Here is a 56,666-nt window from a genome sequence, read left to right on the forward strand (position 1 = left end):
TCTCGCATGACCTGAGTGGACGGGCACTCATCCGCCTTGCCAACGGCCGGCAGCTGACCGCCCTGGAAATCCAGCGGGAGTATCTGAACAAAGTCACGGCTTTTGTCGCTGAGAACGGCGCCCACAACCGGCACGTGCCCGTGATCCTGGACCTTTGGGAACGGACGCTCACGGCCATCGAGAGCGGAGACACCAGCACGATCGACACCGAGATCGACTGGGCCATCAAGAAGAAACTCATGGACAGTTACCGGAACCGGCACGGGCTCGGGCTGGACGCGCCGAGGATCGCCCAGCTGGACCTCACGTACCATGACATTTCGCGGACACGCGGGCTGTACTACCTGCTGCAGGCCCGGGGAGCCGTCCGCCGCGTGGTGGACGACACCGCGGTCAAGGACGCTGTGGATGCCCCGCCGCAGACAACCCGGGCAAAGCTCCGCGGCGACTTTGTCCGCCGCGCCCAGGAGCTGGGCCGCGACTACACGGTTGACTGGGTGCACCTGAAGCTGAATGACCGCGCCCACCAGACGATCCTGTGCAAGGATCCGTTCCGCAGCGTGGACGAGCGCGTGGATGCCCTCCTGGACTCTATGGGCTGATACCCAGCTTCAGGGGCTATTCTGGATGGGGCCGTTTAACCGGTCACCGACTGCGTTGCCGTGCGCTCCATTCGCGGCACGCATCCATCTTGCCCCGACGAAAGTTCTTACGTGCGCCGACTACTAGCAATTCTCATTCCCGGACTGCTGCTGATCACCGCCTGCGGCGGATCGCCTGCAGCCCCGGAGCCCACCAGCCAGTCTGCTGGCGAGACCGCCAAGCTCGACTCCCTGAAGCTTACGGACAACGGGGACAAGAAGGCACCCGGAGTCGAATTCGACAAGCCCCTGGATGTCACGGAGCCCACCGTCAAGGTGGTCACCGAGGGCAACGGGGAGCGCCTTAAGGCCAACCAGATCGCTGACATCTCCATCCTCGCCCTCAGCGGCAAGGACGGCTCCACCCTCGAAGACACCTTCGCCAAGGACCCCGAGCCGCTGGAGCTGAACGATGACCTCAAGACCGGCAACGCCGTCATCTACAACGCGTTCGTAGGTGCAAAGATCGGCTCGCAGCTTGCCCTTGCCGTGCCCGGCCAGGCGGCCCAGGAGGGCGCCGAGGCCAGCCCCACGCAGCTGCTCGTCGTCAAGGTCCTGTCCGCCAAGGACGCCCCGAAGGTGCTGGACAAGCCGGAGGGTGAGACTGTGACGCCGCCCGCCGGCCTTCCCACCGTCAAGGAAAACGACAAGGGAATCCCGGAGATCTCCGTTGACGGCGTCAAGGCCCCCACTGAGCTTGTGTCGCAGGACCTCATCAAGGGCACCGGCCCCGCCGTCAAGGAATCCGACACCCTGACTGTCAACTACGTCGGAGTCACCCTCAACGGTGGCACAAAGTTCGACTCCAGCTTCGACCGCGGCGAAAAGGCCAGCTTCCCGCTGACCGGCGTCATCAAAGGCTGGACCCAGGGCCTTGCCGGCAAGACCGTCGGCTCCCGCGTACTCCTGGTCATCCCGAAGGACCTTGCCTACGGCGATGCCGGACAGGGCGAGGCCAAGGGCGATCTGGTGTTCGTCGTCGATATCCTCGGCGTCAAGTAAGCCATCCCGAGCTAGAAGCCAACCCACACTACAAAGGAGCAACCATGTCATTTGGACAACGCAACTTCGACCGCCAGAAGCCGGAAATTGACTTCCCCGAGGGCGACGTTCCCACTGAGCTCGTGATCACCGACCTCATCGAAGGTGACGGCGCCGAGGCCAAGCCGGGCGACACCGTCTCCACCCACTACGTCGGGGTCGCCTGGTCCACCGGCGAGGAATTCGATGCTTCCTGGGGCCGTGGCGCTCCGCTGGACTTCCGCGTCGGAGTGGGCCAGGTCATCCAGGGCTGGGACCAGGGACTGCTGGGCATGAAGGTCGGCGGCCGCCGCCGCCTGGAGATCCCCTCCGAACTCGCTTACGGCTCCCGCGGTGCCGGCGGAGCGATCGGCCCCAACGAAGCATTGATCTTCGTGGTGGACCTCGTCGGAGTCCGCTAAGCGGAAAACGGCCCGGCACCGGCCGGCCTGCCGTAGGGAGCGCGGTAACAATCGGAAGGAAATTTCCGGTTGTTGCCGCGCTTACGGCGTTAAGCCCCACCGGCTTTAGTAACGTAGCCAAGGTGTCCGCCTCACGTACAGAACGCCTCCTGAACCTGCTCATCGCGCTTCTCAACACCCGCTACGGCCTGCGGCGCGGTGAACTTCGCGAAAAGGTCTACCACGACACGAGCAGCAGCGAATCCACGTTCGGCCGTATGTTCGAGCGGGACAAGAGTGACCTCCGCCAGTTCGGCTTCGAGGTCGAGACGGTCATGGACCAGGGGTGGGGCTCCGATGATCCTGCCACAGCGCGCTACCGGATCGGCAAGGAGTCCAACCGGCTCCCCGACGTCGACCTGACCTCCGCCGAGTGCACTGTCCTCATCCTTGCTGCCCAGCTCTGGGAGCAGGCCGCGCTCGGCTCGGCAGCACAAGATGCCATGCGCAAGCTGCAGGCGGCCGGCGGGCTCGCTGAGGCCGAACTGCCGGCCGGCGTCCAGCCCCGGATCAAACCCGCCGGGCAGGCCTTTGAAGACCTGGTCACGGCAATGCACACCCAGCACCCGGTGAGCTTCACGTACCTTGCCGGGAGCACCGGCCGCGAAGAACTCCGGACCGTTGAGCCCTGGGGACTGGGAAGCCGCTTCGGGCAGTGGTACCTGGTGGGCTTCGACCGGGCCCGCGGCGCAAAGCGCTTCTTCCGGCTGTCCCGCTTCACGTCCGCCGTGGCCGTCGAAGAGAAGGATCGCTACTCCCCGCCGGAGGCATTCAATGTGCGGAAGGAACTGGACTCGCTTCCCGAGCTGCCTGTGCAGTCCGCGACCGTTGACGTGGCGGCGGGAAGGCTGCTCGGCCTGCGCAAGCGGGCACAGGAAGCCGGCGCGCCTGACGCCGCCACCGGCACGCCCGACGCCGGTTGGGAGCGGCTCCATGTTCCCTTCAGGGATGTTGAGGTGCTGGGCGAAGAACTCGCGTCCTACGGCCCGAACGTGGTGGTGGCTGCGCCGGCGGAACTGGCATCCGCTGTCCGGAGGAGGCTGCAGGCCGCCGCGGACTTTGCGGCGTTGCCCGTTCCCGCCGTAGATTTTCCGGACACCGTTCCGGCCAAGCGCCCGCGCAAGCGGACGTCCGAGGACCAGCTCAGGCGGATGCTTCAGCTGGTGCCGTTCCTGGTCCACAACCAGGGCCTGCATATCAGCGAGGTTGCTTCCAGTTTCGGCGTGACCCGGAAGGAACTGGAAGACGATCTGCGGATCCTGATCTGCTCCGGCCTGCCCGAGGGATACCCGGATGACCTCCTGGACATCCAGTGGGAAGATGACCACGTTTACATCACCCAGGACCTTGACCTCAATCGTCCGGTCCGCTTCACCGTGGACGAGGCCTGCGCCCTCCTGACGGGCCTGGAGACCCTCAACGGCCTGCCGGAGCTCGCCGAGGGGAGTGCGCTGGAGTCCGTCACCGTGAAACTGATGGCGGCAGCGGGGGAGGAGGGCCTGAAGGCGGCATCCATTGCGGGGCCCCAGGTGGGCCCGGCGAATTCCGCCCATCTGGCCACCATCCGGGACGCCATCACGGGCGGCCGGCAGCTGCACCTCACGTACTTTTCCGCGCAGCGCGACTCCATGTCCGAACGGGAGGTCGATCCACTGCGGCTCTACTCGCTGGACAACACCTGGTACTTCGAGGCCTACTGCCACAGCGCACACGGCCTAAGGAACTTCCGGCTGGACCGGATTGAGGCACTGGAACCGAACGGACGGCGCGTCACCGAAGCGGCCAGACCCGCCGAAGGATTCCCGGTCAAGCTGTTCACCCCGAACGACGACGACACCGTGGTCACCGTGGAACTGGCGCCCCAGGGCATCGGCCTCGCCGATGACTACTACGCCGAACGGACCGCGCCGCTTCCGAACGGCGGGCTGATTGCCGACATCAGGTTCGGGAGCACGGGATGGCTGCCCATGTTTGTTGCCCAGCACGGCGGCGCCGTCCGGATTCTCGCGCCCGCCAACCTGGCTGACGCCGCGGGGGATTGGATCCGCGCGGCCCTGGCCCGTTACGGCGGCTAGACTACTCAGCATGCCTTGGTGGTCTTGGATCCTGATCTGGATAGCGCTCGTAGCCGTCTCCCTGCTCTTCTATGTGTTGTTGGGAATCAGGCTGTTCAGGCAGTTCATGGCCACGGTCAGGGACCTGGGCGCTGCCGGCGAACGCTTCGGGGCGCCCCTGGCCAATATCACCGACCCCGCCCCCGGACTGGGGCCGGCCCCGGACGGTGAACCTGACAACGGGCACCGGGCAACGCCCGGCTCTGCAGTTTTTGCCTCGCCGATGCAGATGAGACATGATTACGTGGCGTCCAAATCCTCCCGCAGGGAAGAGCGCCGCCAGCGGCGCGTTCAGCGTAAAGCGGACCGTGGCCAGCCACAGGCGCTGCGCGACATCGAATTCAGTTAGACGTAGGATGTATTTCGAGGAAAGGACTTCCAGTGGGACGACTCTTTGATGGCCCTTGGCCCATCGTCATTATTATCATCGTGGCTCTGCTGCTGTTTGCCGCGCCCAAGCTTCCGGCCATGGCCCGCAGTCTCGGCCAGTCAATGCGGATCATCAAGTCCGAGGTCAAGGAAATGAAGAACGACGGCAAGCCCGAGGCCAAGGACGGCGACCCGGTCGAGGGAAAGATCGTCAACCACCCGCAGTCCCGGCCGCAGAACGGTGACGCCACGGGCAGCACCGGCAGTGCAGACGGCACGGACGTTCCGCCGTCGAACCGCGTTTGACCTGAAGTGGCACTGACGAAGGGCCGTAAATCCAACCCTGAGGGTCGGATGGCCCTGATGGATCATCTTAAGGAGCTCAAGAACCGGCTCGTTAAGTCCGCCATTGGCCTTGTCATCGGCGGCATCGGCGGGTGGATCCTTTACGATCCCGTATTGAGCGCCCTCAAGGAGCCGGTTGACCGGATTGCCGAGACCACGGGCGGCACGTCCTCCGTGAATTTCTCCAGCATTGCGTCTCCGTTCGACTTCAAACTCCAGCTCTCCCTGCTGATCGGCGCTGTCATCTCGAGTCCCATCTGGATCTACCAGCTGTGGGCCTTCATCACCCCCGGTCTTACCAAGAAAGAGCGGCACTACACCCTCGGCTACATGGCCGCGGCGGTGCCGCTGTTCCTTGCCGGCGTGTGGGTCGGATGGATGGTGACGCCGCAGGTGGTGCGCGCGCTGACCCAGTTCACGCCTGCGGGATTCTCCAACCTCATCGATGCGCGCGACTATGTGGATTTCGTCACGCGCATGGTGTTGTTCCTCGGCCTCGCGTTCCTGGTTCCCGTGGTCCTGGTGGGCGTCAACATGGCCGGAATCATCCGGGGCGAGACCATCCTGAAGGCTTGGCGCATCACGGTCTTCCTGGTGTTTGTGCTTGCTGCCGTTGCCGCTCCGGGCGCGGATGCCCTCTCCATGTTCCTGCTCGCGGGTCCGCTCCTTGCGCTGTTTTTCGCCGCAATCGGGCTCTGTATCTTCAATGACCGGCGCCGGGACCGGAAGGCCGCGAAGATCGCCGCAGAAACTGAGGCGACGGCCGACGTCGCAACGCCCGGCACGGAACTGGGGAAACTCTAGTCCCGCGCCCACTAGGCTGGAAGTATGTCCTCCACAACCGGGCCACAGTCGCCGTCGGAACTCTATCGGGCCAGTGCCGAGCGGACCGCCGAAGCCAATACATATTTGGGTAAATTCGTGCGGACGCTGGATTTCGAACTCGACGATTTCCAGCGCCAAGCGTGCAAGTCCCTTCAGCAGGGCAGGGGCGTCCTGGTGGCGGCACCTACCGGCGCAGGCAAAACAATCGTGGGCGAGTTCGCCATCTATCTGGCACTCCAGCGCGGCCTCAAAGCCTTTTACACCACCCCGATCAAGGCGCTGAGCAACCAGAAGTATGCTGAGCTGGCCGACAAATACGGCCCGGAAAACGTCGGCCTCCTCACAGGGGACACGAGCATTAACGGCGACGCCCCGGTTGTCGTCATGACCACCGAAGTCCTCCGCAATATGCTCTATGCGGATTCGGACACGCTGGATGACCTCGGCTTCGTGGTCATGGACGAGGTGCATTACCTCGCCGACCGGTTCCGCGGCGCCGTCTGGGAAGAGGTCATCATCCACCTGCCGAGCGAAGTCCAGGTGGCATCGCTGAGCGCAACGGTCTCTAACGCCGAGGAATTCGGGGCGTGGCTGGATACCGTCCGCGGGCACACTGACGTCATCGTCTCCGAGCACCGTCCGGTGCCGCTCTGGCAGCACGTCATGGTGGGACGTGAAATCGTGGACCTCTTCGCCGGCGAAACAACGTTCGACGAGATCGCCCCTGAAGGGGAGTCGGATCCAGCCGCCACGGCAATGACGGCCAACGTCTCCCTCGAACGGGGGTTTGAAGTGAACCCGGACCTGCTGGCGATGGCCCGCACCGAGAGCCAGATGAATTCACGGGCCCGCTTCGGCCATGGCGGACGCAGCCAGCGCCGCCAGCAGAACCAGCGCGGCGACAACCGCTCCCAGGCGCAGCAGAGTGCCGTCCGCAAGGCCAGTCGTCCCCAGGTCATCGCCAGCCTGGACCGGCAGGATCTGCTTCCCTCCATCACGTTCATCTTCTCCCGTGCCGGCTGCGACGCCGCCGTGGCGCAGTGCGTCTCAGCCGGGTTGTGGCTGACCACCGAGCGTGAACAGCGCGTTATTGCCAGCCGTGTTGATGAAGCGGCGCAGGACATTCCGTCGGATGATCTCGACGTGCTCGGGTTCTGGAGTTGGCGTGACGGCCTCCTGCGGGGCCTCGCGGCGCATCACGCCGGCATGCTGCCCACCTTCAAGGAGGTCGTGGAGAAGCTGTTCGTCGAGGGCCTGGTCAAGGCGGTGTTCGCCACCGAAACCCTCGCGCTGGGCGTCAACATGCCAGCACGTTCGGTGGTACTGGAAAAGCTGGACAAGTTCAACGGTGAAGCCCACGTTGGCATCACCGCCGGGGAATACACGCAGCTCACCGGCCGCGCAGGGCGCCGCGGCATCGACGTCGAAGGCCACGCGGTGGTGCTGTGGCAGCCCGGAACCGACCCGACGGCGGTCGCCGGCCTGGCATCGCGCCGGACCTACCCGCTGAACTCGAGCTTCCGCCCCACCTACAACATGAGCATTAACCTCCTGGCGCAGTTCGGCAGGCCCCGCGCCCGTGAAATCCTGGAATCCTCTTTTGCCCAGTTCCAGGCGGACCGTTCGGTGGTCGGCCTGGCAAAGCAGGTCCGGAGCAGGGAAGAGTCCCTGGCCGGCTTCCAGAAATCCATGACGTGCCATCTGGGTGACTTCACCGAGTACTCACGGCTGCGGCGAGAACTGTCCGACGCCGAGAACGCCGCTTCCCGCAGCACCTCGAAGGCCCGCAAATCCATCACGGAGGATTCGTTGAGCAGGTTGCTGCCCGGCGATGTGGTGGACGTGCCGACGGGCAGGGCGCCCGGCTTCGCTGTGGTGCTGGGCTCCGACCACACCTCCCGCGAGCCGCGGCCGGCTGTCCTGACCCTGGACAACCAGTTGCGAAGGCTCGGCATTCAGGACCTCGAGGGGCCCATCACGCCCGTGACCCGGGTCCGCATACCGAAGTCGTTCAACGCGAAGGTCCCCAAATCGCGCAAGGACCTGGCATCGTCGGTCCGCAACGCACTCCGGGAAAACCGGCCGCCCGCGCCCGGGAATACCCGGAACACTGATTTCGGCCGCGCCGCCGCCTTGCCGGACCAGGAGAAGAGGATTGCCGACCTGCGGCTGGCGCTGCGGTCCCATCCCTGCCACGGCTGCAGCGAACGGGAGGACCACGCGCGCTGGTCCGAGCGCTGGTGGAAGCTCCGCCGCGAAACTGACGGGCTGGTTCGCGAAATCCAAAGCCGCACCAATACCATCGCCAAAACGTTCGACCGGGTCTGCGATCTGCTCTCCAGCTACGGGTACCTGGAAACCTCCGATTCCGGGAGGGTCACGATCAACGCCGACGGACAGAAGCTGCGCCGTATCTACGGTGAGAAGGACCTCCTCATATCCCAGTCGCTGCGGCAAGGAGCGTTCAGCGACCTCGATGCCACTGAAGTGGCAGCCCTCGCTAGTGTGTTGGTTTTCCAGGCAAAACGGGAGGAGCGGGGCCTGCGGCCCAGGATGCCCAGCGTGTCGCTGGAGACCGCCGTGGACATCGTGGTCCGGGAGTGGTCCGTGCTGGAGGATGCCGAGGAAGCGAACCGGCTTCCCCTCACCGGCGAGCCCGAACTGGGGCTCGTCTGGCCGATCTTCAAATGGGCCAAGGGCAGGCACCTTCAGGAAGTGCTCAGCGGCACAGACCTGGCAGCAGGCGACTTTGTCCGGTGGGTCAAACAGGTCATTGACTTGCTGGACCAGCTGGCCAAGATCCCGGGCCTGGACCCGAGGCTTTCACGCCTCTGCTCGGAGGCCATCATCCTGGTCAGACGCGGCGTGGTGGCATACTCCACGGTGGTCTGACCCGCCGGTCCCGCCTGCACATACCTACTCACTTCAAGGCTGCTGAGGAGCAACACACACTATGACTGACGCACGGGCGGACCTGCCGGCCAAAGACCATAAAGTAACGCTGTACCGCAACGGTTCCGTCTACACCGCAGCCGACCCCTTTGCCACCGCCATGCTCGTGGACGGGGACACTGTGGCCTGGGTCGGTTCGGAGCAGGCCGCCACGTCAATAGCCGATTCGTCCATGGACATCATCGACCTCCAGGGCGCCCTGCTGGCTCCCGGTTTCGTGGATTCACATGTTCACCTGACTGAAACAGGCATTGCCCTCGATTCCCTGCAGCTCGGCGGCATGCGCTCAGCCGCCGACATCCTGGACGCCGTGGCTGCATCAGTTGCAGGCCTTCCAAGCGGTGGGAATGGCACTGTCCTGGGCCACGGCTGGGACGAAAGCGGCTGGGCCGACCAAGCCCTGCCAAGCCGTGAGGAGCTGGAGCGGGCGGCGGGCGGCCGGCACGTGTATCTCTCGCGGGTGGACGCCCATTCCGCACTGGTGTCATCCTCCTTTGCCGAGGCAGCGGGCCTGGCCGGCCTGGACGGCTTTTCGTCCGGCAGCCAGGTAAAGCGCCATGCCCACACGTCAGCCAGGCTCGCCGCGCGGCAATTGCCCGACGAAATACTGCGGGGGTATCAATCACGCGCCCTCGCGGAAGCCGCCGCCAACGGGTACGTGGCCGTGGCGGAAATGGCTGCGCCGCACATCGGCAGCACAGCCGACCTGCGGATCGCAGCGGGGTGGAACAGCCAAGGTGCCTTCCGGGACGCCGTGCCTGAAGTCCTTCCGTACTGGGGACAGCTCGCGGCGTCCGAGGCCGATGCCCGCACCATTCTCGACGGACTTGGGGCCAGCGTCCGCGGCCTCGCCGGGGACCTGAACATCGACGGATCCATCGGCTCCCGGACTGCTGCACTGAGAGACGACTACAGCGATGCTCCGGGGGAGCGCGGCAGCCTGTACCTTACCGTTGACGAAGCTGCCGCCCATGTGGCTGCGTGTTCGCTGCTCGGCATACAGGCCGGGTTCCACGTGATCGGCGACGCCGGACTCGACGCGGCGCTGGACGCCCTGGACCGTGCAGCGGCGGAAGTGGGGGAGCAGCGGGTCAGGGCTGCCGGCCACCGGTTTGAGCATGTGGAATTGGCCGATGCCGCGGCCATCGACCGGCTGGCAAAATATTCGGTCACCGTCAGTGTGCAGCCGGGCTTCGACGCTGAGTGGGGCGGGGCGGGGCGCCTCTACCAGGAACGGCTGGGTATCCGGGAGCGCGGAATGAACGCCTTCGCCTCCTTCTACGCTGCAGGAGTTCCCATCTGCTTCGGCAGCGACAGCCCTGTGACTCCGCTCAACCCCTGGGCCAGCGTCCGGGCCTGCCTTGAGCACAGCAACCCGGACCAGCGAATTTCGGCGCGGGCAGCTTTCCTCGGCCACACCAGGGCCGGCTGGCGCGCCGCCAGGTACCGCAATCCAATGGCCGGCCAACTGGTTCCGGGCGCCCCGGCAAGCTTCGCGGTCTGGGAAGTGGAGGAACTCATGGTGCAGGTGGCGGACGGCCGCGTGCAGTCCTGGAGTACGGACCCCCGGGCGCGTACACCTTTGCTCCCGGCGCTGGACACCGGAAGCGACCCCGTGTGTCTGCAGACAGTACGCGACGGGAAAGAGTTGTTCACAAACGGTTCCCTGCGGTCATAGACCGGAAAGCTCCCGGCGCGCCGTATGGTCCTGACCTGCGGCTATGACTAAACCCGCACGTCAAAGCCGGGTTGACACGGTGCGGGCCGTCCGTAGCATTGAGTCGCAACGGACGGTTCCACCATCGCGCGGTTCCGTCTGGCCACGCGACCCGCCGGCAGGATGCCCCGTTCGGACCTGACGACGGGCCACGCCGTGGCAGTCCAGGGGCAGGTCCACTGTGCAGCAGAAAACAGTTCCGCCGAGGCAGGCCGCATCCGGCTGGAACTGGCCCGAGGCATGTGGACCTGCCCGCGGCCTGCCCCCTAACGCGCCTGGGCAGCGCAAACTCCCTATAATGGTGACTTGCGCCTTAAGCCCGGCACTTCTGTTGTGCTTCCTGGCGCGTGACCGCTCCCATCAAGGAAAGGGCCTCGCTGTGCGTGTCCTCACCATCATCCCCACCTACAACGAGCTGGAATCGTTGCCCAAGACACTCGCGCGCTTGCGTGCGGCCGTTCCGGCTTCCGATGTGCTGGTGGTGGACGACAACAGCCCGGACGGCACCGGACAGCTGGCGGACCGCATCGCTGCCGAAGACAGCCAGGTTCACGTACTGCACCGCCAAGGCAAGGCCGGACTGGGCGCCGCCTACATAGCCGGCTTCAAATGGGGCCTCGAAGCCGGGTACGACATCCTTGTGGAAATGGACGCGGACGGTTCACACCAGCCTGAGCAGCTGCAGCAGCTTCTGGACGCCGTGGAAGAGGGCGCCGACCTGGCCATGGGTTCACGCTGGGTGCCGGGAGGCAGCGTGGTCAACTGGCCGCTGTACCGGCAGGCAATCTCCCGGATCGGCAGCACATATGCCCGGCTGATGCTGGGACTCAAGATCAAGGATGTCACCGGCGGTTACCGGGCCTTCCGGCGGACGACGCTTGAGAAGCTCAACCTGGACCAGGTGGACTCCGTGGGCTACGGGTTCCAGGTGGACCTCGCCTGGCGGGTGGCCAAGATGGGCCTGAAGATTGTGGAACGCCCCATCACCTTTGTGGAGCGCGAGCTCGGAGCCTCCAAGATGAGCGGCAACATTGTGGTGGAAGCCATGATCAACGTCACCAGGTGGGGGCTCGCCGCCCGCTGGAATAAGCTCACCCGCCGGGGCTCAGCCTCTTAGCCCGGCCCCTCAGGACCGGGCTGCACCCATCATGTCCGGGACAACAAAAGGGCCGGGCCCGTAGCCTCTCGCGGAGGGTACGGGCCCGGCCCTTTCTTTAGGCTACGACGCCACGTTGCTGAGCCGTATTAAGCTGAACGCCGTTCGCCGCGGCGTTCCCGCAGAATGGTCAGGCGGTCTTCGAGGATCTGCTCGAGCTCGGGCAGGGAACGGCGTTCCAGAAGCATGTCCCAGTGCGTACGCACTGCCTTCTCGTTGCTGTTGATGGGGCGTTCGCCGTCCACGAGCAAGGCTTCCTTGCCGGTCTTCGAAACCCACACCGGAGGAATCTCGGCTTCGGAGGAGAAGGTAACGAAGACCTGCTCGCCGTCCTCGCAACGGTACTCAACCCGCTGGCGCGGAGCCGGCTCAACACCGGATTCGGTCTCCATGCTCTGTGCGCCAAGACGCATGCCCCGGAGGCTGCGATCGCTCATGATTTCTCCCTTTGGTCGGTTCGCGGAGTCAGGCCCCGCGCTAGCCGGGGCAGCACACGCCACGGACTACTGTTTGCACTGCACTGCATCTTTAGACACAACGCTCTGCCAAGCTTGATTGTTCCAGCAGGTCTGAACCAGCCGGACAAATATACTATTATACGGGGTCCGGCCCGGGCCCGTAAAGCCGGGCGCCTGTCGCGGGCCGGAACACGGGAGGCACCCGCACCTGCGGATGCCTCCCGAGACCGGTCCTGCGAGGTTATTACAGCGGCAGCCGCGGCTCGTCGGCCCGGGTGCCGCCCGATGCGGCGTCAGGGCCGGCGTTGTTACCGGCCTCAGTTCCGCCGTCGAAAAGGCCGCCTGTCCGGGGGTCCGGATTGGTGCCGCCGAGCGCGTTGCCGATGCCTTTCAGGGCTTCGCCGACTTCGCTGGGGATGATCCAAAGCTTATTGGAGGAACCTTCGGCCAGCTTGGGCAGGGTCTGCAGGTACTGGTACGCCAGGAGCTTCTGGTCCGGGTTGCCCTTGTGGATCGCGTCGAAGACCTTCTGGATGGCCTGGGCTTCGCCGTCAGCCCGGAGGATGGCGGCCTTGGCGTCGCCCTCCGCCTTGAGGATGGAGGACTGTCGCTGGCCTTCAGCGGTCAGGATGGCCGACTGCTTAGTTCCCTCGGCGGTCAGGATGGCGGCGCGGCGGTCGCGTTCTGCCCGCATCTGCTTCTCCATCGAATCCTGGATGGAGTGGGGCGGGTCGATGGCCTTGAGCTCCACACGGGAAACGCGGATGCCCCAGCGCCCCGTCGCTTCATCCAGGACGCCGCGCAGCTGGCCGTTGATCTGGTCTCGGGAAGTCAGGGCCTCTTCAAGGTTGAGGCCGCCAACCACGTTTCGAAGTGTTGTGGTGGTGAGCTGTTCCACCGCCTGGATGTAATTCGCAATCTCGTACGTGGCCGCCCGCGCGTCGGTGACCTGGAAATAGACCACTGTGTCAATGGAGACGACGAGGTTGTCCTCGGTGATGACCGGCTGCGGGGGGAACGAGACGACCTGCTCGCGGAGATCCAGGAGCGGCAGGAGCCTGTCCACGAAGGGAATGAGGATGGTGAGGCCGGGGAGCAGGGTCCGCTGGTATTTGCCGAGCCGCTCGACGACGCCGGCGCGGGCCTGCGGGACGATCCGCACCGACCGGACCAGCACTATTATTACGAACGCAACAAGAACCAGCAGCACGATTGCGACTGCGATATCCATACATCACCTATTCCCCAGTTATGTGCCTTGCCATGGTGCGGCTGCTCTGCCGCGTGACCGGTGCCAGTGGCGGCTGCCGGAAAATTGTTCCTGCCTACGTTTGCGTGTACTGCTTGCCTGCCGGCACTACTGGACGGCCGTTTCCGGCTGCGGCGCCACAACCGCCGTCGCACCTTCAATGGCGGATACAACGACCTTCTGCCCGGCGTTCAGGACTCCGTTTTCGGAGCGTGCGCTCCAGACGTCGCCGCCGATCTTGACCAAGCCGGAGGAGCTGCTGACGGTTTCCATGACGAGGGCGGATTCGCCGATCAGGCGGTCGATGTTGGTGCGTTGTTCAGCGGGGCCCTTCTTCAGGTGCTTCAGCGCAACGGGTCGAACAAAGACCACCATGAGCAGGGAAACAACGCAGAAGACTACGATCTGCAGCCAGAAATCGGCGCCGGCGAAATCAGCCAGCAGTCCGGCCAGCGCTCCGCCGCCGAGCATGATGAAGAACAGGTCCAGCGTCAGCATCTCCACGACGGCGAACGCCAGGAATACGGTGAGCCACAGCGCCCACCAGTTCTCGCCAAGCCACTCAAACATGCCTACCCCCTTCGTCCCGGGAGCTGCGGAAGCAGGCCCTCAGTAACTGTTCTTCCATCCTAGACCGAAGCCATGGGGCGCAGGAGGGGACTGTTGGGCACGTTTGGAAAGTAGTCAAGTCGTTATGCGGACGGCTGCCGCAGGGGCACGAAAACGCTCATTCGGAACCTGGCCGAGACCTTGGTGACGGGCGGCAGTGTGCCAACGAGGGCTTCCAGTGCTGCCGGTTCCAGATGATGGCCGGCGGGCCCCATGAGCGCGAGGTGGCCGACGTCGTCGGGTCCGAGTCCCAGTTCGAGGTCCAGTTCCCGGCTGGAGTGCGCCGCGAAGTGACCCTCCAGGCTGCTCGCTAGCCGTTCCTCCTTGGCCGGCTCAATGCCGAGCATGCCGGCCTGGTCCGCGATTTCCGCGAGGTGGCCGGGCCGCGGGGTCACCACAATCAGCCGCCCGCCGGGACGAAGCACCCGGGCGAATTCCGCGGCGTTCCTCGGGGCGAAAACCACCGTGACAACGTCGACGGCGGCGTCCGCGACCGGAAGCGGCTGCCAGACATCGCCGACCAGGTTAACGGCGTCGGGATTCATCCGGGCCGCGCGCCGCAGCGCGAACTTGGAAATATCCAGACCGATGGCACGGGCAGGGACAGCGGCCAGCAATGCGTGCAGGTAGTGCCCGGTTCCCGTTCCGGCATCCAGCACCGTGGGCTGCGGCCCGCGCAGCGCGGGACGGGCCAGTTCCGCGACGGCCTCGGCCAGGGGCCGGTAGTGCCCCTTGGACAGAAAGTCGAAGCGCGCTGCCACCATGGCGGCGGTATCGGCCTCGAAGACAGTTCCCTTGCCCACCAGCATGTTGAAGTAGCCCTGCCTGGCTGCGTCGAAGCTGTGGCCCTCAGGGCAGGTCAGCCGGCTGCCGCCAGGAGCCGCGAACAGAGTCAGGCTGTTCCGGCAGACGGGGCACAGGAGGGAGCGGACGGCGTCGGAAAGCATGCTCCCCATCCTAGGGGCCGCCGGCGCGGCAGCCTCCCGGGATCCCGGCGGCACCCGGCGGGCCGCAGCTGGACACGTGAGTTGTTTCACAGGCCGTTCGCGAGCGGTTAGGCTCACAAGCGTGAAACCTGAAGATCTGCCGCTGCTGAAGTCCGTTTCCGCCCCGGCCGCCCACCCGGACGGCACCAGGGCCGTGGTTTCGGTCATCCGCCCTGATTTCGATGCCGACAGCTACGTTGGCCAGCTATGGACTGTGCCGCTGGACCCGGAGAAGCTGCCACGCCGGCTGACCCGCGGCTTCCGGGACACAGCGCCGGCATTCTCGCCGGACGGGCTGGTGCTGGCATTCCTCCGCGTCACCGCCGACGGCAAACCGCAGCTTCACGTTGTGGAGGCAGCCGGCGGCGAACCGCAGGTCCTGACCAACGCCAGGCTCGGCGTCTCCTCCTTTGCCTGGTCGCCCGATTCGCACAGCATTGTCTTCGGTGCCAGAACGCCCGACGACGGCCGGTACGGCACGCTGGACGGCGTGTCCGCCGGCGCCGAGGAAGCAAGGCTCATTACGGACTATAAATACCGGATGAACGGCGTCGGCTACACGGCGGACAAGCCCGTCCAGCTGTACATCGTGGACGTCCCCGAGCTGGACGAGGAACCACGTGTGGCGCCCGCGGGCCGCGCCTTGAAGGCCCGCAAGGCAGCGCAAGGCGCGTTATCGAAAAACGGCCCCGAGCCCGATTCAGCCAAGAACGCAGAAGACGCAGCCGCCGACAGCCTGCTCCCGCAGGCCCGCCAACTGACATTCGCGGCGACAGACCACAGCGGTGAATCGTTCAGCACGGACGGACGCTTTGTGTACTTCGTCGCCGCCCTCCATGAGGGCAGCGACCACGATCTTGAGGCCGGCATATACCGTGTCAGCGTCTCGGGAGGAGAGCCCGAAGCCGTCAAGGCAACCAACAGCGGCCGGCAGACGGTCGCCGCGGCACGCCAGTCCAGGGACGGGAAGTGGCTGTTCTTCCTTGCCCAGGAACTTGGCCCGTCCGGCCAGGACTTCGTGGCACGGAACACTGCCCTCTACGTGATGCCGGCGGACGGCGGGGAGGCGGGCATCCTTAGCGACGTGGAAACGATGGACCTCGCCGGAGGCGCCGGGGGACTGGAGCTCCGCGGCCCGGATTCGGTGTTGCTGCTCAACAACGCGCAGGGCACGGTGGAGTTGCTGGAGTTCGGGGCGACGGGCAACCACTCGCTTCTGGTCCATGGCGACCGGGTGGTCACCGGCGCCGCCTCCGCGGGCGGCGGCCCGGTGGTGGTCAGTTTCTCGGATGCATCCACAGCGGGGGACGTCGCTGCCCTGGAGGACGGCCAGCTGAGGCTGCTGACGGATTTCTCGGCGGAGCTTCGCCTGCGGGCCGAGATCATCGAACCGCGCGAGCTAACGTTCAACTCGGCCGACGGCTATCCGGTCCACGGCTGGCTGGTACTGCCGCCCGGGAAAGGACCGCACCCCGTCCTGCTGAACATCCACGGCGGGCCCTTCGCGCAGTACACCGTGGCGCTGTTCGATGAGGCCCAGGTGTACGCCGCCGCCGGCTACGCCGTGCTCATGTGCAACCCCAGGGGTTCTGCCGGTTACGGCCAGGCCCACGGCCGGGCCATCAAGGAAAAAATGGGGACCGTGGACATGCAGGATGTGCTGTCCTTCCTCGACGGTGCCCTGGCCAAGTTCCAGGAGCTCGACGGCGGTGCGCTCGGAATCATGGGAGGTTCGTACGGCGGATACCTCACGGCGTGGACCATCAGCCAGGACCACCGTTTCAAGGCAGCCATTGTGGAGCGCGGTTTCCTTGATCCGGTGAGCTTCATCGGATCCTCGGATATCGGCTGGTTCTTCGGCGGCGAATACACCGGCAGCACGGAAGAGCAGATGGCGGCACAGAGCCCCATGGCAACAGTCCGCAGCGTGCGCACGCCCTCACTGGTCATCCACAGCGAAGAAGACCTCCGCTGCCCGGTGGAACAGGGCCAGCGGTACTTCACGGCACTGAAGCAGCAGGGTGTGGACGCCGCCTTCCTCGTGTTTCCGGGGGAGAACCATGAGCTTTCCCGGTCCGGCACCCCGCACCACCGCAAACAGCGCTTCGAAGAGCTCCTGCGGTGGTGGGCCCGCTACCTGCCCACCCGGGCCAACCCTTAGTCCGCGGGTACGTCCGGCAGGAACCCCAATTCCTGCCGGGCGAGCCGGATGTCCGGATGGGCCCAGCGGAGGCCGTATTCTGCGTTGTTGCTCAGGGAGCGCAGCTCAGCCTTGTCGATATAGAGAATGCCTTGCAGGTGGTCGGTTTCATGCTGCACGATCCGCGCCTGCCAGCCGGAGAATTCCTGCTGCCGCACAGCCCCGTCTACGTCGGTGAAATCGAGGCGGACGGACTCGTGCCGCGCCACCACTGCCTGCAGGCCCTGGAGTGACAGGCAGCCTTCGTAAAACTCCGCCGCGCCGCTCCCCACGGGCGTGTACGACGGGTTGATGACCGCGAAGAACTCCAGCGGTGACCGGCGGCGGACGGCGGATGTTTCGGCGTCGACGTCGTACTGGTCCTCGAGCACCGCGAGCTGCAGCGGGATGCCCAGCTGCGGGGCCGCCAGGCCGACGCCCGGAGCGGCATGCATCACCTCGCGCATCAGTGCAATGAGTGCCGAGAGGTCTGCGCTGTCCAGCTGGCCGTCGTACGCGGCTGCCTGCTGCCGGAGTACCGGATGGCCGGCCTGGACGATGGGGGGAAGCACTTCCGCGGCAAGGATCTCCTGGACTGTTTCCCGGATCCGGGCGGCGCTGAACGGCGTGGGGTTCGCGACATGAAGCATGGGAAAAGCCTAGTGTGCTCCGCAGGCAGCCGAGACGAACTCGTAAATCTGCCCCTTCAGGGCAGTGTCGGCGGCCACCTTGAGCGCCCCGCGGCGTCCGCCGACAATGAGGTGCACAGGCAGCAGGGTGCCTACTTTGTCCTCCGCGACGGCATGCGGATCACATCGGGCCGGCCGTATGCGGAGACGGAATTCTTCGGGATCCCCGCCGGCAACCACCCTGACACCCCGCGGCCACGGACTGTCCGGGACTTCAGCCAGGAGTGTGGTGCCCTCGATGCTTTCGATGGTCAAGGCGTCCGGTGTTCCTTCCCGTACTCCGCGCGGCGTCACCTGAAGGCGTACGACGGCGGTCCGGCCGTCCGCCGCCACCTCCAGTTCCGGGTCGAGGTCTATCCGGGCGATCTGGCCGGCATCCTGCGCGAGGCACAGTTCAGAATGATTCCGCGCCAGGACGCCGAAGGGGTCTGCGGCGGGGAGTTTCACCTCACTGGTTGTGGAACCAGCGCGCACGGACACCGTGATGTCGGCCGGTCCCGCGTCTGCGGAGGTGCCCGCCTCGCCGTCCGTCCCGGAGATGCTGCAGGAGGGCGCCGGGAGCGTGGCCGGAAGGCTCTTGGTCTGGCCCGGCGGCACCTCTGTGCCCTGTGGCTCATTGGCCCACCTGGTACCTGCCGGGAACAGGGCACTCGACACCTCGGCGTTGAAGACCGTGACGGGCGCCGAGGACGTGTTGCTGAGCTGGATCTGGATGATCTTTGTCCCGTAGTTGTCCCTGAACTGGTTGAGTTCGGCACTGAGCGCGGGCGCCTGCGGTTCCGGATTGCAGCCCTGTGCCGTTGCCCCTGCCACCAGGGCAGCAAGTACGACGGCGGCTGCCGCTGTCCGCCGTCGCCTCCCTTGGGCTGCCCCGTCCATGCCAGCAGTCTAAGGGCCCGCTGAATCGGGGGCCGGCCGATGAGCTACCCTCGTTCCATGACTGAACAGACGCCGCTCGACTGTGTCCTGGGATTCGTGCGTGCCATTGAAGCCGGCGGCGGCGCAGCAGACGTGGAGAGCTTCCTTGCCGAGGGCTTCACCCTGGTCGAAGCGCCGCATGTGCTTGCCCCGGAAGGATCCACGCGCACCCGTGAGCAGGTGCTGGCCGGGGCGGAGCAGAGCCGCCATGTGGTGTCCCGGCAGCGGTTCGAGGTCCGGCGGACCACCTGCGAAGGCAGCCGCGTGGTGCTGGAAGTTGACTGGTCGGCCACGCTCCTGATGGACCTGCGCTACTGGGACGCCGGCGAAACCATCCGGGCCCGCACCACGTCGGTGTTTGAGGTCCGGGAAGGCCGGATCGCCAGCCAGGACAGTTACGACTGCTACTTCACCGGTGACCCAGACATGGAATGAACAGGGTGCCGGGGATGCGGGCCGGGCATTAGGTGAAGGAGAAACCGCTAGTGCATGGTGAACCGGGCGGCCACGTGTGAATTGATGGCCGGCATGCCGGCGGCACCCGTGATCAGCCGGTTCCGGATGTTCCACAGCGGCCGCGGCAGGGGCCGCCCCAGCGCCATGTTGATTTCGGACTGCCGGGCCGCCTTCGCGGCCGCCTTCAACCGGTGACTCTCGAAGTCCCCGAAATCGATTTCCCGCACAGTGCCCGCCAGGCGGCCGAGGATGAGCGGCGCCAGCTCGGCAGCATCCAGCCAGCCCAGGTTCATGCCTTGTCCGCCGATAGGACTGATCTGGTGGGCAGCGTCACCGATCAGCGAAATCCGGCCGTGGATCATTCGCTTTACCAGGCCTGACCGGACACCAAAGCTGCTCAGCATCGAATTGGTGCCGGCGTCGACGGGTATGCCGGTCCGTTCCCGCACGATCCGGGCCAGGGAACCGGCAGTGGGCGCGTCAGGGCTGGCTCCGGGCAGCCTGGCAACCCACCGGCGCACCGCTCCCGGCAGCGGAAAGGACTCCACGATCCCTGCTGCTTCCAGGAACAGTGCCGCGTCCGGGCCGAACGCCGTGCTGTCGGCGAAATCTCCCATGAGGTACTTGTCGGGGTACACCTTGAGCGGGGCCGGAGCGCCCAGCCATTGCCTCACCGTGGAGCGGCCCCCGTCCGCGGCCACGGCCAGGGAGGCATGCATCCGGGATTCCCCGGCTGCGGTGAGGAGGTCAACCGCAACGGCTGAGCCGTCGTCGTGAATTCCCGTCACGGTGGCTCCGCGCACCAACGCCGCGCCGTCCAGTTCGTGCACCCGCCGTTCCAGGGCGGCTTCGGTGCGCGTCTGCGGTACCGACAAAACGAACGGGTAGTTCGCGGACACGGCGTCAAAGGACATCTTGGCCAGCTCCACGCCGCCGCCGATGGCGACGCCGCGGCGGATCCGGACACCGTCCGATACCAGGCCGGCCGCCACTCCGACGCTGTCGAGTGCCTCCAGCGCCGGGGGATGGATGCCGATGGCACGGGAGTGGGTGCCGGGTTCCGTGCGCCGTTCGAGGACGCGGACAGTCACACCGGACTGCATCAGCAGGGCCGCCAGGTACAGCCCTACCGGGCCGCCGCCCACGACGACGACGTCAATCACCGCGGGCGGTCCGGTTCAGGTCGGTCCCGGTTCAGCATGAGGAGGTTGCGGAAGGGCGGGCGTGGCGTCACGGACCAGCCCGGGGGAGCCGCAGCCCGGAGTTCCGCGGTGGTGTAGCTGCGCCGGATGGACGTCAGTCCGTCTTCCCTGATGTAGGACCGGGGAAAAGGCCAGGATGCCGCGTAGAACAACGCATAAGCGGCTGGGCTGCGGCGGATGTCGTTGTGAAGGACGGTGCGGAGCGACAACAGCGCCGACTCTGCCAGGAACTGCGGCAGTTCGACCCTGCCCAGGTGGTGGAGGACGTGATTGGACACGACAAAGTCGTAGCGCTGCCCTTCGGCGGCCAGATCCGCTGTGGACGCCTGCCGGAACGTCACACCGTCCACGTGCCCGCGGCGGAGGGCGAACTCAAAGGCCCTGGGGTCCGGATCAATGGCGGTGAGCTCCAACCTCAGTCCGTCCCGGGCCGCCCACGCCGCCAGCAGGACGGGCACATCCCCGCCGCCGCAGCCGATGTCCAGCAGGGTTGTCACCCTTGTGGCGGAAAGGACGGGCCGGAGGTGCGCCCGGTAGATCCCGCGCCAGCCGGACACTGCCCTGTTAACCACCGCGAATTGTGCGTAGGTCCGGTCCAGCCTGGCAGGGTCACACCCGGGACGATCCATCTCCTCCACCGCATTGACGTCGCGATCGCGCAGCCATCCAAATGCGGCCGTCAAGTGGGCGGCCATCAGAGAAATGACGGCTCAGTCCGTGCTGTTTCCTGGCGCGCTGAGGAGGCTTCATGGGACGCCGGTGCAGCATCCCCCTGAGGTGCACGCACCTTGGTGAACATCGCCGTTTCCACCGTGAGTCCTGGGCCGAACGCCATGGAACAGATGCGCTCATCGCCGTCCTGCGGCGGGAGCCCGGCGATGTGCTTGAGGACAAAGAGCACCGTGGCGCTGCTCATGTTGCCGAAGTTGCGGAGGGTTTCCCGGGCGGGAACCAGCTGCTCGTCAGTGAGCTCGAGCCGGGACTGCACTTTATCCAGGATGCTCCGCCCGCCGGGGTGGATGGCCCAGTGGGTGATGTCCCGGTAGGGGAGTCCGCGCAGGGTTTCATCGCGGGAAAGCAGCGGCTCCAGGGCGCCGATGATGTGGTCGTCGATGATGTGGGGAACGTAGTTGCCCAGCACCATCTCGAAGCCTTCGTCGCCGATGTTCCAGGCCATGGACTCCTCGCCCACCGGTGTGAGCACGGTTTCGAAGTGGTCCAGCCGCAACAGGGCGGTGCCGTCCGGGATGTCGCGGGCAGAGATGACCGCCGCCGCGGCGCCGTCCGCAAACAGGGCCGAGCCCATGATGGTGTCCGGATCGTTGGACGTGCGGACGTGGAGGGAGCAGAGCTCGGCGCAGACCACCAGGACAACGGCGTCCGGGTCTGCTTCGCAGAAGGATTTGGCGGCACGCAACGCCGGAAACGCCGCGTAGCAGCCCATGAAGCCGAGGTGGTAGCGCTGCACGGCAGGATTCAGCCCCAGCGCGCGGACGATTTTGTAGTCCGGCCCCGGGTTGAAGAAGCCCGTGCAGGAGACGGTCACCAAGTGGGTGACGTCAGCCGGGCCGATGCCGGGGCAGGCATCCAGTGCGGCCCGGGCGGATTCCACAAACAACTTGGTAGCCTCGCGGCCGAAAATGTCGTTCCGGACCTTTGTGCTGGGACTGAGCACAAGGCCGGTGTCCGGGTCGAAGAACTGCGGATTGTCCGCCCGGCTGTCTTTGGTGAGCTCGGTGACCGCCGTGTACCGGGTGTCGATGGCTGCGGAGTCAAAACACGTGTTCACCAGCCGGGAACCCAGCCTGGTCAGCCCCGGCTGGGCAGCAAATACATCACGGGCTTCAGACTGGATGAGTACGGTGGGCGGGACAGCAGTTTCCAGGGACCTCATGTAGACCGTCATGGTTCATTCTCAGTGAGCTTCGGCCTTAAGACAATGGTGGCCTACCAACGCGTAGGTAAGCCGCCGGGATGCCCGAAGCTGGTTAGATAGAGCCAGGTGGTGCCGGCAAAAGCCACGAAGGCTGCCCCTGACTGACAGATGGAGACACGATGAGCTTGGCCACCCAGCAGACGGACCCGCAGTCGCCAGCGCAGCAGCACGTGGCCGACACCCACGACCTGATCCGGGTGCAGGGCGCACGGGAGAACAACCTCAAGGACATCAGCCTGGAGATCCCGAAGCGGCGGCTGACGGTCTTCACGGGCGTCTCCGGCTCGGGCAAAAGTTCGCTGGTGTTCGCGACGATCGCAGCCGAATCTCAGCGGATGATCAACGAGACTTACAGCGCGTTCGTGCAGGGATTCATGCCCAACCTGGCCCGGCCCGACGTCGACTTCCTCGAAGGCCTGACCACGGCCATCATCGTTGACCAGGAGCGGATGGGAGCCAACCCGCGGTCCACGGTGGGCACGGCCACCGATGCCAACGCGATGCTCCGGATTCTGTACAGCCGTCTTGGCACCCCGTACGTCGGCCCGCCGACTGCCTATTCTTTCAACGTGCCCACCCGCAAGGCGAGTGGCGTCATGTCCACCGACAGGGGCGGCCGCGTCGAGAAGAGCGTCGTCAGCCAGGCCGTCTACCTGGGCGGGATGTGCCCGCGGTGCGAGGGCATGGGCAACGTCAGCGACATCGACCTCACCGCTTTGTACGACGACAGCAAGACCCTCAGCGACGGCGCCCTCATGGTTCCCGGCTACTCGATGGACGGCTGGTACGGCCGGCTGTTCGAGGGGGTCGGCCTGCCGATGGACAAGCCGATCGCCACGTTCACCAAGAAGCAGCTCGACACGATGCTGTACGGCGAACCGACGAAGATCAAAGTCGAGGGCATCAACCTCACCTACGAGGGAATCATCCCCAAGATGCAGAAATCGATGCTGTCCAAGGACCCGGAGGCCATGCAGCCGCACGTGCGCCGGTTCGTTGAACGGGCGGTGACGTTCCAGACCTGCCCCGACTGCAACGGCACGCGGCTGACAAAGGACGTCCTGACCTCGAAGATCCAGGGCAAGAACATCGCCGAGCTCTGCGAGATGCAGATCACCGACCTGGCCGACTGGATCCGCGACCTCAACGAGCCGTCGGTCGCGCCCTTGCTCAAGGGCCTGCAGCACCTGCTCGACTCGTTCGCCGAAATCGGCCTTGGCTACCTCTCGCTCAACCGGCCGGCGGGAACGCTGTCCGGGGGAGAGGCGCAGCGGACCAAGATGATCCGGCACCTGGGGTCGTCGCTTACGGACGTCACGTACGTCTTCGACGAGCCGAGTATCGGCCTGCACCCGCACGACATCGAGCGGATGAACCGGCTCCTGCTGCAGCTGCGCGACAAGGGCAACACGGTGCTGGTGGTCGAACACAAGCCGGAGACCATCACCATCGCAGACCACGTCGTCGATCTGGGCCCCGGAGCGGGTACCGCCGGCGGCACGCTGTGTTTCGAAGGATCAGTCGAGGGACTGCGGGGGAGCGACACAATCACCGGGCGCCACCTCGACGACCGCGCGGCGCTGAAGGAGTCCGTGCGCTCCGCGGCCGGCAAACTCGACATCCGCGGCGCCTCGACGCACAACCTCCAGGACGTGGATGTGGACATCCCGCTTGGCGTGCTCTGCGTTGTGACGGGTGTGGCAGGTTCCGGCAAGAGCTCACTGATCCACGGCTCTGTTGCCGGCCGCGACGCGGTGGTGGTAATCGACCAGGCCGCCATCAAAGGCTCGCGCCGCAGCAACCCGGCCACGTACACAGGCCTGCTCGAACCGATCCGCAAGGCGTTCGCGAAGGCCAACGGGGTCAAGCCGGCGCTTTTCAGCTCCAACTCCGAGGGGGCCTGTCCCACCTGCAACGGCGCCGGCGTCATTTTCACTGAACTCGGTGTGATGGCCACTGTCGAGTCTCCCTGCGAGGACTGCGAGGGCCGGCGGTTCCAGGCCTCTGTGCTGGAATACACGCTGGGCGGCAGGAATATCGCCGAGGTGCTGGAGATGCCCGTCACCGAGGCCACGGGGTTCTTCGATTCCGAGGAGGCGAAGGTGCCGGCAGCGCACAAAATCCTTGCCCGGCTGTCCGACGTCGGACTGGGCTACCTCAGCCTGGGCCAGCCGCTCACTACGCTGTCCGGCGGTGAGCGGCAGCGGCTGAAGCTGGCTGCCCAGATGGCCGAACAGGGAGACGTCTACGTCCTCGACGAGCCGACCACGGGCCTGCACCTTGCCGACGTCCAGCAGCTGCTGGGTTTGCTCGACCGGCTCGTCGACTCGGGCAAATCGGTCATCGTGATCGAGCACCATCAGGCGGTCATGGCGCACGCAGACTGGATCATCGACCTCGGCCCGGGCGCAGGCCACGACGGCGGCCTGATCGTCTTCGAAGGCACCCCGGCCGAACTGGTGGCAAGCCGGTCGACGCTTACTGGCGAACACCTCGCGGCGTACGTCGGCGGCTGAAGCGTCAACGACTGAACGGGACGGCGAAAATCTCGGCCTGATCACGGCTCAGAAATGAGCCCCTCTTCACGTGGCCGGACTTCCACCCAATAACGCCGATAATCTACATTATGTAAAGTAGAGGAAAATTGCCGGTCCCCTCAGGATGTGCGTTCGTCGATGATCCGGTCTATTTCGTCGTCGTCAGGGCACGGCTGATCGTCGACGGGACATGGCCCCGGTCCGAGCTCCCGGCCAAAGACTTCCATGCACATCGAACACAGGATCCTGGGGTCACGGGCGATCGTCATTTCCGGTTCCTCATAGCCGCACAAGGCGCGCCGCCAGTCCAGATCCCGGCAACAGACAAGATGGACCACTTCGTCGGGGTCCTCGCTCCAGTCGTACTTGACCTTCCATGCCGGAGCGCGGCGCAACTCCATCGCCCCGCCATCGCCTAATACCGAAGGCTCCGCAGCGCCGCCCTTCGTTTCCGTCATCGCGGCCCCCTTCCGTTGACGTCAAGCAGGATTCCCTCCTGCGCTCACCCGATGCTTGCTGCCTCATCCAGCGTGTGCGGTTCAAAGTGCTCCAACAACCCGCGCATGGCTTCATATCCCTGGGTGAAGGTGTCCGAGGCGCGCCACACTTCAACCTGCTCGAGCGATTCCCACGGGCCTGTGCTGATGAACCTGTTGGGAACGTCACGGTCGTGCATCAGTATTGCTTTCGCGCCGGGAAAATCCTCTTGTGTCTTCCTGGCGAGGTCACGCCACGCCTGCACAAAATCATTCTCCCTACCGGGCTTCACCAACCAGATTCCGAGCGTGTAAACAGACATCGCGAATGCCTCCATTCAGGTGCGGGGTAGGTATTCCCGATTATCGTCCGGCAGTCCCGTGCCGGGTAGGGCCGGATGGCATGTGGGCCACTCCCCTGCGCCCAAGCCAAGAGCCGGTTCGCTCAGGCTCCGTCGTAAGCGGCCTGGAGCTCAGCGATCTCGAGTTTCCGCATGCCCAGCATCGCCTGCATGGCCCGCTGCGCACCGTCCGGGTCCGGACCGCCGAGCAGCTGCCCCAGGGCGGACGGCACGACCTGCCACGACACTCCGAATTTGTCCTTGAGCCAGCCGCATTGGCTCTCGGTGCCGCCTGCCGTCAGTGCCGACCAGTAGCGGTCCACTTCTTCCTGCGATGTGCAGTCGATCACGAAGGAAACGGCCTCGTTGAATGTGAATGCCGGTCCCCCGTTAAGTGCCAGGAACTTCCGGCCCTCGATTTCGAACTCGACAGTCATGGCCTGTCCGGCCGGCCCGGGTCCCCCCTCTGCATAGCGGGCCACGTTGAGGATTTTGGATCCATCGAAGACCGAGACGTAAAAGTCGGCGGCTTCCTCAGCCTGGGTATCGAACCACAGGCAGGTGGTGATCTTTTGGGTCACGTTGTTTCCTCATCTCGCTAGCAGCGCCGGAAAGACTCCCGACGGCGGTTCTTCAGTCGCGTTGCGAGCCTAGCCGGGCGTGATTCCCAGCACAATGGCGCGGTTATCATCGGATATGTCCATCCCTGAAGCCCTTCTCCAGTTCGCCGTGGTCGCCGCCTTGCTGACAGTGATTCCCGGGCTCGACACTGTGCTTGTGCTCCGCACCGCGGTCAGCCGCGGGCGCGGTCCGGCCTTCGCAACGGCAGCGGGCATCTGCACCGGCACGGTGGGCTGGGGCGTCGCGGCGGCACTAGGAGCGTCCGCGCTGCTTGCCGCCTCTGAGGCCGCCTTCACGGTGCTGAAGATCGCGGGCGCCTGCTATATGGGGTGGCTCGGCATCTCGATGTTCATCAGGACTTTCAGAAGGGGCCAGACAGCACCGACGGAGCTATCGCAGACTGCCGATAACGCCGCAGCGCCCTTCCTGACCGGCGTGACCACAAGTCTGCTGAATCCCAAGGTGGGCGTCTTCTACATGGCCATGATTCCGCAGTTCCTGCCGCAGGATGTCCCGCCCCTTCTGATGGGCGTCCTGCTACCGCTGGTACACAACGCGGAAGGCATGCTGTGGTTCGCCGGCATTATTGCTGCCACCCACTACGCCCGGCGGTGGCTGCAGTCCCCCGCGGTGGGCAAAACCACGGACCGCATTGCCGGCGTCGTACTTGTGGCCTTTGCCGCGAAGATAGCGGCCAGCAAAGCCTGACAGCTACCGCTGCAGCTGGCTGACCAGGCCAACGGTGTTGCCTTCGCTGTCGCGGATGAAAGCCATCCACTCGTCAGTTCCGGCCGGTCCCAGACGGTTGTCCTCATGGCTGAAAATCACCGCGGGTTCCTCAAGGATCTCCACTCCCCTGTCCCGGAGCCCGGCCACGGACGCCCTGACGTCCGGGACTGCCAGGTAAATCAACGCAGACGGTGCGCCGGACTCGAGCAGCAGCCGCACGCCGTCAAGGTCAAAGAACAGGAGCCCTGGCGGATCGAACACCGCCCGGGCTTCGGCACCGAGCAGGGCGGCGTAGAACCCTGCCGCCCGCTGCAGGTCGCTGGCGTGTTGCGCGATCTGGACAAGTCTCATGCTGTCTCCGGTGTGTAGCCCTGGACGTACTGGCGGTCGAACCGGCGCTCCACCGGAACTACTGTAAAGGTATGCCTTCCCGCACCCATTCCGTACCTGCCCGCACCACCGCGAGAAACGCCGTGGTCCTCGCCGCCCTCGCCGATGCCGTCCTCATCCTGACATTTGCCGCCATCGGCCGGGACGCCCACCAGCGCGGGGATGTAATCACCGGGGTCTTCCTGACCGCCTGGCCGTTCCTGGCCGGAGCGGCAATAGCGTGGCTTGTGATGCGCGTGTGGCGTGCTCCGCTGCAGCCCTGGCCGGCGGGCGTCGCTGTCTGGGCGGGCGCCCTCGCCCTGGGCATGCTGCTGCGCGCGCTGACCGGACAAACGGTGGTCCTGCCGTTCGTCATTGTTGCCCTGCTGAGCCTGGGGACATTCCTCGTGGGCTACCGCCTCATCGTGGCCGGATTCCGTCGGCTGGCGGGGCGCCGGCAGCACCGCTGAAGCACCCCCGATGTACTAGGCTGGCAGCACACAGTATCGCCTGCCACGCCTGCAACGGCCCACCCGATCCGAAAGGTCAAGAGTGATCACCGCATTCGTCCTGATCAAGACAGACGCCTCCCGAATTCCGGAGACGGCGGAGGAAATTTCGGCGATTCCCGGCATCAGCGAGGTCTACTCCGTGACCGGCGAATGGGACCTGATTGCCGTGGCCCGGGTGGCGAAGCACGATGAATTGGCGGACGTTATCGCGGACAAACTGTCCAAGGTTCCCGCGGTTGTGCACACCACCACGCACATTGCGTTCCGGGCCTACTCGCAGCACGACCTCGACGCAGCCTTCGCCCTGGGCTTCGAACAGTAACCCGGGCGGTACTCCTGGCCCTGGCCCATTAGCCCTGAACGACTAGCCCTGGGTGAGGGCGACCCACTTTTCCAGCACTGCAGCCGCGGCACCGGAATCGATCGATTCGGCGGCGCGCTTCAGCGCTGCCGCCATCCGGTCGGTCAACGGGCCCTCGGCGTCGGCGTCGAACGCCACCAGCCCGGCCGCGGCATTCAGCAGGACAGCATCACGCGCGGGTCCGGGCACGCCGCTCAAAACATCACGGACGACGGCGGCATTGGCTGCGGCGTCACCGCCGCGCAGGTCCTCAACAGTTGCGGGACGGATGCCCAGCACCTGCGGATCAAACGTCTGCTCGGTCACTTCCCCGTCGCGGATCTCCCAGACGGTGGACGGTCCGGTAGTGGTGAGTTCATCCAGTCCGTCACTCCCCCGGAAGACCAGGCCGCGGCTGCCGCGCTTGGCCAGCACGCCGGCAACCAGCGGTGCCATCCGCGCGTTGGCAACACCCACCGCGGAAGCCTGCACGCGGGCCGGGTTGGTCAACGGTCCCAGGAAGTTGAACGCCGTCGGAATGGCAAGTTCCCGGCGGGGCACGGCCGTGTGCCGGAAGGACGGGTGAAACACCTGGGCGAAGCAGAACGTGATTCCCGCCTCGTCGGCGTTGCGCGCCACGCGATCGATGGGGAGGTCCAGCCGGACCCCCAGCGCCTCCAAAACGTCCGCTGAACCCGATGACGACGACGACGCACGGTTGCCGTGCTTGACCACCTTTGCGCCGGCCCCGGCGCAAACAAGCGCAGCCATGGTGGAAATGTTGACTGTGTTCAACTGGTCGCCGCCGGTGCCGACGATGTCGAGCTTTTCGCCGCCGATGGTGACAGGGTTTGCGTGCGCCAGCATCGCCTCAACGAGGCCGGCAATCTCGTCCACCGTTTCGCCCTTTGCCCGCAGGGCAACCAGGAATCCTGCGATCTGCGCCGGGGTGGCCTCGCCGGACATGATGGTGTCCATGGCCCACTCCGTGTTGCCGGCTGTAAGGTCCGTGCCGTTGATCAGCGCCGAAATGAGACGCGGCCAGGTGTTGCCCGCCGCCTGTGCAGATGCCTGTGAAGTCACCTCCTGATGCTATCGATGCACCCGCCCGTCTGACCAATGTGAACGGGTCCGGGAACTTTTCCGCGCGAATTCGCGTCTTTGTAGAAAAAGTCCCCGCAAAAGGCGGTTTGCATTGGGCAGGAGGAACTTTTACAGACATAATGTCTATGTGACATCTGCGACCCATGCCCCCAGTACCCCGGCGCACCCGACGCTGAACCGCCCGAATATGGTTTCCGTAGGAACCGTTGTCTGGCTGTCCAGTGAGTTGATGTTCTTCGCCGGTCTCTTTGCCATGTACTTCACACTCCGTTCGACGTCCGGACAGATGTGGGCCGAAGAGACAGCCAAGCTCAACTTCCCCTTTGCGCTCGTAAACACGATCGTCCTCGTGGCAAGTTCCTTCACTTGCCAGATGGGCGTCTTCGCCGCTGAGCGGCTCCAGCCGCGCCGCGCCGGCGGCCCCCTTGCCTTCACTCGTTGGGGGATGAACGAGTGGTTCACCCTCACGTTCGTCATGGGTGCCTTCTTCGTTGCCGGCCAGGCAACTGAATACGCCATGCTCGTCTCGGAGCATGTCTCACTTTCGTCGAATGCCTACGGCTCAGCCTTCTACATGACCACGGGCTTCCACGGCCTGCACGTCATCGGCGGCCTGGTCGCGTTCCTCTTCATCATCGGCCGTTCGTTCGCCGCCAAGAAGTTTGGTCACTTCGAAGCAACGTCCGCGATTGTCACCTCCTACTACTGGCACTTCGTCGACGTCGTGTGGATCGGCCTCTTCCTGGTCATCTACGTCCTCAGGTAGCCCCGACTTGACTCTTTTTCTACAAGAGGCAGAATTTCAAGAAGCGGCTCCCGGAGCCGACGCACGATCGAAAAAAGGAACCACCACGTGAAGGCACTCTCGCAGAAGCGACGTCACCCACTGGCAGCCATTGCGCTGCTGCTGATGGGCCTCCTCCTCACTGGTGGGCTGTACGCCGTTGCCACCACCGTCAACGAGGCCAAGGCTTCCACCACCAGCTTCAGTGCGAACGACACTGAAGAAGGCGAAAAGCTCTTTGCCGCCAACTGCGCCACCTGCCACGGCATGGGCGCAAGCGGAACCCAGGACGGACCCTCACTTGTAGGCGTCGGTGCTGCCGCCGTTGACTTCCAGGTAGGCACCGGGCGCATGCCCATGCAGATGAACGGCCCCCAGGCTTACAAGAAGCCTGCACAGTTCAACGATGAACAGACCCATCAGCTGTCCGCTTACGTCGCTTCGCTTGGGCCGGGCCCGTCCATTCCTGAAGAGGAACTCCTGGACGCGCAGGGCAACGCCGCTGAAGGTGGCGAGCTCTTCCGGGTCAACTGCGCCATGTGCCACAACGCAGCGGCCGCCGGCGGTGCCCTGACCCGCGGCAAGTTCGCTCCGGCCCTGGCCGATGTCTCCGAAAAGCACATTTACGAGGCCATGGTTACCGGACCGCAGAACATGCCGGTCTTCAGCGACGCCAACGTCACCCCCGAAGGCAAGCGCGACATCATCACCTTCCTGAAGCAGATCGAAGCCAACGGATCACCCGGCGGTGCCGATCTGGGCGCCCTGGGTCCGGTCTCTGAGGGCCTGTTTGTCTGGATCGCCGGCCTGGGCGTCATCATCGCGTTCACCATCTGGCTGACGTCACGTACGTCCTAGCAGCGTCCGTAACTTGTAAGAACTCCTGCTGACGAGTCAGCAGTATGGAATTGAAAACTAACCCGGCATTGGCCGGGACGAGAGAAGGATGAGGCGAATTATGGGCAACCATAGTGACGGCAGTCCGAACCACTCGGGCACCGTAGCTACGGCTGGTCAGAATGAGGTGGAGAAGTTCCAGGATCCTGGAATTCCCCCGCATCGTTTGCGCCTGGCTGACACGGACCCGAAGGCCGCAAAACGTGCAGAACGGCAGGTTGCCATTCTCTTCGGCAGCTCCGTCGTGGGCACCGTGATCTTCCTGGTGGCGTACTTCGCCATCGATCTTGGACCCGACTCCACGATCGCCACCATCCGGCTGCAGAATGCGCTGCTGGGCATCGGAACCGCCTTCGCCATGCTTGGCATCGGCACCGGCATCGTCCACTGGGCCAAGGCCCTGATGCCGGACCATGAAGTCTCAGAAGAGCGCCACGCCATCCGCACCGAGGACGACCGCCAAGCGGCAGTCCGCATCGTGGATGACATTGTGGACGAAACCGGAATCAAGCGCCGCCCGCTGATCCGCAACACTCTTCTCGGTGCCGTCGCATTGGCTCCGCTGCCTGCACTGGCCATCTTCGGCGACCTCGGTCCCCGTCCGGACGACAAGCTTGCACACACCATGTGGGCTCCGCAGGAGGGCAAGCTCAAGCGCCTCACCCGCGACCCGGACGGCACGCCCATCAAGGCCTCGGATGTCACCATCGGTTCCGCTTTCCACGTGATTCCGGAAGGCCTCAACGAGCTGCATGAGGGCAAGCTGAACGAAAAGGCCAAGGCCGTCGTCCTGCTCATGCGCCTGAACCCCGAGTCCCTGAAGCCCTCCGCGGGCCGCGAGGACTGGAGCTACAACGGCATCGTTGCCTACTCGAAGATCTGCACCCACGTTGGTTGCCCTGTTGCCCTTTACGAGCAGCAGACCCACCACCTGCTGTGCCCGTGCCACCAGTCGACCTTTGACCTGACTCAGGAATGCAAGGTTATCTTTGGCCCCGCCAGCCGGCCTCTCCCCCAGCTGCCCATCGCAGTTGACGCCGAGGGCTACCTGGTCGCTACGAGCGACTTCAAAGAACCCGTAGGACCGAGTTACTGGGAGCGTGATGAGCATGAGCGCAACATCAACAGCTAATGCCCCCGCCTTCGTCGCCAAAACCAAGGGCGGCCGCATTACCGACTTCGTTGACCAGCGTGTTGGCGGATCCGGCATCCTCCGTGAGTTCGGCCGGAAGGTCTTCCCGGACCACTGGTCCTTCATGTTTGGCGAAGTTGCCCTGTACTCCTTCGTCATCCTGCTGCTCTCCGGCACGTTCCTGACGTTCTTCTTCGATCCGTCCATGGCCGAGACGCACTACGACGGCTCGTACACGCCGCTGAAGAACGTCGAGATGTCCGTGGCCTACAGCTCCTCGCTGGACATCTCCTTTGATGTCCGCGGAGGCCTGTTCATGCGCCAGGTGCACCACTGGGCCGCACTGCTGTTCGTGGCGTCGGTCTCCGTGCACATGCTGCGCGTCTTCTTCACCGGCGCGTTCCGCAAGCCCCGCGAACTCAACTGGGTGGTGGGCGGTGTCCTGCTCATCCTCTCGATGGCTGCCGGCTTCACCGGTTACTCCCTCCCCGATGACCTGCTCTCCGGTAACGGCCTGCGCATCATCGACGGTGTCATCAAGTCGATTCCTGTGATCGGTACCTACATTTCGTTCTTCCTCTTCGGCGGCGAATTCCCGGGAACGGTCATCATCAGCCGGCTCTACATGCTGCACATCCTGCTGGTGCCGGCCCTGATCCTGCTGATGATCGTGATCCACCTCTTCATGGTGGTCGTTCACAAGCACACCCAGTACCCCGGCCCGGGCCGCAACGACGGCAACGTCGTCGGTTACCCCCTCGGCCCGGTCTACGCAGCCAAAGCCGGCGGCTTCTTCTTCATCGTGTTCGGTGTCGTTGCGCTCATGGCGGCGTTCTTCACCATCAACCCGATCTGGAACTACGGCCCCTACGACCCCTCGCCGGTATCCGCAGGCACCCAGCCTGACTGGTACATCGGCTGGGTTGACGGTGCCCTGCGCCTGATGCCCGGTGTCATCGGAGACTTCCACTTCGAGTACGTCATCTTCGGCCAGGTTCTGACCTTGAACGTGCTTCTCCCGGCTCTTGTACCCGCCGGCCTCGTGTTCACGGTGCTGTTCATGTACCCGTGGATCGAGCGCTGGATCACCAAGGACGACCGCGAACACCACGTCCTGGACCGTCCGCGCAACGCTCCTACCCGGACGGCCATTGGCATGGCGGGCTTCACGTTCTACTGCGTGATGTGGGCTGCAGCCAGTTCCGACCTCATCGCGACGCACTTCCACGTTGCCCTGAACGACGTGACGTACTGGTTGCGTGCACTGTTCTTCATCGGCCCGGTCATCGCCTTCATCGTGACCAAGCGCGTGGCCCTGGCCCTGCAGCGCAAGGACCGCGAGATCGCCCTGCATGGCCGCGAAACCGGCCGCATCGTGCGCCTGCCGCACGGCGAGTTCATCGAGGTTCACGCCCCGCTGGATGACTACAAGCGCTACAAGCTGGTGGGCTTCGAATCGCCGGTCCCGCTGCCTGCCGTTCCGAACGAACACGGCGTGGTCACACGCAAGGAAAAGCGCCGCGCAGCACTCTCGCGCTGGTTCTTCGAAGACAGGGTTGCACCCGCTTCGCCGGCTGAACTCGAGGCGGCCCATGGCCACCACGAAGCCGTCGAATCGGCCGAGGGACAGAAGACCCTCAGCCACTAGGTCTTCACCGCACCAAGAAAGAGGCCCGGTCCGAAAGGACCGGGCCTCTTTCGTATTCCCTACTGGTTCCGGTATCCGGAAGCGTAGTTACGCGTGGGACGCACGCCCGGACGCTGCAGCGGGACCCACAGCTTGTAGCGGTCCGCGCGGTAGTAGGACACGGAGTAGTCCACCATCGAGCGGGCAACAAAGGCGTGCCGCTGGATTTTAAGCAACGGAGACCCCACCTCGACATTCAGCAGCCGGGCGGTGGAAGGGGAAGCGGCCGTGGCCTCGATCATGTCCTCCCCCCATTCCATGACCAGCCCGAACCGTTCGCTCAGAACGTTGTACAGCGACGTCGGGGGTTCGCCGTCGAGCAGCCCCGGAACCCGGTGTGCGGGAATGAAGTTCTCATCAACGCTCATGGGTTCATTGTCGGCCAAGAGGAGCCGCCTGAAGCGCACCAGGGGCGTCCCCTCGTCCAGCTGGAGTTCGCGGGCCAGGAACGCACTTGCGCCGATCTGTTCGAAGCTCAGGACCTTGGCCGCCGGCACCATGCCGCGGCGCTGCATTTCCTCGCTGTATGAAGTCAGCTTTACCTGCAAGTCGAGTTTGGGTTTGCGGACGAAGGTCCCAAGGCCCACGACCCTTTCAATGACTTCTTCGCCCACCAGCGCGTCGATGGCCTGGCGCACGGTCATGCGGGCCAGGCCGAATCTCTCCGCAAGGTCCCGTTCAGAAGGCAAAGAGGACCCTGGAGGGCAGGAAGAGGTGATGTGCGCGCGCAGGAGCTCCCGCAGCTGGACGTAGATGGGCGTCCCGCTCTCACGGTCGATCTCCCCCACCATCCTGCTCGCGTCAGAGGCCGCCATGGCAACGTTCCGGATCTACATTCATGCCTTTAAGGGTAGGGCAATAATGGGGCAGGTCTAGACCACCCTGATTAGCGGTTTCGGCCAGCGGGCCTGCCGCCGCTAACCTTGTTCAGGAATGCAGTAGTGACGGCCGAGCCCCGTCGGATCAAAGGAGTCCTGTTGCCAGTGCGCAAGGCCATCGTTCAATCACCCATCGGCCTGCACGCGCGGCCCGCCGCAATCTTTGTCCGTGCCGTCACGGAATCGGGCCTGCCGGTCCGGATCGGAAAAGAGGGCATTGCGCCTGTCGACGCGAGGTCCCTGCTCGAGGTGATGACCGCCGATTTCCACTGCGGCTGCGAAGTGGAACTCTCGGTTGACCCTGAAGCGCTCCCTGCCCGCTACAGCGTCGAATCTGCAGAAGCCGCACTGGAAGGGCTGACTCTGCTGCTGGAGGCTGGAGCAGCCGCCTGACGGCTCTGAGCCGCCTTAGGAACCGCAGACAAAACGACGGCGGGCCCCACCATTTGGTGGGGCCCGCCGTCGTTTTCAGTAAGCCGATATGGGCTTAGTGGGCGTGGTCGCCGCGGCTGTACTCGTAGACCCAGCCGACGAGGGCGATAACCGCGAGGCCCGCTGCGATGTAGACGATCCAGAAACCGACCGCCAGGCCGAGGAACCCGCCTGCACAGGACAGGCCCAGGACCAGCGGCCACCAGCTCCAGGGGCTGAAGTGCCCCTGCTCGCCGGCACCTTCGTGAATCTCTGCGTCGCTGCGGTCTTCGGGGCGCATTCCCACGCGCTTGCCGGTGAAGCCGAGGTAGGCGCCGATCATGCCCGCCAGGCCGCCCACCAGCAGGACGCCGAGGATGCCGACCCACTCAGTCCAGTTGGTCAGGAATCCGTAAACCACGGAGACCGGTACGAAGAAGAAGACTCCGGCTCCAAAAATCCATGATTCGATCTTCACTTGGCGGTGTCCTTCTGATCTGCGTTGCCGAGCACGGCTGCTGCCGGTGCCGGTGACTCAACGGTGTGCGACTGTGCGAGCTCCGGGTGGTGCAGGTCCAGGGCAGGACGCTCCGAACGGATGCGGGGCAGCGACGTGAAGTTGTGGCGCGGCGGCGGGCAGGACGTGGCCCACTCCAGCGATGCACCGAAGCCCCAGGGGTCATCCACCTCGACCTTTTCGTTGCTGCGCCAGGTGATGTACACGTTCCAGAAGAACGGGATCAGCGAGGCGCCCAGCACGAACGAGGAGATCGTGGAGAACTGGTTCATCCAAGTGAAGTTGTCCTGCGGCATGTAGTCCGCGTACCGGCGGGGCATGCCCTCAACGCCCAGCCAGTGCTGGATCAGGAAGGTTCCGTGGAAACCGAGGAACAGGAGCCAGAAGTGGATCTTGCCAAGGCGCTCGTTGAGCATCTTGCCGGTCCACTTCGGCCACCAGAAGTAGAAGCCCGCGAACATCGCGAACACCACGGTGCCAAATACCACGTAGTGGAAGTGCGCCACCACGAAGTAGGAGTCGGAGACGTGGAAGTCAAGCGGCGGTGAAGCCAGGATGATGCCCGTCAGGCCGCCGAACAGGAAGGTGGCGAGGAAGCCGATGCTCCAAAGCATGGGCGTCTCGAAGGTGATGGAACCGCGCCACATGGTGCCGATCCAGTTGAAGAATTTCACGCCGGTAGGTACGGCGATCAGCATCGTCATGAAGGAGAAGAACGGCAGCAGGACCGATCCGGTGACGTACATGTGGTGCGCCCACACCGTTACGGACAGCGCCGCAATGGCGATGGTTGCGTACACAAGGCCCTTGTAGCCGAAGATCGGCTTGCGGCTGAAGACCGGGAAGATCTCCGAAACAATGCCGAAGAACGGCAGCGCGATGATGTACACCTCGGGGTGGCCGAAGAACCAGAACAGGTGCTGCCACAGGACGGCACCGCCGTTCTCGGGGTCGAAGATGTGCGCACCGAAGCGGCGGTCGGCACCCAGGGCGAACAGGGCTGCTGCCAGCGGCGGGAAGGCCATCAGAACCAGGATGGCCGTAACCAGCGTGTTCCAGGTGAAGATCGGCATGCGCCACATGGTCATGCCCGGAGCGCGCATGCAGATGATGGTGGTGATGAAGTTGACCGCACCGAGGATGGTGCCGAAGCCTGAAAGCGCCAGGCCGAAGACCCACAGGTCACCGCCGACACCGGGGCTGAAGGTCGTGTTGGACAGCGGCGCGTACGCGAACCAGCCAAACGATGCAGCACCCTGCGGCGTGATGAAACCTGAGACGGCGATCGTGGAACCGAAGAGGAAGAACCAGAAAGCCAGGGCGTTCAGTCGCGGGAAGGCGACGTCCGGGGCACCGATCTGCAGCGGCATGATCACGTTGGCGAAGCCCGCGAACAGCGGGGTCGCGAACATCAGCAGCATCACCGTGCCGTGCATGGTGAACAGCTGGTTGTACTGCTCTTTGGTCTGCAGGATCTGCATGCCGGGCTCGAAAAGCTCGGCGCGGATCAGCAGGGCCATGACGCCGCCGAAGCAGAAGAACACGAAGGACGCGATCAGGTACATGTACCCGATGGTCTTGTGGTCGGTCGAAGTGATCCAGTTGACGACAATGCGTCCCTTGGACTTCGGTACGACGGGAGCCCCAAGGGTCCCGACAGGTGCGGATGGAGTGTAAGTAGCCACGTCGCTCCCCTTACTTAATTTCGTTCAGGTTCGGGTTGCGGTCATACTCTTCGCCGATCAGGCCGGTGTTGCCGTCCTGGCGCAGCTGATCCATGTGCGCCTGGAACTCCGACTCGGAGACAACCTTCACGCGGAACAGCATTTCGGAGTGGTATTCGCCGCAAAGTTCGGCACACTTGCCGTCATAGGTGCCCTCTTTAGTGGGGGTAAACCTGATGTAGTTGGTCTTGCCGGGGATCATGTCGCGCTTCTGCAGGAAGGCGGGAACCCAGAAAGAGTGGATAACGTCGCGGGAGTTCAGCTCCAGGTCAACGGACTTGTTGACGGGGAGGTACAGGGTGGGCAGCTTTTCCTTGTCCACTTCAGCACCCGTGAGGTGTGCCTGCACGCCGGCTTCGTGGACATCTTCGGTGATGACTTCGCCCTGCTTGTAGTTGAAGTCCCAGGCCCACTGCTTGCCGCGGACGTCAACAACGACGTCGGCCGGCTCGGAGCGGTTGTCAATTGCCTGCTGGTCCCGGTCGGTGAAGTAGAAGAACACCAGCACCATGAAGAGCGGAATGGTCAGGTAGAAGACCTCGAGGGGAAGGTTGAAGCTGGTCTGCCGCGGGAACCCCACGGTGCCCTTGCGGCGGCGGTAGGCCACAATGCACCAGACCATGAGTCCCCAGGTAATGATGCCGACGACCAAGGCGGCAATCCATGAGTTGACCCAGAGGTCCATGATGCGGTCAGTGTGATTGGTGGTGCCACGCTCGGTGGGCAACCAGCCTCTCTGTACCTCTGGTGAACATCCAGTCAAAGCCAACGCGCCGGCTAGTGCCAAGCCAGTGATCGTAGTGATCTGTTTGCGTCGGCTGCCGGTTCGGTTCTGCGAACTCACAGACGGCCCTTCCTACTTGTTGCTGTTGCCCGGGCCGTAGATGGCTCCCCGGGCACACTAAAAGTTTTACTACTCGATGTAGAGCTTACCGCTCCCCGGGGGTTTTCGCTCACATGTCGGCACCGTGCGTCGGCACCGGTTTGCACCGGTGCCGAAAGCAAGCTGTCATGGGGCAAAGAGCCGGGTTAGTGGAAAGAATCTCCGCATGCGCACGAGCCGCCTGCGTTGGGGTTGTCAATGGTGAACCCCTGCTTCGAGATGGTGTCCTCGAAGTCGATACTGGCGCCGCTCAGGTACGGGACGCTCATCTTGTCGACAACGACCTCGACGCCGTCGTAGTCGCGGACGGCATCTCCGTCGAGCAGGCGCTCATCGAAGTAGAGCTGGTAGATCAGCCCGGAGCAACCGCCCGGCTGGACGGCAACGCGCAGGCGCAGGTCCGTGCGGCCTTCCTGCTCTAGCAGGCTGCGGACCTTGCCGGCGGCGACGTCGGTCAGCTTGACCTCGTGGGTCGGAAGCTCTTCGCTCGCGGTGCCGGTGGCTGCGGCGCTGTTTTCATTGGTTGTAGTGCTCATTGGCCTACCTTCTTACGACGGTGGTGGCGACTCGGCTTGCGCGTTGCCCGCCCCTACGGAAACGGTATGGGCTATAGCTACATGCTACGTCGATCCTGCGTGTAGCTCTAACTCCTGACGTAACCGTGGCCATACCCTGAATGTTCCCTCTCAGGCGGAGCCTTCATGGTTAAGCCGGGCCAGCAGCAGGGCCTCCGCAACGACTGCGTTGCGGAAATCGCCCAGGTGCAGCGACTCGTTGGCGCTGTGGGCGCGGGAGTCGGGATCCTCGACGCCGGTTACCAGGATCTGCACATCCGGGTACACCTCCGTCAGGTCCGCAATGAAGGGAATCGAACCGCCGATGCCCATTTCCACCGCGGGAACGCCCCAGGCTTCACCGAGTGCCCACATCGCCATCCCGGCGGCCGCGGAGCCCGTGTCTGTCTGGAAGGAGTTTCCGCTCTCCCCCGGGGTGAACACCACCTTTGCGCCGAAGGGCGCGTTGGATTCGACATGGTGCTGCACGGCGGCCATGGCGTCGGCGGGATCCTGGCCGGGTGCCAGCCGCAGGCTGAACTTGGCCCGGGCCCTCGGCAGCAGCGTGTTGGAGGCTACGTCCACGGCGGGGGCATCGAAGCCGATGATGGAGAGTGCCGGCTTGGTCCACAGCCGGGACGCAATGGTCCCGGTGCCGGCCAGGCGGACGCCGTCCAGGACCGACGCGTCGGCCCGGTATTCGGCTTCGGTCAGGTCCACGGATACGTCGTCCCTGCTGACCAGCCCCTTCACTGCGACGTTCCCGTCGTCATCATGGAGGGTGGCGATCAGGCGTGAGAGCAACGTGGGCGCATCGAGAACGGCTCCGCCGAACATCCCGGAGTGCACGGCGTGCTCCAGGACCTGGACCTCGATGGTCCCGTCCACCAGGCCGCGCAGGCTGGTGGTGAGCGCGGGGATGCCCACCTTCCAGTTGCTGGAATCTGCCACCACAATCACGTCCGCGCGCAGGAGTTCCCGGTGGGTTTCGAGGAAGGTGCGGAAAGTGGGCGAGCCTGCTTCCTCCTCGCCCTCGAAGAAGAACGTCACGCCGAGGCCCAGCTCATCGCCCAGCACCTCGGTGACTGCGGCGTAGGCGGCAATGTGGGCCATGATGCCTGCTTTGTCGTCGGCCGCTCCCCGGCCGTAAAGCCGGCCGTTGCGTTCGACGGCGGTGAACGGTTCGGTCTCCCACAGCGCCAGATCCCCGGTCGGCTGCACGTCGTGGTGGGCATACAGCAGGATTGTGGGCTTTCCCTCGGCAGCCGCCCGACGCGCCACCACGGCCGGCCCGCCCGGCGTGCCGTCCTCCTTGTTGCAGCGCAGGATCCGGACGTCCTCGATGCCTGCAGCCCGCACCAGGTCCGCGACGGCCTCCGCACTGCGGTCCAGCGGTGCCGGGTCGAAGCTCGGCCAAGCGATGCCAGGCAACTTTACAAGGTCCTTCAATTGTCCAACGGTGGTGTCGAAGGACGCGTGTACGGCCTGGCGCAGTGCCTCGGCGTCGGTCTCGCCGAATCCCGTGCTGAATTTGTGCGGGGTCCCCGCCGGTGATGAAGTCATGGCCAAAACCCTACCTGTGTCCGCGACCACACGAAACACTGCAAAGCAACCCGGCGCCTCCCCGGTTACGGCGGTGCCGCGGCGGCGTGACACATGACTTTTGGCCTGCGTGTGCAAGGTATTCTGTAGGGGTGTTTGGACGTAAAAAGGAAGCGCCAACGGCGCAGGACGTAGTTGACCAGCAGGCAGCCGAGGCACTGGCCCGGGATACCGCCCTCGGCAAGGGCGCACCCACGCCCAAGCGCAAGGCACAGGAAGCGGCGCGGAAGCGTCCCCTGGTGCCGGAGGACCGGAAGGCCTCAAAAGCAGCAGAACGGGCGGCCGTGCAGGAGCAGCGGATCAAGATGCGCCAGGCCCTGGATACGGGCGATGAAAAGTTCCTGCCGCTTCGGGACAAGGGCCCGCAGAAGCGCTTTGCGCGCGACTACGTCGACGCCCGCTTCAGCCTGGGCGAGTACCTGATGTTCGGCGCCCTGGTTTTCGTCATCGTCTCACTGCTGGTTCCCTCCACCAGCGAGGCCATGATCTACGTCCTGGGCGGATTCTGGGTCATGTTCCTTGCCGTGTTCGTTGACGTGTTTATCCTGTCCCGCAAGCTCCGGAAGCGCCTCACCGAAAAGTTCGGGGAGGTGGAACGCGGCACGGTCTGGTACGGCTCCATGCGTTCCCTTCAGTTCCGCCGCCTGCGCCTGCCCAAGCCGCTCGTCAAGCGCGGAGAATTCCCCTCCTGATTCAGGACACGAAGTAGCCCCCGGCGATCTGATCAGATCAGAACGCCGGGGGCTACTTTTGTCTGCGGTACCGGCAGCCCCGGCTTACATGCTCAGCGGCGGGCGGGGTGCTTGGCCAACTGGCGGTTGATGTGCGCCGCCCAGAACGGGCCCTCATACAGAAAGGCCGTGTAGCCCTGAACCAGGGTGGCGCCGGCGTCGAGCCTTTCCTGGACATCCCGGGCAGTCTCCACGCCGCCAACGGACACCAGGGTGAGCGTTCCTCCGGTGGCCTTCCTCAGTCGTCGGAGCACTTCGAGGGACCGGGCCTTCAGGGGCGCGCCGGAGAGCCCGCCGGGTCCGCACTCCCGGACCTTTTCGGCGTCGGAGCTGAGTCCCTCCCGGCCAATCGTGGTGTTGGTGGCGATGATCCCGTCCAGTTTCAGGTCCAGGGCGAGCCTGGCGACGTCGTCAATGTCCTCGTCGGTCAGGTCCGGGGCGATCTTCACCAGCAGCGGGACGTGCCTGCCCGCGGCGGCGTCGGCTTCTTCGCCCACGGATTTGAGCAGCGGGCGGAGGGTCTCAACGTTCTGGAGCAGGCGGAGTCCGGGCGTGTTGGGGGAACTGACGTTGACCACGAGGTAGTCTGCAGCCGGCGCCAGGCTCCGGGCGCTGGTGAGGTAGTCGCTGGCCGCGTCCTCGAGCTCCACCACCTTGCTCTTGCCAATGTTGACCCCGATCACCGGCCGGACGCCGGGGTGGCGGCGCTGTAAGGCAGCCCTCGCGGACTTGAGCCGGGGCGCGACGGCGGTGGCGCCGTCGTTGTTGAAACCCATCCGGTTGATCACTGCCCTGTCCTCAACGAGGCGGAAGAGCCGTGGCTTTTCGTTGCCGGGCTGGGCCTGCCCGGTGATGGTTCCCACCTCGACATGCCCGAACCCGAGTTCGGTCAACGCCTCGATGCCGTGCCCTTCCTTGTCAAAGCCCGCTGCAAGGCCGAAAGGCGACGGGAAGGTGATTCCAAAGGCGTTGGTCTGAAGTGACGGCGCGGGCGCAGTGAATTTCGCCAGCACCTTGCCCGCCCCGGAGCTGTGGACCAGCCTGATGGCACGGAACCCGATCTTGTGGGCGCGTTCGGCGTCCATCCATGAAAAGGCCAAGCGGAAGAAGGTGGGATATACGCGCATGACTCCAGTTTTCCGGTTCAGGCTCCGGAGACCAAACCGGCGCGCACCCTGGCCGGCGGTGTGACGCGCCAGGCATCCGACCCGGCCCGTTCGCTGCCGCGGCGTGCGTTGTCTAGGCTAATCAAATGAGGTGGCAAAAAGATATCCTGGGGGACGATTTCGAAGCCTGCTCCTACCAGGCCACGGGCGACGACGGCGTGGAACGCACGGCTACCCTGGTGCGCCACGTGCCCAAGAACGAAGCGGTCGGGACCGCCCGGTCCGAACAACGGCCGCTCCCCCGCCGGGCCGTCCTGTTCCTCCACGGCTGGAGCGATTACTTCTTCAATGTGGAACTGGCGCGATTCTGGACGGACAAGGGCTTTGAGTTTTTTGCCCTGGACATGCACAACCACGGGCGGAGCCTGCGGCCTGATACCCATGGCGGCTACGTGGCCGACCTTGACGACTACGACGCCGAAATCAGCAAGGCGATCGGGATCATCGGATCGCTGTGGCCGGAGCGGGCCGGCAAGCCGCCGCTGACCCTGATGGGGCACTCGACCGGCGGCCTCATCGCCGCGCTGTGGGTCAGCCGTCATCCTGGCGGTGCTGCCCAGCTGGTCCTTAACAGCCCGTGGCTGGAAATGCACGGAAGTTCACTGGTAAGGCGCGCTGCCAGGTCGATGGTGGGCCCCCTGGCGAAGTACCGGCCGGAGGCTGTGCTGCGGCTGCCGGAGCGCGGTTTCTACTGGCGGAGCATCAGCAGCGAGGCTGAGGGTGAGTGGACGTTGGACAACAAATACCGGCCTCCGCTGGCTTTTCCCGTCCGGGCGGCCTGGCTCAGCGCCGTCCTGGCCGGGCATTCGCGGGTGGCCCGCGGACTGCGGATAGACATTCCCATCCTGGTCCTTCTGTCCGGAGCCAGCGAAAACGGCATGTTCTGGACCGAAGCAATGCGGAGAACCGACGCCGTACTGGACGTGAACACCATTGCGATCAGGGCAATGGCCCTGGGCCGGACGGTGACCCTGGAGCGGATTGACGGCGCGCTTCACGACGTCTTCCTGTCTCCGGCCCATGTCCGGGCGGACGCCTACGCCCGGCTAAACCGCTGGATCCGCGGATACGTCCTCGACGAAGGCGGCCAGGAGTGAAAGCGGCGCCGCCGGTCGCGGCGCCGTGGCAGCCCGACCAACTCGGAGCAGGCTTCGAATCGCTGGAACTGCCCCTGCCCGACGACGACGAAGGCGCGGTATGCGCCACGCTGGTGAGGTACGTGCCCGCCGCGCCGGCGGGTCCGCCGGGCTTTCTTTCGGCGCTGCGGAACGGCGGCTTCCGGCCGTTTGCCTGGCCCGCGGATTCGCCTGCCCGCATCAGTTCCGGGCGTCCCGGTGCCGTCCTCTACCTGCACGGCTGGGCGGACTACTTCCTGCAGTGCGAACTTGCTGAATACGTCGGTGCCCACGGACTGCACTTCTATGCGCTGGACCTGCGGAAGTTCGGCCGCAGCCTTCGAAGTTGGCAGACGCCGGGCTACACCACGGACCTGGCTGTCTATGACGAGGACATCGCCGCCGCCATGGAGGTGATCAGGACGGATGTGGCGGCGCGCTCGGGACTGGCCGGGGAACCATCCGTCCACCTGCTGGCGCATTCACTGGGCGGACTGATCGGTGCGTTGTGGGCGGACCGCCATCCGGGCGCCCTGGGGAGTCTCGTCCTGAACGCGCCCTGGCTGGAGCTCCAGGGCAGCAGCCTGATCCGGAACATTGCCATGCATCTGGTGGAGCCAATCGCGCGGACGGATCCGCGGCGGCCATTCCGTTTTCCGGAAATGCCCGGCTACTGGGAGAGCGTCAGCGACCAGGCCCATGGCGAGTGGTTCCTGGACCCTCAGTGGCGCCCGACGGCGTCGTTCCCCATCCGTGCGGGCTGGACCCGCGCGGTCCTGGCCGGACATGCAGCCGTGGAACGGCGCCTGGACATCGCGGCACCGGTTCTGGTGATGCTGTCGGACCGGACCAGAATCCAGGCCGAATGGTCTGAGGAGCTGATGTTCGCAGACGCCGTGATCGATGTGGAACAGACAGCACGCCGTGCCCTTGGCCTGGGACGCCGGACTGCCGTTTTCCGCTATCCGGGCGCCATCCACGACGTCTTCCTTTCACGCCGCGGTGTGCGCCAGGAGGCGTACCGTGACCTGGTCGCCTGGCTGCATTCGCATCCGGGCTAGTGGCATGTCAGGCCTGTGGGGCGGCGGCATCCACGGCGCCGCCGTAGCGGCGGTCCCGCCGGGCATAGACCTCGACGGCGTCCCAGAGGGTCCGGCGGTCGACGTCGGGCCAGAGCGTGTCCATGAACACGAATTCCGCGTAGGCCGATTGCCAGAGCATGAAGTTGGAGAGCCGCTGTTCGCCGGAGCTCCGGAGGAAGAGGTCGACGTCGGGAAGGTCCGGTTCGTCGAGGTACTTCTGGATGGTCCGTTCGGTGATCGCGCCGGGCTTGAGTTTGCCGGCCGCGACATCTTCGGCGATGGCCGAGACCGCGTCCGCGATTTCGGCACGGCCACCGTAATTAACACACATGGTCAACGTGCAGGTGCTGTTGCCCCGGGTGTAATCTTCCGCTTCTTCCAGTTCCCGGATCACGGAGCCCCATAGCCGGGGCCGGCGCCCTGACCAGCGGATGCGCACACCCCATTCGTCCAGCTGGTTCCGCTGGCGGCGTAGCACATCCTTGTTAAAACCCATCAGGAAGCGGACTTCCTCCGGGGAACGCCGCCAGTTCTCGGTGGAGAAGGCGTAGACCGTGACGTACTTGATGCCCAGCTCAATGGCACCGGCAACGACGTCCAGCAGCGCGGGCTCGCCAGCCTTGTGGCCTTCGATCCGGGGCAGTCCGCGCTGATTGGCCCAGCGGCCGTTGCCGTCCATGACGATCGCCACATGCTGCGGGATGAACTCTGCTGGGATCGACGGCGGCACGGCCCCGGAACTGTGCGGATACGGCGCCGTCACCGGTGTGGTCCGCTGCCGGACGGGTGTTTTCTTCGTTCCAAGGGCCACTGTCAGTTACGCTCCACATGTTTGAGAGATTTCAGCACACGTTCAAGATGCCATTGCAGATAGCTGGCCACCAAACCGGCAGCCTCCCGCCGGTGGACCGCCACGGAGGCATCCGCTGTGGTCCAGTCCCCCGTCAGCAGTGCTCCGAGGAGGAATACTGTTTCGGCCGCGGGCGCGGGCGATCCCGGGGGACGGCAGTTGGCGCACACCATGCCGCCCAGCGGCGCTGAAAAAGCGGTGTGCGGACCCGGCGCACCGCAGCGGGCACATACCGTGAAGCTGGGTGCCCATCCGCCGGTAGCCAGTGCGCGCAGAAGATACGAGTCGAGGATAAGTTCGGGGGTGTGTTCCCCCCGGCTCAATGAGGCAAGTGCTCCGACCAGGAGGTTGTACTGCGCTGTTCCGGCCTCGCCGTCCACGTCCGTGAGCTTTTCGGCCGTCTCGGTCATGGCCGCCGCAACAGTGTAGCGGCCGTAGTCCGCCGCGATGTTCCCGCCGTAGGCGCCCTTAGCCACGGCCTGGGTGACAATGTCCAGCGTCCGGCCGGAAATCAACTGCAGGTCGGCCACCATGAAGGGCTCCAGCCGGGCACCGAAGCGGCTGCTCGTCCGACGTACTCCTTTAGCCACCGCACGGACCTGGCCGTGGTGTTTCGTCAGGAGCGTGATGATACGGTCCGCTTCGCCCAGCTTATGGGTACGCAGCACCACGGCGTCATCACGGTAGGCACGCGCAGAAAAGGAGGATTGTTGGGCCACAGTTAATCTTCGCACTGACCTTCTGGAAAACGCGGACGCTGCGCCCCCGGACCGGTCCGGGGGCGCAGCGTCTCAGCGGATCGAATGATGATCCTAGGCCTGTGCGTCCCGTACCGCGCGGTTGACGGCCGAGATGACGGCCTTCAGCGAGGAGGTGGTGGTGTTGGAGTCAATTCCGACGCCCCACAGCACCCGCTCGCCGACAGCGCACTCAACGTACGCGGCGGCGCGGGCATTGCCACCCTCCGAGAGGGCGTGCTCGCTGTAGTCGAGGACCCGGACGTCCACGCCGTCCTGGCCCAGGATCGACAGCAGCGCCGCAATCGGGCCGTTTCCGGACCCGGTACGGCGGACCTGGACGCCGTCAACGGTGACCGTCGCGTGCAAGGTCATGGCGCCGTCGTCGTCCGTTTCCGTGCTGAACGAACCCAGCGAATAGCGGCCCCACTGGCCGTCCTCCTTGCTGGAGGGCAGGTATTCGTCCTGGAAGAGCTGCCACAGCTGGGCGCCGCTGACTTCGCCGCCCATCGTGTCCGTCTGCTTCTGGATCACGCCGGAGAATTCGATCTGCGCACGGCGCGGCAGGTCCAGGCTGTGCTCGTTCTTCAGCAGGTACGCCACGCCGCCCTTGCCGGACTGCGAGTTGACCCGGATGACGGCTTCGTAGCTGCGGCCCAGGTCTTTGGGGTCGACCGGCAGGTACGGGACCTGCCACGTGTAGTCAGCGACGTCCTTGCCGGCAGCCGCTGCGTCTTTTTCGAGCGCTTCGAAGCCCTTTTTGATGGCGTCCTGGTGCGAGCCGGAGAACGCCGTGAAGACCAGGTCGCCGCCATAGGGTGAACGCTCTGCGACCGGCAACTGGTTGCAGTACTCCACCGTGCGCCGGACGTCGTCGATATCCGAGAAATCGATCATGGGGTCGATGCCCTGGACGAACATGTTCAGCCCCAGGGTGACCAGGTCCACGTTGCCGGTCCGCTCGCCGTTTCCGAACAGGCAGCCCTCGATCCGGTCTGCGCCGGCGAGGTAACCCAGCTCCGCGGCGGCAACACCGGTGCCGCGGTCGTTGTGCGGGTGCAGCGAGAGGATGATGCCCTCGCGGGGGTGCAGGTGGCGGCTCATCCACTCGATGGAATCGGCATAGACGTTGGGCGTGGCCATTTCCACCGTGGCCGGCAGGTTGATGATGACCTGGCTGTCAGCCGAGGCCTCGAAGACATCGGCCACGGCATTGCACACGCGCACGGCGTATTCGAGTTCCGTGCCGGTGAAGGACTCCGGGGAGTATTCGTAGGTGATGTGCGTGTCCGCCAGCGTTTCCTCGTATTTCTTGCACAGGCGTGCACCCTGCAGCGCAATGTCCAGGATGCCGTCTTCGTCCTGGTTGAACACCACGCGGCGCTGCAGAACGGACGTCGAGTTGTAGAGGTGGACGATTGCCTGCTTGGCGCCGACCAGCGATTCGTAGGTCCGCTCGATCAGGTGTTCACGGGCCTGCGTCAGCACCTGGATGGTGACGTCGTCCGGAATGTGGTTGCCTTCAATGAGCTGGCGGACGAAGTCGAAGTCAGTCTGCGAGGCGGACGGAAAGCCGACCTCGATTTCCTTGTAGCCCATGCGGACCAGCAGGTCGAACATCTTCATCTTGCGCGCCGGGCTCATGGGGTCGATCAGGGCCTGGTTGCCGTCCCTGAGGTCCACGGCGCACCAGCGCGGGGCCTTGGTGATGACCTTGTCCGGCCAGGTCCGGTCCGGCAGCTCAACTTTGATCTGGTCCTGGAACGGCAGGTAGCGGTGGACGGGCATTCCGGAGGGCTTCTGTGCGTTTCGCATTACTATCGGGGCCTTTTCTGTGGTTCCTGAGTGAAAGGTGGCCGGGCAACACAAACTCCGCGACGAGGATTGGCCTTGCGCTAGATCGCGTCTGAGGCCTCGCCGCGGCAGCTAAGAAGAAGGAGTTCTGCGCGCACCATTTCACAGTAACACGGGTGCGTAAGATGAAGGAGCAACACCTCCAGCAACGTCCACTATGCAGACGCTGCCACCGGTGCCAGCGCCGGGGCAGCCTTCACCTGAAGGAGCACTTGTGCCAAACTCGGGGATCGACCTGTCCAACATCGACCACTCCGTGCGGCCGCAGGATGACCTGTACCAGCACATCAACGGCGCGTGGCTCAAGAGCACGACCATCCCGGACGACCGGCCCCTCGAAGGCACATTCACAGCCTTGCGGGACGGCTCCGAGCTGGCGGTCAGGGAAATCATCGAAGAAGCCGCCGCCCGCGGCGCCGACGCCACGGGCATCGAACAAAAGGTCGGGGACCTCTACCGCAGCTTCATGGACGAAGCCGCCGTCGAAGCCAAAGGCATGGATCCCATCCGGGATCGGCTTGCCGGGGTCTATGCTACGAAGTCCGCCACGGAAGTGATCGAACTGGCCGGACGGCTCTTCCGTTCCGACGTGTCCGGGCTCTTTTATATCTACCCTGCCCCCGACGCTGGAAACCCGGACCGGATTCTGCTGTACACCGGCCAGGGCGGGCTCGGCCTGCCTGACGAATCCTATTACCGCGAAGAGAAGTTCGCACCCATGGTCACGGCATACCGGGACCACGTGGGGACAATGCTCGGCCTCGCAGGGAACACGGATCCCGAAGGCGCGGCCGAGCGCGTGGTGCGCTTGGAAACGGCCCTTGCCTCGCATCACTGGGACAACGTGACGCTACGGGATCCTCAGAAGACGTACAACCTGAAATCCGCCGCGGAGGCGCGCGAGCTGTTCCCACTGCTGTTTGTGTGGTTCGACGCCGCACAAATCGACCCGGACAAGCGCCAGGAGCTGGTGGTGAGCACGCCTGATTTCTTTGCCGGCGCTGCCGGCCTGCTCGATTCCGAGCCGGTGCAGGCCTGGCAGGACTGGCTGGCCATGCGTGTTGTCAGCTCAGCGGCCGCTTACCTCTCCGCCGAGTTCGTGGATGCGAACTTCGCGTTCTACGGCACCACCATCAGCGGAACGCCGCGCAACAAGGACCGCTGGAAGCGTGGCGTCGCCGTCGTTGAAGCATCATTGGGCGAGGCAGTCGGCCAGATCTACGTCGCCCGGCATTTTCCGGAGACCCACAAGGCCCGCATGCAGACCCTGGTGGCCAACCTCATCGAGGCCTACCGGCAAAGCATCACCGGGCTGGCGTGGATGAGCGAGGACACCAAGCTCGAAGCCCTTAAAAAGCTCGAAGCCTTCCGCGCCAAAATCGGCTACCCGGAGGAATGGATCGACTACTCCGCGGTGGAGATCGATCCCGCCGACCTCCTCGGAAACGTTGAACGGGCCCATAACGCCGACGTGGACCGGCACCTCGACGAGGTGGGCAAGCCGGTGGACAAGAACAAATGGCTCATGACACCGCAGACTGTCAACGCGTACTACCATCCGCTCCTGAACGAGATCGTGTTCCCGGCCGCCATCCTGCAGGCTCCGTTCTTCACAGCGGACGCCGACGACGCCGTCAACTACGGCGGCATCGGCGCCATCATCGGACACGAGGTGGGACACGGCTTTGATGACCAGGGCTCACAGTTCGACGGCGGCGGCGCCCTCCGCAACTGGTGGACGGAAGAGGACCGGACAGCTTTCGAAGCCCTGACGTCCAAGCTGGTGGCGCAGTTCGACGCCTTGTCACCCACTGCGGCGCCGGGCCACCACGTCAACGGCAAGCTGACCCTCGGCGAAAATATCGGCGATCTCGGCGGACTCACCATCGCCTACAAGGCCTACCTGATCAGCCTCGACGGTGCGGAACCACCCGTGCTTGACGGCATGACGGGACAGCAGCGGTTCTTCGCCTCCTGGGCGGCCGGCTGGCGCCAGGTGATCCGGGGCGAGGAAGCAATCCGTCGGCTCGCCACGGACCCGCACTCCCCCAACGAGTTCCGCACCAATGCCATCGCCAGGAACCTGGATGCCTTCCATGAAGCGTTCGGAGTGGCGGAGCAGGACGGCATGTGGATGCCTGTGGAGGACCGCGTCAGCATTTGGTGACCGAAGATCAAACGACGGACCCGCGGGGCCGGCCACAGTTTGTGGCCGGCCCCGCGGGTCTGTCGGTGGACGCAGGGACCGGACGCTGCACGCTCCCGGTAGGCGCCGCCGCTACTGGACGATCAACTCCGGGTTTGCCTGCTGGCAGACGGTGTCGCCGGCAGTCTGGTTGACAATGTCGGTCGGAAGCGGCGCCGCGCCCATCTTGGTTCCGGACATGAAGTCGGCGCCGAGGTAGACCTGCACGCCGCTGACGCCGGCCGCGGGAAGCACCTGCGTGGCCGGAATCTCAAGGAGTGCCGCGACGTCGGCCGCCACGTCCTCGAAGCCGGGTGCGTAGTACACCGCCGTCTTATCCACCGGCTGTGCCACCAGCGGGGCTACCTGGGTGAAGCCTCCGGCGACGATCGCCTCGGTGATTTCCTGGACCCGCTCGGGAACCCCCGTTCCGTTGGCGACCGTGACGGGCTGCAGCGACTTGTCGTAGCCCGGCGCTGTTTCGGTCGGCATCGATGGCGAAGGAGCGGGCGTCGACTCGCTCGGCTCCGGCGTGGGGCTGGGGGTGGCTGTCGGGTCCGTCAGGTCGACATCCTTGCGCAGCGCGGCGAACAGCTGCGATCCGGCCGGTTCGGCGACAGTGAGGCGGTTGGGATCGGACGGCGCCGGGGTGGTGGGCACGGCCACGAAAGCGACCTTGCTGATGTCGATGTTCTTCAGCCGGTTGCCGATGGTCAGGAGCGACGGCACCGAGGCCAGCCCGTCGTCCACCGTCAGGTTCTGGGTCACGACGTCGGCAATTTTCAGCATTTTCTGCGGATCGGAGAGGGTGCCGTCATCCTTGATTTTGCGGGTGAGGGAAGACAGGAACCCCTGCTGCGCCTTGATGCGGCCGAGGTCGCCGCCGTCCGCGAAGGCATGCCTGGTCCGCAGGTACGCCAGCGCCTGTTCACCCTGCACCTGCGAGTTCCCTGCCGGCAGGCGCAGGCGGGAGTCGGGATCGTAAACGGCGTCGCTGATGCAGACTTCCACGCCGCCCACGGCGTTGGAGAGTTCCTTCACCGCGTTGAAGTCAGCCATCATGAAGTGGTCGATTTCAAGGCCGGTAATTTTGTTCACCGTGTCCACGGCACAGCCGATGCCGGCCTGCTTCATGGCTTCGTTGATCATCACGCCGGTCTGTGCGGGGAAGACCTCGTCGGTCTTCTGGTCCGTGCATTCCGGAATGTCCACCAGCAGGTCGCGAGGAAAACTGATGACGCTGACCCGCTTGTTGTCAGCGGAGATGTCCATCATCATCATGACGTCCGACTGTCCGTAGCCGGTGGAATCCTCGGCAGTACCGTATTCGGAGTTCTTGCCGTCCCGGGTGTCGGAGCCCAGAATCAGGATCTGCATCCGGTCCTTGGAGTCGTTGACGGGATCCTCGGTGCGGCTGCTGCCGGCACCAAGGGGTGCCTTGCTGATGTTCATCTGCAAACGGATGACCCAGAAAGCGGCGAAAGCCAGACCGCCCACCAGGAGGAGGGCCACGACGGCGCTGATCACCTTGAACCAGGCGGGCTTTCCCCGCAGGGCGCCGAGGTGCCGGGCGGGGCCCATCGCTTTGTTGTCCGAATGCCGGGCGGCGGCGTCGGACGCTGGCGAACCAATGCCTTGTCCGGGAGTGTCTCGGCGTCGCACCACGTGGTGTTACCTTCCTCTATAAAACGGGGGTCGGTCCATTTTAGTGGTCCAGACTGGGAAAATGCCCGATGCGCGGGTCCGGCTAGAAACCGAGCTTGACCAGCTGCTTTGGATCCCGCTGCCAGTCCTTGGCCACCTTGACGTGCAGGTCCAGGTAGATCCGCGTTCCGAGCAGCGCTTCAATGCCCTTGCGCGCATTGGTGCCGACTTCCCTCAGACGGGCGCCGCCTTTACCGATGATGATGGCTTTCTGGGACGGGCGTTCGACATAAAGGTTAACCCGGACGTCGAGGAACGGGCTGTCCTCGGGGCGGCCCTCACGCGGAACGATCTCCTCAACCACCACGGCCAGGGAGTGCGGCAGCTCGTCGCGCACCCCTTCCAGGGCAGCCTCACGGATCAGCTCGGCCACCATGACGGCTTCGGGCTCGTCCGTCAGGTGCCCGTCCGGATAAAGCGGCTGCGACGGCGGCATGTGGCTGATCAGGACATCGGCCACTGTGTTCACCTGGAAGCCGTCCGTTGCCGACACCGGAACGATGTCCTTCCACCCGTCCTCGCCGAGGACTTCACGCCCCAGGGCGGCGACGGCAAGGAGCTGTTCTGTCAGTGCCTGCCGGTCAACGAGGTCGGCCTTCGTCACGATGGCGATGATGGGCTTCTTACCGACGGCGGCCAGCTGCGCGGCAATAAAGCGGTCACCCGGACCGATCTTTTCGTTGGCCGGCAGGCAGAAGCCGATGGCATCCACTTCGGAGAGCGTGTCCGCCACGAGGTCGTTGAGCCGTTTGCCGAGCAGCGTCCGCGGCCGGTGCAGGCCGGGAGTATCGACGAGGATCAGCTGGGCGTCATCCCGGTGGACAATGCCGCGGATGGTGTGGCGCGTGGTCTGCGGCTTGGCCGAGGTGATGGCCACCTTTTTGCCCACGAGGGCGTTCGTCAGTGTGGATTTGCCGGCGTTGGGCCTGCCCACGAGGATGGAAAATCCGGCACGGAAGCCGCCGAATGCTTCCCCGGCGTCCGCTTTATTCTGCTTGCTCACGTGGAACTCCCTGTTGCGTTGTTTCGGCCTCGTCGAGTAGGTCTTCAAGGTCAGTTTGTTCTGGAACAGCGCCCATTGCAACGGGCGCCGCGATGATGTGGCTGACCCTGTTGCGGCGGCCTTCCAGGCGCTCCGCGCGCAGCGAGATCCCGTCCACTTCGACAGTGCTGCCCACGATCGGCACCCTGCCGAGGGCCTTGGCCAGCAGGCCGCCCACGGTGTCCACTTCGTCGTCGTCGAGTTCAACATCAAAAAGCTCACCGAGGTCATCGATGCCCATCCGCGCACTCACGCGGTAGCTGCCGTCACCGAGTGCCACGGCCTCGGCGCTCTCGGTGTCGTATTCGTCCACGATTTCGCCGACGATTTCCTCGATCAGGTCTTCGAGGGTCACCAACCCGGCCGTCCCGCCGTACTCATCGATGACGATGGCCACATGCGTGGATTCCTTCTGCAGCTCGCGGAGCAGGTCACTGACCTGCTTGGACTCCGGAACGTAGCGGACTTCGCGGGCAAGGTCGTCCACGATGGGCGGTTCCTCGTCCGGGCCGAGGCTATGCAGGGCCGCAGCAACATCCTTGAGGTAGATGATGCCCACGATCTGGTCCGTGTTGTCCCGGATGACGGGAATCCGCGAATATCCTGACCGCAGGAACAGGGACATGGCGCGGTGAAGGCTGGAACCGGCGTCGATGCTGAGAATGTCCGTCCGGGGCACCATCACTGCCCGCACCAGGGTGTCACCGAAGTCGAACACGGACTGGATCAGTTCCGCCTCGTTGTCCTCGATCATGTCCGATTCGGTGGCGCGGTCAACCAGTTCGCGGAATTCCTCTTCGCTGAAGGAGGCCTCGTCGCCGCCACGCGCGCCGGGCGCAACGGCACTGCCCACAGCGACAAGCCAGCCCGGGACGGGCCCAAGAATCCAGCAGAGGAAGCGGATGATCGGCGCGGTGAACCGCACGACCCCGGCCGCATGGGCACGGCCCAGCTGCCGCGGTGATACTCCCACGATAACGAAGCCCACGAGGGCCATGATTCCGGTGGCGGCCAGCCCTGCCAGCCAGACACTGTCCAACAGGCTGTGCAGGAGGACCGCGACCGCCACGGCCGAGGCAGTTTCGAACCAGATCCGCCAGAACCTCAGCGAACGCATGTGCGCTACGGGCTGGTCAAGGATGCGCTTCAGGGCCTGGCCGTTGCTTCGAAGCACAGCTTCTTCGGCGTCGTGGCGTGGCAGGAAGTTGAATGCGGACTCGGCCGCGGTCAGCAGGGCGGCGAAACTGAGGAAGATCAGCGCCATGCCAACGAGGATCAGTGGGGTCACTGCATCGTCTCTGAGGGGGCGTCTTTACCGGTGAAACCCTCAAGCAGTTCGCGCTGCAGGCCGAACATCTCTTCCTTTTCCTCGGGATCGGCGTGGTCGTAGCCCAGGAGGTGCAGGATCCCGTGGGTGGTCAGCAGCAGCATCTCGTCCTGGGTGGAATGTCCGGCGTTCCGGGCCTGGACCTCCGCCACCTGCGGACAAACGGCGATATCGCCGAGCATGCCCTGGGGCGTCGGCTTGTCCGGAGTCCCCGGCGTCAGTTCGTCCATGGGAACGGAGAGCACGTCGGTGGCTCCCGGCTCATCCATCAGTTCGAGGTGGAGCTTTTCCATGGCCGGTTCGTCCACCAGGAGGATGGACAGCTCGGCCTGCGGGTGGATGTACAGGCGTTCGAACACAAACCGGGCCAGTGCAACCAGTTCGGCTTCGTCCACCCGGACGCCGGATTCATTGTTTACTTCGATGCTCATGCGTGCTCTCCCCGCTTTTCCCGGGGCACGGAATGCTTCACCCGGTTCCTCTGTGTTTCGTCCCAGATGCCGTACGCGTTGACAATGTCGCCCACCAGCCTGTGGCGGACCACGTCCGAGGCGTCCAGCACGCTGAAATTCACGTCGTCAATACCCTGCAGGATTTCCTCCACGATCCGGAGGCCGGAACGGGTGCCGAAGGGCAGGTCCACTTGGGTGACGTCCCCGGTGACCACCATTTTGGAGCCGAAGCCGAGCCGGGTCAGGAACATCTTCATCTGTTCGGGGGTGGTGTTCTGGGCCTCGTCGAGGATGATGAATGCATCGTTCAGGGTCCGGCCGCGCATGTAGGCCAGCGGAGCCACTTCGATGGTGCCCGCTGCCATCAGCCGGGGAATGGACTCCGGGTCCATCATGTCGTGCAGGGCATCATAAAGCGGACGCAGGTACGGATCGATCTTGTCGCTGAGCGTCCCCGGCAGGAAACCAAGCCGTTCACCGGCTTCCACAGCAGGCCGGGTGAGGATGATGCGGCTGACTTCCTTCTGCTGCAGGGCCTGGACAGCCTTGGCCATGGCCAAGAAAGTCTTGCCGGTGCCGGCCGGTCCGATTCCGAAGATCACAGTGTTGGCATCGATGGCGTCCACGTAGTTCTTTTGGTTCAGCGTCTTCGGCCGGATCGTCTTGCCACGGCTGGAAAGTATGTTGTACGTCAGCACCTCGACCGGGTTCGGGAGCGACTGGCTCCGGAGCAGGGCGGCGAGTTGCTGGAGGACCGCCGGCGTAATAACAGTCCCCCGGTCAACGAGCCCGCGCACTTCGTGGAGCAGCCGCATAATCCTGGGGACGTCCGCGGCGGGACCGCTGATGGCCAGTTCGTTGCCGCGGACATGGAAGTCCACGGCCGGGAACTGTTCCTCGATAAAGCGCAGGGCCTCATCGTGGCTGCCAAGGGACTGAACCATCTGTTCGGAGTTGTCGAAGATGACCACCTCCGTCCGGACACCGGGAAGACTATGGGGAAATTCACCTGTGGTGCGCTCTCCGGCGCTGAACCGGGGCCTTCCGTTTGTTGCTTCAGTCATGGTGCCGGCCTGCGGGCCTCTGGTCCCCTCCAGTTAGGAAATGTGTCTCCCCGGCCGGTCAGTTCGCCGTTGCCGCCTTAGCGCCAGGCGCCGTGCTCGGCCGAGTCCTTCCATCTTACGCCAGTGCGCCCTGCAGGGGCCGCGGAGCGTGAGAGGCAGTCGACCGGACGCAAACCATATTCGTTGCAGGTTCCCGTCATTAGGTATCAACTTTGTATCGGCCTCATATCGTTCCCGTTGCAGTTCGGCAGAGCCCGGCCAAACACCGCTGGGCGCCGGGGACTCTATGCCATGCTGGAATCCGCCGGTATTGCACCGGCAGGGAAGACTTCACCGAGACATTTACAGGGACAGGGCGGGGACCCGGAACACCATGGAGATCAGCAATCCACGACGCCGGAAGGCAGCAGGAGGCAGGCGGACCCGGTCCGTGGTTCTCCTGTTTGTGCTGCCCGCGGCCATGGTGCTCTCCGCCTGTGTGGCCACCCCCCAGCCGTCCGCAAGTACCGCAGCCGGCAGCACTCCCCAGGCGGTGACCGGATCCGCCACTGCCGGGGTTCCCAGCACCAGTGCACCTCTGGAAACCACCCAGGCTTCCAACAAGGCCCCCGTGTACTGGATCGGCCGCAGCAACGAGAACGTCTTTCTGTACCGCGAGTTCCGGGACGTCCCCGAGCAGGAAAACCCGGTGACCCGGGCATTGCGCGCCATGATGTCCGACAAGCCGCTGGACCCGGACTTCTTCACCCCGTGGCAGGACCCGAAAAAACTGGCCACTTCGATCTCGGGCAAGAACGTGATTACGGTGGACGTCTCACCGGATGCCTTCAACAGCAACCTCGACGAAGACATGGCCAAGCGCGCCATCCAGCAACTGGTCTACACGGCAACGGCCGCCGGTGCGAGCTCCGGGCTGGTGGACGCCGGCCAGCAGATCCAGGTGGTGATCCTGGTGGACGGCCACACTGACTACCTCG

55 protein-coding genes (2 of these 55 only partly in view) are annotated in these 56,666 nt (G+C 64.8%); 26 read left to right on the top strand and 29 right to left on the bottom strand.

All coding sequences use genetic code 11. The features are described from left to right. The 10 genes from pafA to RW112_RS11275 all read left to right on the top strand — a co-directional run. Positions 1-602, top strand: the end of a protein-coding gene (pafA, locus tag RW112_RS11230; protein ID WP_305941100.1) for a Pup--protein ligase. Its footprint begins 763 nt before the window's first position; 602 of the gene's 1,365 nt are visible here — the last part of the coding sequence; its start codon lies beyond the left edge, outside the window; the stop codon is at positions 600-602. Positions 603-713: 111 nt separating this feature from the next. Continuing rightward, positions 714-1,643 carry an FKBP-type peptidyl-prolyl cis-trans isomerase gene (locus RW112_RS11235; RefSeq protein ID WP_317781834.1) on the top strand — a complete coding sequence of 310 codons (930 nt, stop codon included), beginning with the start codon at positions 714-716 and terminating at the stop codon, positions 1,641-1,643. Between the two features lie 44 nt (positions 1,644-1,687). After that, complete coding sequence (locus RW112_RS11240; RefSeq protein ID WP_028269209.1) at positions 1,688-2,083, top strand: FKBP-type peptidyl-prolyl cis-trans isomerase; 396 nt, start codon at positions 1,688-1,690, stop codon at positions 2,081-2,083. A 122-nt stretch (positions 2,084-2,205) separates the two neighbouring features. After that, on the top strand, positions 2,206-4,197 hold the full coding sequence (locus RW112_RS11245; protein ID WP_317781835.1) for a helix-turn-helix transcriptional regulator: 1,992 nt from the start codon (positions 2,206-2,208) through the stop codon (positions 4,195-4,197). A gap of 10 nt (positions 4,198-4,207) precedes the next feature. Then, positions 4,208-4,585, top strand: a complete 378-nt coding sequence (locus RW112_RS11250; protein WP_317781836.1) for a hypothetical protein — start codon at positions 4,208-4,210, stop codon at positions 4,583-4,585. A 32-nt stretch (positions 4,586-4,617) separates the two neighbouring features. After that, the gene (tatA, locus tag RW112_RS11255; protein WP_317781837.1) at positions 4,618-4,911 is read left to right on the top strand and encodes a Sec-independent protein translocase subunit TatA; all 294 of its coding nucleotides are present in this window, start codon (positions 4,618-4,620) and stop codon (positions 4,909-4,911) included. Positions 4,912-4,959: 48 nt separating this feature from the next. Then, positions 4,960-5,754: a twin-arginine translocase subunit TatC gene (tatC, locus tag RW112_RS11260; RefSeq protein ID WP_317781838.1), complete on the top strand. Its 795-nt coding sequence runs from the start codon at positions 4,960-4,962 to the stop codon at positions 5,752-5,754. Positions 5,755-5,778: 24 nt separating this feature from the next. Next, positions 5,779-8,667 (top strand): DEAD/DEAH box helicase, encoded by a 2,889-nt coding sequence (locus RW112_RS11265; RefSeq protein ID WP_317781839.1) that lies wholly within the window; start codon positions 5,779-5,781, stop codon positions 8,665-8,667. Between the two features lie 61 nt (positions 8,668-8,728). Next, complete coding sequence (locus tag RW112_RS11270) at positions 8,729-10,405, top strand: amidohydrolase (protein ID WP_317781840.1); 1,677 nt, start codon at positions 8,729-8,731, stop codon at positions 10,403-10,405. 418 nt (positions 10,406-10,823) lie between these two features. Continuing rightward, positions 10,824-11,561 carry a polyprenol monophosphomannose synthase gene (locus RW112_RS11275; RefSeq protein WP_317781841.1) on the top strand — a complete coding sequence of 246 codons (738 nt, stop codon included), beginning with the start codon at positions 10,824-10,826 and terminating at the stop codon, positions 11,559-11,561. Between the two features lie 128 nt (positions 11,562-11,689). On the opposite strand, the gene RW112_RS11280 is transcribed toward RW112_RS11275, so the two are convergent. From RW112_RS11280 to RW112_RS11295, 4 genes are all read right to left on the bottom strand, one after another. Beyond that, complete coding sequence (locus RW112_RS11280) at positions 11,690-12,037, bottom strand: RNA polymerase-binding protein RbpA (protein ID WP_011692034.1); 348 nt, start codon at positions 12,035-12,037, stop codon at positions 11,690-11,692. 265 nt (positions 12,038-12,302) lie between these two features. Next, on the bottom strand, positions 12,303-13,289 hold the full coding sequence (locus tag RW112_RS11285; protein WP_317781842.1) for an SPFH domain-containing protein: 987 nt from the start codon (positions 13,287-13,289) through the stop codon (positions 12,303-12,305). 126 nt (positions 13,290-13,415) lie between these two features. Beyond that, positions 13,416-13,877, bottom strand: coding sequence for an NfeD family protein (locus RW112_RS11290; RefSeq protein ID WP_305941109.1), 462 nt, complete (start codon positions 13,875-13,877; stop codon positions 13,416-13,418). A gap of 122 nt (positions 13,878-13,999) precedes the next feature. Continuing rightward, positions 14,000-14,863: a methyltransferase domain-containing protein gene (locus RW112_RS11295; protein WP_317781843.1), complete on the bottom strand. Its 864-nt coding sequence runs from the start codon at positions 14,861-14,863 to the stop codon at positions 14,000-14,002. A 121-nt stretch (positions 14,864-14,984) separates the two neighbouring features. On the opposite strand from RW112_RS11295, the gene RW112_RS11300 reads away from it, so the two are divergent. Then, positions 14,985-17,063, top strand: a complete 2,079-nt coding sequence (locus RW112_RS11300) for a S9 family peptidase (protein ID WP_317781844.1) — start codon at positions 14,985-14,987, stop codon at positions 17,061-17,063. Here RW112_RS11300 and RW112_RS11305 read toward each other — a convergent pair. Continuing rightward, positions 17,060-17,731 carry a peptide deformylase gene (locus RW112_RS11305; RefSeq protein WP_317781845.1) on the bottom strand — a complete coding sequence of 224 codons (672 nt, stop codon included), beginning with the start codon at positions 17,729-17,731 and terminating at the stop codon, positions 17,060-17,062. The genes RW112_RS11300 and RW112_RS11305 overlap by 4 nt on opposite strands. Positions 17,732-17,740: 9 nt before the next feature. Next, positions 17,741-18,649 (bottom strand): hypothetical protein, encoded by a 909-nt coding sequence (locus RW112_RS11310; protein WP_317781846.1) that lies wholly within the window; start codon positions 18,647-18,649, stop codon positions 17,741-17,743. A gap of 57 nt (positions 18,650-18,706) precedes the next feature. On the opposite strand from RW112_RS11310, the gene RW112_RS11315 reads away from it, so the two are divergent. Continuing rightward, positions 18,707-19,123 carry a nuclear transport factor 2 family protein gene (locus RW112_RS11315; RefSeq protein WP_317781847.1) on the top strand — a complete coding sequence of 139 codons (417 nt, stop codon included), beginning with the start codon at positions 18,707-18,709 and terminating at the stop codon, positions 19,121-19,123. Between the two features lie 47 nt (positions 19,124-19,170). Here the strand turns inward: RW112_RS11315 and RW112_RS11320 are convergent, their stop codons facing one another. The 3 genes from RW112_RS11320 to RW112_RS11330 are packed head-to-tail and all read right to left on the bottom strand — an operon-like array spanning position 19,171 to position 22,252. Beyond that, positions 19,171-20,307 carry an NAD(P)/FAD-dependent oxidoreductase gene (locus tag RW112_RS11320; protein WP_317781848.1) on the bottom strand — a complete coding sequence of 379 codons (1,137 nt, stop codon included), beginning with the start codon at positions 20,305-20,307 and terminating at the stop codon, positions 19,171-19,173. Next, the gene (locus tag RW112_RS11325) at positions 20,304-21,041 is read right to left on the bottom strand and encodes a class I SAM-dependent methyltransferase (protein WP_317781849.1); all 738 of its coding nucleotides are present in this window, start codon (positions 21,039-21,041) and stop codon (positions 20,304-20,306) included. The genes RW112_RS11320 and RW112_RS11325 overlap by 4 nt, the downstream gene beginning before the upstream one ends. Beyond that, entirely contained in the window at positions 21,041-22,252 is a 1,212-nt protein-coding gene (locus tag RW112_RS11330) for a type III polyketide synthase (protein ID WP_317781850.1), read from the bottom strand. The genes RW112_RS11325 and RW112_RS11330 overlap by 1 nt, the downstream gene beginning before the upstream one ends. A 149-nt stretch (positions 22,253-22,401) precedes the next feature. Here RW112_RS11330 and RW112_RS11335 point away from each other — a divergent pair, with 149 nt between their 5' ends. After that, on the top strand, positions 22,402-24,798 hold the full coding sequence (locus RW112_RS11335; protein ID WP_317781851.1) for an excinuclease ABC subunit UvrA: 2,397 nt from the start codon (positions 22,402-22,404) through the stop codon (positions 24,796-24,798). Positions 24,799-24,938: 140 nt separating this feature from the next. Here the strand turns inward: RW112_RS11335 and RW112_RS11340 are convergent, their stop codons facing one another. The 3 genes from RW112_RS11340 to RW112_RS11350 all read right to left on the bottom strand — a co-directional run bounded on the left by RW112_RS11340 (position 24,939) and on the right by RW112_RS11350 (position 26,217). Continuing rightward, entirely contained in the window at positions 24,939-25,277 is a 339-nt protein-coding gene (locus RW112_RS11340) for a hypothetical protein (RefSeq protein ID WP_317781852.1), read from the bottom strand. Positions 25,278-25,321: 44 nt separating this feature from the next. Further along, on the bottom strand, positions 25,322-25,633 hold the full coding sequence (locus RW112_RS11345) for an antibiotic biosynthesis monooxygenase family protein (protein ID WP_317781853.1): 312 nt from the start codon (positions 25,631-25,633) through the stop codon (positions 25,322-25,324). Positions 25,634-25,740: 107 nt separating this feature from the next. Beyond that, a complete protein-coding gene (locus tag RW112_RS11350) occupies positions 25,741-26,217 on the bottom strand; it encodes a VOC family protein (protein WP_317781854.1) in 477 nt (158 codons plus the stop codon). A gap of 115 nt (positions 26,218-26,332) precedes the next feature. Here RW112_RS11350 and RW112_RS11355 point away from each other — a divergent pair, with 115 nt between their 5' ends. Continuing rightward, on the top strand, positions 26,333-26,965 hold the full coding sequence (locus tag RW112_RS11355; protein WP_317781855.1) for a LysE family translocator: 633 nt from the start codon (positions 26,333-26,335) through the stop codon (positions 26,963-26,965). A gap of 3 nt (positions 26,966-26,968) precedes the next feature. Here the strand turns inward: RW112_RS11355 and RW112_RS11360 are convergent, their stop codons facing one another. Next, complete coding sequence (locus RW112_RS11360) at positions 26,969-27,337, bottom strand: VOC family protein (RefSeq protein WP_317781856.1); 369 nt, start codon at positions 27,335-27,337, stop codon at positions 26,969-26,971. A 71-nt stretch (positions 27,338-27,408) separates the two neighbouring features. Here RW112_RS11360 and RW112_RS11365 point away from each other — a divergent pair, with 71 nt between their 5' ends. Both RW112_RS11365 and RW112_RS11370 read left to right on the top strand, forming a co-directional pair. Beyond that, a complete protein-coding gene (locus RW112_RS11365; RefSeq protein WP_317781857.1) occupies positions 27,409-27,825 on the top strand; it encodes a DUF3054 domain-containing protein in 417 nt (138 codons plus the stop codon). 82 nt (positions 27,826-27,907) lie between these two features. Further along, positions 27,908-28,189, top strand: a complete 282-nt coding sequence (locus RW112_RS11370) for an Lrp/AsnC family transcriptional regulator (protein WP_028269180.1) — start codon at positions 27,908-27,910, stop codon at positions 28,187-28,189. 42 nt (positions 28,190-28,231) lie between these two features. Here RW112_RS11370 and trpD read toward each other — a convergent pair whose 3' ends face one another. Further along, positions 28,232-29,290 carry an anthranilate phosphoribosyltransferase gene (gene trpD / locus RW112_RS11375; protein ID WP_317781858.1) on the bottom strand — a complete coding sequence of 353 codons (1,059 nt, stop codon included), beginning with the start codon at positions 29,288-29,290 and terminating at the stop codon, positions 28,232-28,234. Between the two features lie 112 nt (positions 29,291-29,402). Between trpD and RW112_RS11380 the strand changes: the two genes are divergently transcribed. From RW112_RS11380 to RW112_RS11395, 4 genes are all read left to right on the top strand, one after another. After that, positions 29,403-30,077 carry a heme-copper oxidase subunit III gene (locus RW112_RS11380; RefSeq protein ID WP_305941130.1) on the top strand — a complete coding sequence of 225 codons (675 nt, stop codon included), beginning with the start codon at positions 29,403-29,405 and terminating at the stop codon, positions 30,075-30,077. An 87-nt stretch (positions 30,078-30,164) separates the two neighbouring features. Continuing rightward, entirely contained in the window at positions 30,165-30,953 is a 789-nt protein-coding gene (locus RW112_RS11385; RefSeq protein WP_305941131.1) for a c-type cytochrome, read from the top strand. Between the two features lie 100 nt (positions 30,954-31,053). Then, entirely contained in the window at positions 31,054-32,124 is a 1,071-nt protein-coding gene (locus RW112_RS11390) for a ubiquinol-cytochrome c reductase iron-sulfur subunit (RefSeq protein WP_305941132.1), read from the top strand. Next, positions 32,102-33,772: a cytochrome bc complex cytochrome b subunit gene (locus RW112_RS11395; protein ID WP_317781859.1), complete on the top strand. Its 1,671-nt coding sequence runs from the start codon at positions 32,102-32,104 to the stop codon at positions 33,770-33,772. Before RW112_RS11390 ends, RW112_RS11395 begins: the two co-directional genes overlap by 23 nt. A 59-nt stretch (positions 33,773-33,831) precedes the next feature. On the opposite strand, the gene RW112_RS11400 is transcribed toward RW112_RS11395, so the two are convergent. Further along, the gene (locus tag RW112_RS11400) at positions 33,832-34,626 is read right to left on the bottom strand and encodes a GntR family transcriptional regulator (protein WP_305941134.1); all 795 of its coding nucleotides are present in this window, start codon (positions 34,624-34,626) and stop codon (positions 33,832-33,834) included. 162 nt (positions 34,627-34,788) lie between these two features. Between RW112_RS11400 and RW112_RS11405 the strand changes: the two genes are divergently transcribed. Continuing rightward, positions 34,789-35,082, top strand: coding sequence for an HPr family phosphocarrier protein (locus RW112_RS11405; protein WP_317781860.1), 294 nt, complete (start codon positions 34,789-34,791; stop codon positions 35,080-35,082). 94 nt (positions 35,083-35,176) lie between these two features. Here RW112_RS11405 and RW112_RS11410 read toward each other — a convergent pair whose 3' ends face one another. From RW112_RS11410 to RW112_RS11430, 5 genes are all read right to left on the bottom strand, one after another. After that, positions 35,177-35,578: a cytochrome c oxidase subunit 4 gene (locus RW112_RS11410; RefSeq protein ID WP_305941136.1), complete on the bottom strand. Its 402-nt coding sequence runs from the start codon at positions 35,576-35,578 to the stop codon at positions 35,177-35,179. Next, positions 35,575-37,302 carry a cytochrome c oxidase subunit I gene (gene ctaD, locus RW112_RS11415; RefSeq protein ID WP_305941137.1) on the bottom strand — a complete coding sequence of 576 codons (1,728 nt, stop codon included), beginning with the start codon at positions 37,300-37,302 and terminating at the stop codon, positions 35,575-35,577. The genes RW112_RS11410 and ctaD overlap by 4 nt, the downstream gene beginning before the upstream one ends. A gap of 10 nt (positions 37,303-37,312) precedes the next feature. Beyond that, positions 37,313-38,185, bottom strand: a complete 873-nt coding sequence (gene coxB / locus RW112_RS11420; protein ID WP_305941138.1) for a cytochrome c oxidase subunit II — start codon at positions 38,183-38,185, stop codon at positions 37,313-37,315. A gap of 185 nt (positions 38,186-38,370) precedes the next feature. Further along, positions 38,371-38,760 carry a HesB/IscA family protein gene (locus RW112_RS11425; protein WP_011692062.1) on the bottom strand — a complete coding sequence of 130 codons (390 nt, stop codon included), beginning with the start codon at positions 38,758-38,760 and terminating at the stop codon, positions 38,371-38,373. A 150-nt stretch (positions 38,761-38,910) separates the two neighbouring features. Next, on the bottom strand, positions 38,911-40,341 hold the full coding sequence (locus RW112_RS11430) for a dipeptidase (protein WP_317781861.1): 1,431 nt from the start codon (positions 40,339-40,341) through the stop codon (positions 38,911-38,913). Positions 40,342-40,472: 131 nt separating this feature from the next. Between RW112_RS11430 and RW112_RS11435 the strand changes: the two genes are divergently transcribed. Beyond that, positions 40,473-41,072 (top strand): DUF3043 domain-containing protein, encoded by a 600-nt coding sequence (locus tag RW112_RS11435; protein ID WP_305941140.1) that lies wholly within the window; start codon positions 40,473-40,475, stop codon positions 41,070-41,072. 92 nt (positions 41,073-41,164) lie between these two features. Here RW112_RS11435 and RW112_RS11440 read toward each other — a convergent pair whose 3' ends face one another. Beyond that, positions 41,165-42,238 carry a quinone-dependent dihydroorotate dehydrogenase gene (locus RW112_RS11440; RefSeq protein WP_317781862.1) on the bottom strand — a complete coding sequence of 358 codons (1,074 nt, stop codon included), beginning with the start codon at positions 42,236-42,238 and terminating at the stop codon, positions 41,165-41,167. A gap of 125 nt (positions 42,239-42,363) precedes the next feature. On the opposite strand from RW112_RS11440, the gene RW112_RS11445 reads away from it, so the two are divergent. Then, on the top strand, positions 42,364-43,374 hold the full coding sequence (locus tag RW112_RS11445; protein WP_317781863.1) for an alpha/beta hydrolase: 1,011 nt from the start codon (positions 42,364-42,366) through the stop codon (positions 43,372-43,374). Continuing rightward, entirely contained in the window at positions 43,371-44,453 is a 1,083-nt protein-coding gene (locus RW112_RS11450; protein ID WP_317781864.1) for an alpha/beta hydrolase, read from the top strand. Before RW112_RS11445 ends, RW112_RS11450 begins: the two co-directional genes overlap by 4 nt. Positions 44,454-44,460: 7 nt before the next feature. On the opposite strand, the gene RW112_RS11455 is transcribed toward RW112_RS11450, so the two are convergent. The 3 genes from RW112_RS11455 to leuA all read right to left on the bottom strand — a co-directional run bounded on the left by RW112_RS11455 (position 44,461) and on the right by leuA (position 47,876). After that, entirely contained in the window at positions 44,461-45,285 is an 825-nt protein-coding gene (locus RW112_RS11455) for an isoprenyl transferase (RefSeq protein WP_317781865.1), read from the bottom strand. Positions 45,286-45,287: 2 nt separating this feature from the next. Beyond that, on the bottom strand, positions 45,288-46,043 hold the full coding sequence (gene recO / locus RW112_RS11460; RefSeq protein WP_317781866.1) for a DNA repair protein RecO: 756 nt from the start codon (positions 46,041-46,043) through the stop codon (positions 45,288-45,290). Positions 46,044-46,136: 93 nt separating this feature from the next. Beyond that, positions 46,137-47,876 carry a 2-isopropylmalate synthase gene (gene leuA / locus RW112_RS11465; RefSeq protein ID WP_305941146.1) on the bottom strand — a complete coding sequence of 580 codons (1,740 nt, stop codon included), beginning with the start codon at positions 47,874-47,876 and terminating at the stop codon, positions 46,137-46,139. Positions 47,877-48,129: 253 nt separating this feature from the next. Here leuA and RW112_RS11470 point away from each other — a divergent pair, with 253 nt between their 5' ends. After that, positions 48,130-50,082 (top strand): M13 family metallopeptidase, encoded by a 1,953-nt coding sequence (locus RW112_RS11470; protein WP_317781867.1) that lies wholly within the window; start codon positions 48,130-48,132, stop codon positions 50,080-50,082. Between the two features lie 111 nt (positions 50,083-50,193). Here RW112_RS11470 and RW112_RS11475 read toward each other — a convergent pair whose 3' ends face one another. From RW112_RS11475 to RW112_RS11495, 5 genes are all read right to left on the bottom strand, one after another. Further along, positions 50,194-51,765, bottom strand: coding sequence for an LCP family protein (locus RW112_RS11475; RefSeq protein WP_317781869.1), 1,572 nt, complete (start codon positions 51,763-51,765; stop codon positions 50,194-50,196). Between the two features lie 82 nt (positions 51,766-51,847). Beyond that, entirely contained in the window at positions 51,848-52,807 is a 960-nt protein-coding gene (era, locus tag RW112_RS11480) for a GTPase Era (protein WP_317781870.1), read from the bottom strand. Continuing rightward, positions 52,791-54,134, bottom strand: coding sequence for a hemolysin family protein (locus RW112_RS11485; protein ID WP_317781871.1), 1,344 nt, complete (start codon positions 54,132-54,134; stop codon positions 52,791-52,793). The genes era and RW112_RS11485 overlap by 17 nt, the downstream gene beginning before the upstream one ends. Continuing rightward, positions 54,131-54,604, bottom strand: a complete 474-nt coding sequence (ybeY, locus tag RW112_RS11490; protein ID WP_305941151.1) for an rRNA maturation RNase YbeY — start codon at positions 54,602-54,604, stop codon at positions 54,131-54,133. The genes RW112_RS11485 and ybeY overlap by 4 nt, the downstream gene beginning before the upstream one ends. After that, positions 54,601-55,689, bottom strand: a complete 1,089-nt coding sequence (locus tag RW112_RS11495) for a PhoH family protein (protein ID WP_305941152.1) — start codon at positions 55,687-55,689, stop codon at positions 54,601-54,603. The genes ybeY and RW112_RS11495 overlap by 4 nt, the downstream gene beginning before the upstream one ends. Before the next feature lie 373 nt (positions 55,690-56,062). Between RW112_RS11495 and RW112_RS11500 the strand changes: the two genes are divergently transcribed. Further along, positions 56,063-56,666, top strand: the 5' portion of a protein-coding gene (locus RW112_RS11500) for a GerMN domain-containing protein (protein ID WP_317781873.1). The gene runs 362 nt beyond the window's last position; only the first 604 of its 966 coding nucleotides appear in the window; it begins with the start codon at positions 56,063-56,065; its stop codon lies off the right edge, out of view.

It is taken from the genome of Arthrobacter sp. B10-11, assembly GCF_033142195.1.
Classification (GTDB): Bacteria; Actinomycetota; Actinomycetes; order Actinomycetales; family Micrococcaceae; genus Arthrobacter; species Arthrobacter oryzae_C.

What these genes read in the sequence shown, in the direction of transcription:
- RW112_RS11240 (WP_028269209.1), top strand. Translation starts at nt 1,688, where the DNA reads ATGTCATTTGGACAACGCAACTTCGACCGCCAGAAGCCGGAAATTGAC.
- RW112_RS11250 (WP_317781836.1), top strand. Translation starts at nt 4,208, where the DNA reads ATGCCTTGGTGGTCTTGGATCCTGATCTGGATAGCGCTCGTAGCCGTC.
- tatC (WP_317781838.1), top strand. Translation starts at nt 4,960, where the DNA reads ATGGCCCTGATGGATCATCTTAAGGAGCTCAAGAACCGGCTCGTTAAG.
- RW112_RS11265 (WP_317781839.1), top strand. Translation starts at nt 5,779, where the DNA reads ATGTCCTCCACAACCGGGCCACAGTCGCCGTCGGAACTCTATCGGGCC.
- RW112_RS11270 (WP_317781840.1), top strand. Translation starts at nt 8,729, where the DNA reads ATGACTGACGCACGGGCGGACCTGCCGGCCAAAGACCATAAAGTAACG.
- RW112_RS11280 (WP_011692034.1), bottom strand. Translation starts at nt 12,037, where the DNA reads ATGAGCGATCGCAGCCTCCGGGGCATGCGTCTTGGCGCACAGAGCATG.
- RW112_RS11285 (WP_317781842.1), bottom strand. Translation starts at nt 13,289, where the DNA reads ATGGATATCGCAGTCGCAATCGTGCTGCTGGTTCTTGTTGCGTTCGTA.
- RW112_RS11290 (WP_305941109.1), bottom strand. Translation starts at nt 13,877, where the DNA reads ATGTTTGAGTGGCTTGGCGAGAACTGGTGGGCGCTGTGGCTCACCGTA.
- RW112_RS11295 (WP_317781843.1), bottom strand. Translation starts at nt 14,863, where the DNA reads ATGCTTTCCGACGCCGTCCGCTCCCTCCTGTGCCCCGTCTGCCGGAAC.
- RW112_RS11305 (WP_317781845.1), bottom strand. Translation starts at nt 17,731, where the DNA reads ATGCTTCATGTCGCGAACCCCACGCCGTTCAGCGCCGCCCGGATCCGG.
- RW112_RS11310 (WP_317781846.1), bottom strand. Translation starts at nt 18,649, where the DNA reads ATGGACGGGGCAGCCCAAGGGAGGCGACGGCGGACAGCGGCAGCCGCC.
- RW112_RS11315 (WP_317781847.1), top strand. Translation starts at nt 18,707, where the DNA reads ATGACTGAACAGACGCCGCTCGACTGTGTCCTGGGATTCGTGCGTGCC.
- RW112_RS11325 (WP_317781849.1), bottom strand. Translation starts at nt 21,041, where the DNA reads ATGGCCGCCCACTTGACGGCCGCATTTGGATGGCTGCGCGATCGCGAC.
- RW112_RS11330 (WP_317781850.1), bottom strand. Translation starts at nt 22,252, where the DNA reads ATGACGGTCTACATGAGGTCCCTGGAAACTGCTGTCCCGCCCACCGTA.
- RW112_RS11335 (WP_317781851.1), top strand. Translation starts at nt 22,402, where the DNA reads ATGAGCTTGGCCACCCAGCAGACGGACCCGCAGTCGCCAGCGCAGCAG.
- RW112_RS11340 (WP_317781852.1), bottom strand. Translation starts at nt 25,277, where the DNA reads ATGACGGAAACGAAGGGCGGCGCTGCGGAGCCTTCGGTATTAGGCGAT.
- RW112_RS11345 (WP_317781853.1), bottom strand. Translation starts at nt 25,633, where the DNA reads ATGGAGGCATTCGCGATGTCTGTTTACACGCTCGGAATCTGGTTGGTG.
- RW112_RS11355 (WP_317781855.1), top strand. Translation starts at nt 26,333, where the DNA reads ATGTCCATCCCTGAAGCCCTTCTCCAGTTCGCCGTGGTCGCCGCCTTG.
- RW112_RS11360 (WP_317781856.1), bottom strand. Translation starts at nt 27,337, where the DNA reads ATGAGACTTGTCCAGATCGCGCAACACGCCAGCGACCTGCAGCGGGCG.
- RW112_RS11365 (WP_317781857.1), top strand. Translation starts at nt 27,409, where the DNA reads ATGCCTTCCCGCACCCATTCCGTACCTGCCCGCACCACCGCGAGAAAC.
- RW112_RS11390 (WP_305941132.1), top strand. Translation starts at nt 31,054, where the DNA reads ATGGGCAACCATAGTGACGGCAGTCCGAACCACTCGGGCACCGTAGCT.
- RW112_RS11395 (WP_317781859.1), top strand. Translation starts at nt 32,102, where the DNA reads ATGAGCGCAACATCAACAGCTAATGCCCCCGCCTTCGTCGCCAAAACC.
- RW112_RS11400 (WP_305941134.1), bottom strand. Translation starts at nt 34,626, where the DNA reads ATGGCGGCCTCTGACGCGAGCAGGATGGTGGGGGAGATCGACCGTGAG.
- RW112_RS11425 (WP_011692062.1), bottom strand. Translation starts at nt 38,760, where the DNA reads ATGAGCACTACAACCAATGAAAACAGCGCCGCAGCCACCGGCACCGCG.
- RW112_RS11430 (WP_317781861.1), bottom strand. Translation starts at nt 40,341, where the DNA reads ATGACTTCATCACCGGCGGGGACCCCGCACAAATTCAGCACGGGATTC.
- RW112_RS11440 (WP_317781862.1), bottom strand. Translation starts at nt 42,238, where the DNA reads ATGCGCGTATATCCCACCTTCTTCCGCTTGGCCTTTTCATGGATGGAC.
- RW112_RS11445 (WP_317781863.1), top strand. Translation starts at nt 42,364, where the DNA reads ATGAGGTGGCAAAAAGATATCCTGGGGGACGATTTCGAAGCCTGCTCC.
- leuA (WP_305941146.1), bottom strand. Translation starts at nt 47,876, where the DNA reads ATGCGAAACGCACAGAAGCCCTCCGGAATGCCCGTCCACCGCTACCTG.
- ybeY (WP_305941151.1), bottom strand. Translation starts at nt 54,604, where the DNA reads ATGAGCATCGAAGTAAACAATGAATCCGGCGTCCGGGTGGACGAAGCC.
- RW112_RS11495 (WP_305941152.1), bottom strand. Translation starts at nt 55,689, where the DNA reads ATGACTGAAGCAACAAACGGAAGGCCCCGGTTCAGCGCCGGAGAGCGC.